We start from the raw sequence: 57,671 nt of genomic DNA, 5'->3' as shown, positions 1-57,671 counted from the left end.
CCGTGCTGCGATTGTCATGGCTCCGGAGTCAACCCGGTTCGGCCGTTTTTTGCGGCGCGCCCTGCGGACTCATTCCTGGTGACCGTCGGGCCTCGTGTCGGGAAGGCGTATTCGCTTGCATTAATCGGGCAGTGGCCGGTGTCGGTCCGTGGGTGGTGCCGGGAAGAGCCGTGCTCCATTCGTGCCCGCTGCCTCGCGTGTTGTCCCTCCTCACTATTCCGATTGGGATTCGGACGTATCCCAGGTTTTCCTGCCAGCTCGCCGGGCCAACTGTGGGCCGGAGGCGGGAGTGTCGCCCCGGGTTCGGCGCCGAAGAGGGTGACCTGCCAGGTTTTCGTCCACTTTGGTAACTATGCAGATTTTGCGGTCAAATTGGCGGTAGCGGTATTGGATGCTTTGCCAGGGCGTCGGGCGTGACTGATAGTTATCGTTTTGCCGGCGCTCGATGCAGATGAGGGGAAGCTGTCCGTTTGGATGATGTTTTCAAGAGACGCGGTGGACCGAGACTGTGCGAGTCACGGTGGCGTGGCTGGCAAATGATCCTTGTTTCAACCCATGGTATTCATGCAGCTGGCGAGTATTGCGCGGACGGTTAGGGCTATTTCCGGAAAGGGTGGGAGCGCTCGGTGTTCCCGCGCGGCGGGTCGGTCCATTGGCTGCGGCTTCCTCTCCGGGTGGGACCGCGCGGCGGCCCGGTCGTCGAGTGGCCGCTGGCCGACGACCAAACGCGGGCTCGGCTGCGATCGCGCAGGGCACGGAGGGACGTTCGGTGAAGTACGGCATCCTGGGACCGCTGGAGGTGGTTCATGGCACCGAAACCGTGCAGCTCGGTGGCCCGCGCGACCGGGTGATCCTGGCGATGCTGCTACTCGAGGCCAACCAGGTGATCCCGGTGGAGCGGCTGATCGACGCGGTCTGGGACGACCCGCCGTCGACGGCACGCGGTCAGGTGCAGATCTGCATCTCCAACCTACGTCGGCGGCTTCAGGCGGTCAGCGGGCGGGACCTGATCGACACCCGTAGCCCCGGCTATCTGCTCAACGTCGGTCCGGACGAACTCGACCTGCGGGTCTTCGACGCCCGGGTGGCCGAGGCTCGTGACACCGGTGGCCCGCTCGCCGCTGCCGCGTTGCTGCGCGGCGCGTTGGCCCTCTGGCGTGGTCCCGCGTTGTCCGGGATGGACAGCCGGGTGGTCACCTCCTACGTCAGCCGGCTCAACGAGCGCCGGTTGGCGGTGCACGGCGAGTGCATCGACCTGGAACTCCAGGCTGGTAAGCACTACGAGCTGGTCGGCGAGCTGATCGAACTGGTGGACCGGCACCCGCTCCAGGAGCACTTCCGTGCCCAGCTGATGATGGCGCTGTACCGCTCGGGCCGGCAGGCCGAGGCGCTGGAGGGCTACCGCCGCGCCAGCGAGGTGCTGATGGACGAGCTCGGCATCAACCCCGGCGAGGAGCTGCGTCGACTGCACCAGGCCATTCTCGAGGGCGAGTGTCCGATTCCGCTCCCGCCGCACGGTTCCGCTGTCGCGGCGACCATCGCCCCGGCAGCGCAGGTGCGGTCGTTGGTGCCGAGCCTGCTGCCGGCGGCGATTCCGGACTTCACCGGCCGGGCCCCGATCGTCGGCGCGATCCGCGCCCAGCTGGGGGAGCAGGGGCAGGTTGAGGCCGATGGGCCGGTGGTGCGGGTCGGGGTGATCGTCGGACCGGGCGGGGCGGGCAAGACCACGCTGGCCGTCCACGTCGCGCACCAGCTCGCCCCGGAGTTCCCCGACGGGCAGCTCTTCGCCCGGCTGCGGGTCGGTGACCGTCCGGCCAATCCTGCGGACATCCTGGAACGCTTCCTGCGGGCCCTCGGCGTGAGCGGTGCGGCGATGCCGGACGGGATCGAGGAACGGGCCGAGCGCTTCCGCGACCTGCTCGGCGGGCGTCGGATCCTGGTCGTGCTGGACGACGCGATGACCGAACAGCAGATCGCGGTGCTGTTGCCGGGCACCGCGAAGTGCTCTGTGATCGTGACCAGCCGTCGCCGGCTCACCGGATTGCCGTCGGTCAACCGGGTCGAACTCGGCGCGCTCAGCCGGGGCAACGCCGTGCAGCTGCTCACCCGGATCGTCGGTCCGACACGGATCGCCGCCGAGCCGTCGGCCGCCGACGAGTTGTGCCGGCTCAGCGGCGACCTGCCGCTGGCGCTGCGCATCGTCGGCGCCCGACTCGCGGCCCGGCCGCACTGGAGCGTGACCGACCTGCTCGAGCGGTTGGTGGACGAGTCCCGCCGCCTGGACGAGCTCAACCACGGCGAGATGGGGGTCCGGGCCAGCATCTCGGTGACCTACGAGGGGCTGTCCGCGGACGCCAAGGTCCTGCTGCGCCGACTCGCCCTGCTGGATTCGCCCAGCTTCGCGTCCTGGGTGGGCGCGCCGCTGCTGGAGACCGACCATCTGCGGGCGCAGGACGCGCTGGAGGAGCTGACTGAGGCGTACCTGATCGACACCGAGCCAGGGCCGGTGGCCGGTCAGCTGCGATATCGCTTCCACGACATCACCCGCCCGTTCGCCCGCGAGAGGTTCGTCGAGGAGGGCCCCGAACAGCGGCGGGCAGCTCTCGAACGCTGGTTCGGCGCGCTGCTGGCGCTGGCCGGTGAGGCGCACCGCCGGGAGTACTCCGACGACGTCCTCGCCCCGAACAGCGGGGCCAGCCGTTGGCCGCTGCCGGCGCCGTTGGTGGACCGGTTGCTGGCGGATCCGCTGGCCTGGTTCGAGCAGGAGCGCGCCACCATCGTCGCCGCCGTCGCCCAGGCCGCCGCCAGTGGGATGGTGGAGCACGCCTGGGACCTGGCGTTGACCGCGGTCACGCTGTTCGAGTCCCGCTCGTACCTCAACGACTGGCGGCAGACCCACGAGGTCGCGCTGAACGCCGCCTGCCGCGCCGGCGACGTGCGGGGTGAGGCGGCGATGCGCTACTCGCTCGGCTCGCTGCACATGTTCGCCCAGCAGAGCGCACCGGCAGCCCGGCAGTTCACGCGTTCCTACGCCCTCTTTGAGGAGTTGGGCGACCGGCTCGGCATGGCACAGGTGCTGCGGAACTCGGCCTACCTCGACCGGGTCAACGGCGACCTGGCCTCGGCCCGCGACCGCTGGGGCCGGGCACTGGAGGCCTTCCAGCTGCTCGGCGACCGGATCGCCGAGGCGCACGTGCTGCACAACCTGGCTCAGATCCACCTCGACTACGGCGAACAGGACGCGGCCTACGAATTGCTGGTCCGGGCCGGGCAGATCTGCGAAGAGGTCGGCAACCGTCGGGTCGGTGCGCAGGTCCGGCACCGGCTGGGTGAGCTGCTGCTGCGCCGGGGGGACCTTGAGGGAGCCGGGGTGGCCTACCGCGGGGTGCTCGACTCGGTGCGGGCCGCCGGCGACCAGATCGGTGAGTGTTACGCCATCCTCGGGCTGGCGGCGGTCGACCATCGACGTGGCGACCTGGCGTCCGCCGCCAGGCGGCTGGCCCGGGCCCAGGCGCTCGCGGTGGCCGCCGGTGACCGGATGGCCGAGAGTCGGGTGGCACACGCGCTCGCCGACGTGGCCTTGGATGCCGGGGAGCTGGGTTCGGCCGCCGAGCACGCCGATCGCGCGGTGCGGATCTTCGGTGAGATAGGCGCCGCGCTGCTCGGTGCCAGCGCGATGGCGTTGCGCGGGCGGATCCACGTGGCCGCCGGTGAGCGGGCCGCCGCCCGGGCCGGTTGGGAGTCCTCCAGGGCGGTGCTGTCCGGGCTCAGCCTGCGCGGTGCGGTCACGCTGCAGGCGCAGCTGCGACGGGATTTGTCCGCACTGGGCGTCGCGGATGCCGATCGGCCCGTCGCACCGGTTGGATCAGACGTTGTTCACGCCGGCCGGCCCGCCGGCGGCGAGGAGGCGACCGGGTCCGGGCCGGCCCCACGGGCCTGAGAGCCGCCGCCGCGCCGGGATGGTCGTACCTGACCGTCCCGGCCATCCGGTCTCAGCCCCAGATCGTGTTGCGCTGCGGATCCGCGGGCGGGGTGGGAGATGCCGTGGGCGCTGGCTCCAGGGGTGCCGTGGGAGGTGCCGACGGGGCGGGCACGTGACCGTGGCCGGGATCGGCCGAGGTGATCGGAGCGGCCCAGGACAAGCCGACGTATGCCACCGGTCCGGCCGCCACGGCGCCGAGGAGCACGACGCCGGCAAGGAACCTTCGGGAAACGTTGAACGCCATGGGTACCAACTCTCTGTGCGATAGCCGGCGTTGCCTACGACGGCTCGAACTGGATTGGCTCAGACGCTAGAAAAGCTGGCTATGGTCTCGCTAAAGGCTGGTTTTCGGTCCGGTATCGCCGACGGCGTTGGTGCCATAGCCCACCAGGTGACGCCACTGGCTGAGGTTTGGCGCCGTCCCGACGACCAACCCAACATTCCATGAGGGACAACGAACGGCCAGTTCTTGTCGTCCACCCGGGTATCGATAACAAATCGATGAGCGAACGATATCGGCGTAACCGACCATCGTCCCTGCGGACGCCACCGGCGGCCGACCGGCAGCCGGACCGGCTGCCGGCAACGAGAGGTGGTCTAGCTCATGGTGCTCTCCGTCGAGGTCGTCGACTGCTCGTTCGGCATGGCCGCCGCAGACGTGGGCGTCGTGCTCACCCGGCAGGTCGGGCTGCGGTGGCGGGAGCTGGCCAGCGGCCGCACCGGAACCGATGGTCGGCTTGCCATCTGGACCGAGCCGACCATCGACGCCGGCATCTACCAGCTGGCGGTCGACCTGGACGGCTACTACTCGATCCTCGGCGCCGTACCGCTGCACCCGAGAGCGGTGGTGGAGTTCCGCGTCGCGGACCCGGACGCCGACCTGCACCTGCCGCTGATGGTCACCTCGAACTCGTACCTGAGCTATCGGGGCTGCGGCTGACGGTGCCGGCGGCCGGACCGGCGCCGCGGGTCGCGGTACCGGTCCGGCCGTGCTCGACGTGGCGTCGCCGGAGTGGTCGCCGGTGCTCAGCGACCGGCCGGTGCCGGGCCCTGGCCGGGAAAGAGCGCCGGCTCCGGTACGACGGTGCCGGCGTCATCGAGGCTGCCGAGGCGGGCCTGTGGATCGGTGACCGAGCGCCGCACGGTCTCGGCGATCACCCGCAGGGCCCGCACGACCGCGTCCGCGCCGAGCACGTCGGGATCGACCCGCAGGGTGACGCCGATCCACTGCTGCCCGTCGCCGTGCACCCGGGCGTAGAACGGATGCCCGGCATTTCGCGGCGGAACGTCCCAGCTCAACTCGGCGGTACCGGCGGAGCGGGCGTCGTCCGGCACCTCGCGCGGCGGCTCGGAGATGTAGTTGAACCAGCAGTCGTGCGTGAACCGGGTGCCGTCCGGGCTGCCGATCTCCTTGGCCAGTTCCTCGGCCCGGTCCACGTCGTAGCTGCCGCTGCGGTAGGCCAGCATCGCGTTGAAGTGGGTCCGCTTCAGGTACTGCGCCAGCGTGCTGTCCGGATCGACCCGGCAGACCAGCGGGACCAGTTGGTTGAGGGTGCCGATCAGCGGCTGCCACTCGGGATCGAACCGGTTCGCCGACATCAGACTCATCATGATCCGGTCCCGGTCGACGAACTGGGCGAGCGCGACGGCGGTCGCCGCCATCACCACGCTCTGCTGCGAGACACTGTGCGCCTTCGCCGCCTGGGCCACCAGCACAGCGAGGTGGTGTGATCGGAGGGTGGCCTGGATCCGTCGCTCGGCCGCGCGGCCTGTCGGCGGTGCGGGCAGGTTGCGTACGGGGCCGTCGGTCAGCAGCCGCCGCCAGTAGGTCTCGGCACGTCGGCGACGGGACTGCCAGGAATCGCTGCGCTGCGCCAGGGCCAGCTCACGGCTGCGCGGCGCCGGTGCCGAGCCGGCACCGGGGTCGGCCACGACGGCCCGGAACTGCTGCTCCAGCTCCTGGATCGCCCACAGGTCGACGACCATGTGCGACAGCGACAGGGCCAGGAACTGCGGCTGCCCCGCCACGCTGACGAGCCGGCCGTGCCAGCCGGGATCGTCGAGCACCGGGAACGGCAGCTGGTGCAGCGCGCGCAGGGTGGCGGCCGGGTCCGCCGGGTCGCGTACGGCGTGGTCGACCTGCTCGATCCGCAGCGGCAGCTGGTCGTGGATCCGCTGCACCGGCTGGTCGTCGACGACGTGATAGGTGGTCCGTAGCGACTCGTGCCGCCGCGCCAACGCGCCCAGCGCGCCGAGCACGGTGTCGGCGGTGAGGCCCCGGACGTCCCAGGTCGCCGGGACGTTGACCTCCATCAACCGATCGGTGGCGAACGTCTCCATCGACCGCCAGGTCGACAGCTGTCCGTAGGTGAGTGGAGCGTCGATCACCACGGTGACTCCTTCGAGGTCGGGGGTGGCCGCGCCCGGTCGAGACCCGGGCCCCGCCGGGCGCGGCGACGAGGTGCGACGGTCACCCGGCGAGGCTGGGCGACCGTCAGGTGCAGACGACCAACGACCGGTGTCCGGCACTGCGCATGTTCATCACCTCCTCCGCGGTGATCCGTGTCCGGGAACCGGACCAGCCACTACGGCCGGCGGTATCCCATCGGCGGTGCGATACGCATGTTAAGACCTACTCATAAGACATTTGGTCAGGTCAACAGCGGCACTCTGGCAGCTTGTTACCGTCGCTTAATTGCCACTCGGAATAGGGCTGTACCAGCCTTGACGCCCACGCCGGCGGAGCAGACGATTCAAGCGCGTCTTCCAGGTCGGAGAACGGCCGGCGCGAAACATCTCCTCGGTATGACCGGATCGGTGCGGCGTTCCTTCTGGCCGTAAATCGGAAACGAACCGGGGCGGTGGCTGTTCACGAATGCACTGCGACGGGTGGGTGAGCGGATGTCTTCCTCGGTCAGCGGATCTGCGGCCACGGAGCCGGTGGCCGTCATCGGTATGTCCTGCCGGCTGCCTCGCGCCGCGGACGCCGACCAGTTCTGGCAGCTGCTGCGTGCCGGCGGGGACGCCGTCGCCGACGCTCCGGCGCACCGCTGGGCCGAGCAGTCCGAGTTCCGCCGCGGTGGCTTCCTCGACGAGGTCGACCGGTTCGACGCCAGCTTCTTCGGCATCTCGCCGCACGAGGCGACGGCGATGGACCCGCAGCAGCGCCTGATGCTCGAACTGTGCTGGGAGGCGCTGGAGCACGCCCGGATCGCGCCGAGCGTGCTGCGCGACGCCGCCGTCGGAGTCTTCGTCGGTGCCATCGCGGCGGACTACGCGAACCTGCACGACCGGCTCGGTGCCCGTACCCTCGGCCCGCACACCCTCACCGGCACCCAGCGTGGCCTGATCGCGAACCGGCTGTCCTACCTGTTCGGACTGCGCGGGCCGAGCCTGACCGTCGACGCCGGTCAGTCGTCGTCGCTGCTCGCCGTGCAGTTGGCCTGCGACGAGCTGCGCCGCGGCGGCGCGACGGTGGCGATCGCCGGCGGGGTGAACCTCAACCTGCTGCCGGAGACCAGCGCGGTGATCGGCCGGTTCGGCGCGCTCTCCCCGGACGGCCGTTGCTACACCTTCGACCACCGCGCGAACGGCTACGTCCGCGGCGAGGGTGGTGGGCTGGTCGTGCTCAAGGCGCTCTCCGCGGCGCTCGCCGACGGCGACCCGGTGCACTGCGTGATCCTCGGCGGCGCGGTCAACAACGACGGCGGCGGTGCCGGGCTGACCGTCCCGAACCCGGTCGCCCAGACCGAGGTGATCCGGTTGGCCTGCCACCGGGCTGGGGTGGCCCCGGCCGACGTGCAGTACGTGGAGCTGCACGGCACCGGCACCCCGGTTGGCGACCCGATCGAGGCAGCGGCCCTGTCCGCCGCGCTCGCCGCCGGCCGGCCGGCCGGCCGACCGCTGCTGGTCGGCTCGGTCAAGACCAACATCGGTCACCTGGAAGGCGCCGCCGGCATCGCCGGCCTGCTCAAGACCATCCTCGCCATCAGCCACCGACGACTGGTGCCCAGCCTCAACTTCGAGGCCCCGCACCCGCTGATCAAGCTCGACGAGCTCAACCTGCGGGTGGTCTGCGCCGAACGCGACTGGCCCGCCGCCGACCGGCCGCTGGTCGCCGGGGTCAGCTCCTTCGGAATGGGCGGCACCAACTGCCACCTGCTGCTGGCCGAGGCGCCGCCCCGCCGCGCGGTGCACCGGGACCGCGCCCCGAGCGCCGACGCGCCGTGGTTGCTGTCGGCCCGTACCGCACCGGCGCTGCGCGCCCAGGCCGCCGCGTTGTCCGGCCACGTCACCGCCGACCCGTCGGTCGAGCCGGCCGACGTCGCGTACTCGCTGGCCCGCACCCGGGAGCGGTTCGAGCACCGGGCGGTCGTGCTCGGCGCCGACCGGCACGAGCTGCTCGCCGGCCTCGACGCGCTCGCCACCGGCCGCCCTGCCGACGCCGTCGTCGCCGGCCGGGTGGCCACCGGCCGGCGGGTGTTCGTCTTCCCCGGCCAGGGCTCGCAGTGGCCGGCGATGGCCCGCGAACTGCTCGCCCACTCGCCGGTCTTCGCCGACCGGCTCACCGCCTGCGCGCAGGCGCTCGCGCCGTACGTCGACTACCCGCTGCTCGACGTGCTGCGCGAGGTGCCCGGCGCGCCGAGTCTGGACCGGGTCGACGTGGTGCAGCCCGCGCTCTGGGCGGTGCTGGTCTCGCTGGCCGAGCTCTGGCGCTCGCACGGGGTCGAGCCGGACCTGGTCGTCGGCCACTCGCAGGGCGAGATCGCGGCCGCGACCGTGGTCGGCGCGCTGTCGCTGGCCGACGGGGCGCGGGTGGTCGCGCTGCGCAGCCGGGCCATCGCCGCGGTCTCCGGCGGCGGCGGAATGGCCTGGATCGGCGCCCCGGTCGACCTGCTCGTCGAGCGGCTGCGGGCCACCACGGGGGTGAGCCTGGCGGCGGTGAACGGGCCGCGCTCGGCGGTCGTCTCCGGCGACCTGCGACAGATCGGGCGGCTGCGCGAGGCGATCGAGGCGGACGGGCACCGGACCAAAGACGTGCCGGTGGACTACGCCTCGCACTCGCCCGCGGTCGACGGTCTGCGCGACGAGATCGTCGAGGCGTTGGCCCCGATCCGGCCGCGTTCCACCACCGTCCCGTTCGTCTCCACCGTGACCGGCGAGCCGATCGACACCGCCGAGCTCGACGCCGACTACTGGTTCCGCAGCCTGCGCCAGCCGGTCCGGTTCGACCAGGCGACCAGGACCGCGCTGCGCCTCGGCGGCGCGCTGTTCATCGAATGCAGCCCGCACCCGGTGCTCACCGCCAGCATCGAGGAGACCGCCGAGGAACTGGAGTCCGACGCGCTGGCCGTGGGCACCCTGCGCCGCGACGACGGCGGCCAGGCCCGGCTGCGGCACGCGCTGGCCCAGGCGTACGTCGGTGGGGCCGATGTCGACTGGGACGCGTACTGCGTCCGGCCCGACGCCCGGCCGGTCGACCTGCCGACGTACCCGTTCCAGCGGGAGCGGTACTGGCTCGGCGACGCCGCGCGCCCGAATGGGCAGGACGTCGCCACGGCGGTGCCGCAGACCGCCGCGCCGGCCGGGACAGCACCACCCGCGGCGTCCCGGCGGGAACTGCGTGACCTGGTACTGGCGACGGCGGCGGCCGTCCTCGGACATCGTGACGCCGCCGAACTCGACCCGGTACGCACCTTCAAGGAGCTGGGCTTCGACTCGGTGAGCACGGTCGAGCTGCGGCACCGGCTGCGCGCCGCGACCGGGCTGCGCCTGCACACCACCGTCGTCTTCGACCACCCCACCCCGAACCGGCTCGCCGAACACCTGCACGCCGCGCTGGGCCAGCCCCCGGCGGGCACCGGCGGAGCTCGGGTCGACGCCGGCCACCGCGCCGGCCGGGACAGCGAACCGATCGCCGTCGTGGCCATGGGCTGCCGCTACCCCGGTGGGGTCAACTCCCCCGAAGAGCTGTGGCGGCTGATCTCGACCGGCACCGACGCGATCTCCGCGCTGCCCACCAACCGGGGCTGGGACCTGGACACCCTCTACGGCGCCGGCCCGGAGCGGCCCGGCACCTGCGCCACCCGGTACGGCGGCTTCCTGCACGACGCGGACCTCTTCGACGCGGCGTTCTTCGGTGTCAGCCCCCGCGAAGCGCTGGCCATGGACCCCCAGCAGCGGCTGCTGCTCGAGGTGGCCTGGGAGGCGTTCGAGCGGGCCGGCATCGACCCGGCCGACCTCGCCGGCTCGGCGACCGGGGTGTACGTCGGCGCGATGGCCACCGACTACGGTCCCCGGCTGCACCTGCAGACCGGGGCCGCCGAGGGGCACCTGCTCACCGGGACCGCGCTGAGCGTGGCTTCCGGCCGGATCGCCTACACCTACGGTTTCCAGGGCCCAGCGGTCACCGTCGACACCGCCTGCTCCTCGTCACTGGTCGCCATCCAGCTCGCGCTCGAGGCGTTGCGTCGCGGCGACTGCCCGCTCGCCCTGGCCGGCGGGGTGACCCTGATGGCCAACCCGGGCAACCTGGTGGAGTTCAGTCGGCAGAACGGGCTGGCCGTGGACGGCCGGGCCAAGGCGTTCGCCGCCTCGGCCGACGGGACCGCCTTCGCCGAGGGCGCCGGGGTGCTGCTGCTGGAACGGCTCGATGACGCGCGCCGCAACGGGCACCCGGTGCTCGCGGTGCTGCGCGGTGGCGCGGTCAACCAGGACGGCGCCAGCAACGGGCTGACCGCGCCGAACGGCCTGGCCCAGGAACAGGTCATCCGGCTGGCACTGGCCGACGCCGGACTCGGCGCCCAGGACGTGGACGTCGTCGAGGCGCACGGCACCGGCACCGTGCTGGGCGACCCGATCGAGGCGCACGCGATCCAGGCGACGTACGGCGAGAACCGGACCGGGCAGCCGCCGGTCTGGCTCGGCTCGGTGAAGTCGAACATCGGGCACACCCAGGCCGCCGCCGGGGTGGCCGGTGTGATCAAGATGGTGCAGGCGATGCGGTACGGCGTACTGCCCCGCTCGCTGCACTGCGAGGAGCCGACCACCAAGGTCGACTGGGACTCCGCCGGGGTCAGGCTGCTGACCGAGCAGCGACCCTGGCCGGCGACGGGGCGGCCGCGGCGTGCCTCGGTGTCGAGCTTCGGCATCAGCGGTACCAACGCGCATCTCATCCTGGAGTCGGCCGAGCCGGCCGAGCACCCGGACGAGGCCGGGCCGGCGACCGGCGACCCGCTGCCCTGGGTGCTCTCCGCGCGGACCGGTGACTCGCTGCGCGCGCTGGCCGAGCTGCTGCGCGGGTACGCCACGGACGCCCCGGACGCGGATCTCGGTGCCGCCGCCGCCGTACTGGCCGGCCGCGTCGCCTTCCCGCACCGGGCGGTCGTGTTCGGCGCCGACCGGCCCGGACTGTGCGCCGCACTGGCCGATCTCGCCGCCGGTACGCCGAACCCGGCGGTGCTGACCGGCGTCGCCACGAACCGTCCCGGGCCGGTCGCGGCGGACGGCCAGTCAGCCGAGGCCGAGCCGGGCGTCGACGGGGCCGGTTCCGACGCCCTCAGCGCCGCCGCCCGGGTCTGGGTCGATGGCGAGCCGGTCGGCTGGGCGCGGCTGCTCGGTCTTCCGACGCATCGTCCCGAGCTGCCGAGCTACCCCTTCGAGCGCCGGCGCTACTGGCTCTCCGACGCGGCCCAGCCGGCCACCGAGACGGTCCGGCACCCGCTGCTCCGCTCGGCGGTGCCGGTGGCCGAGAACGGCGGGCTGCTGCTCGGTGGGCGGCTGTCCGACACCGACACGCCCTGGCTGGTCGACCACATGATCGCCGGGCGGGTGCTGCTGCCCGGTACCGCCTTCGTGGAGTTCGGGCTCGCCGCCGCCGCCGCGGTCGGCGCCGACCGGCTCGCCGAGCTGACCCTGCACGCCCCGCTGGTGCTGGCCGAGGCGGCAGCCGCGGAGCTGCAGATCTGCCTCGGCGAGGCCGAGGCGGACGGTCGCCGTACGCTCAGCATCCACTCCCGGCCGGTCGGTGAGGCCGAGGCCGAGTGGACCCGGCACGCCAGCGGGTCGGTGGCCCCCGCGACCGCCGACCCGACGTCCGAACCGCTCACCGTCTGGCCGCCGGCCGGTGCCGAGCCGATCGATCTGGCCACCGCGTACGCCGACCTGGCCGCGGCCGGTTACCAGTACGGCCCGGCGTTCCGGGGACTGGTCGCCGCCTGGCGGTGCGGCGCTGACCGGTACGCCGAGGTGCGGTTGCCCGATGTCGGCGGCGCGCGTGACTACCGCATCCACCCGGCCCTGCTGGACGCCGCCCTGCACCCGCTGGTGCTCGACACCGGGGCCGGCGACGGCGGACTCCGGCTGCCGTTCGTCTTCTCCGACGTGCGGGTCACCGGGGCCGGCGCCGACCGGCTGCGGGTCCGGCTGAGCCCCGGCGCGGACGGCGCCGTCGCGCTGACCCTCCACGACGGCACCGGCCAGCGGATCGGTGCGGTGGCCGCGCTCAGCATGCGCAGTGTGCCGCCGGGCACCGAGCTGACCGCACCGGGCGCCTCCGGGCCGGGCCTGCACGACCTGCGCTGGGTCCCCGCCGGTACGCCGCAGGCGCAGCTCGCCGGCGGGAGCTGGGCGGTGCTCGGCGACACCGGAGCGGCCGACGCGATCCGCGCCGAGCTGGACGCCGCCGGGGTGACCGTCTCTCGGCACCACGACCTCGCCGCGCTGGCCGGGCCGGACGCCGGTACGGTGCCGCCGGTCGTGCTGGTGCCGCTGCCCGACGAGGACGACCTCGAACCGGCGGGCCGGGCCCGGACCCACCTGCACCACGTCCTCGGGCTGCTGCGCCAGTGGCTGGGCGAGGCCCGGTTCACCGGCGCCCGGCTGGTCCTCCTGGCCGGGCACCGGTCGGTGGGCACGGCCGCGGTGTGGGGGCTGGTACGGACCGCGCAGGTCGAGCACCCCGGCCGGTTCGTGCTGGCCGACCTGCCCGGCGGTGGCGACTCCGCCGGCCGGTGGCAGCGGCTGGCCGCCGCGTTGGACGCCGGTGAACCGCAGTTCGCCGTGGCCGACGGCGCGCTGCTGGTGCCCCGGCTCGCCCGCCGGGAGTCCCGGCCCGGCCCGCTGGTGGACCTCGGCTCGGGCACGGTCCTGGTCACCGGGGGCACCAGCGGCCTGGGCGCGCTCGCCGCGGCCCGACTGGTCGAGCGGCACGGCGTGCGCGACCTGCTGCTGACCTCCCGTCGGGGCGAGAGCGCCGACGGCGTCGCCGAGCTGGTACGGCGGCTGACCGGGCTCGGTGCGTCGGTCCGGGTGGCGGCCTGTGACGTGGCCGACCGGGCGGCGTTGACCGGGCTGCTGGCCACGATCCCGCCGCGGCGACCGCTGGTCGGCGTGGTGCACGCGGCCGGGGTGCTCGGTGACGCCACGGTGGACCGGCTCGATGCGTCTGCGCTGGACCGGGTGCTCCGCCCGAAACTCGACGCCGGCTGGCTGCTGCACGAGCTGACCGCCGAGCTGCCGGTACGGATGTTCGTGCTTTTCTCCTCGGTGGCCGGCCTGCTGGGCAACGCCGGACAGGCCAACTACGCCGCGGCCAACGCCTTCCTCGACGCCCTGGCCGGTCACCGGCGCGACCTCGGCCTGCCGGGTACCTCGATCGCCTGGGGCCTGTGGGGGGTCCGGACGCAGATGACGGAGGGTCTCTCGGCCGCCGACGAGGCCCGGCTCGCCCGCGCGGGTCTGGCCGGCCTGAGCCAGCGGCAGGGACTGGAACTGTTCGACGCCGCGCTGCGCGACGCCGGGCAGGGCGACCCGCTGGTGGTCGCCGCCCGCTGGGAGCCGGCCGGCCTGCGGGCCCGGCTGGACGCAGGTGGCGAGTCACCGGCGATCCTGCGGCAACTACTGGGTGCCGGCCGTCGGGCGGCGCCCGCCAGCCCGGCCGGCACCGTGCTGGCGGGTGCCGCCGGTGTCGTGCCCGGCGCCACCGGCCCGGCGGCCGCCGCCAGGCTGGCCGACCAGCTGGCCGGGCTGGACCACACCGAGGGCCGCCAACTGGTGCTGGACCTGGTCGGGCGGACCGTGGCGCTGGTGCTGGCCTACGGCCCGCAGGACACCGTCGAGGCCGACCGGCCGTTCACCGAACTCGGACTGGACTCGCTGTCCTCGATGGACCTGCGCGACCGGCTCGCGGCCGACACCGGTCTGCCGCTGCCCGCGACGCTGGTCTTCAACGAGCCGACCACCGAGGACGTGGCCGACTGGATCCTGCGCGAGCTGATGCCCGCCCCGCCGGCCGCCGACGAGCTGCTGCGCGAGGCGCTGGACCGGGTCACCGCCCGCCTGGCCGACGCCGACCCGGACGAACAGGACCGGGTGACGGCCGTGCTGCGGGCCGCGCTGCACCGGTTCGACGGCGGGCGCGACCAACAACCGGACACCCCGGCCCTGGCGCCGGTACTGACGTCGGCCCGCCTGGGCACGGCCTCTGACGAGGATCTCTTCAATTTCATCGACAGCCAGCTCTGAAACCACACCGGACACACGAAGAAGGGGAGGGACAGCCATGGCGATCGAAGACAAGCTCCGTGACTATCTCAGGCGGGTCACCGCTGATCTGGCCGATGCGAAGCAGCAGCTGGCCGTGGCCGACGAACGGCACCACGAGCCCATCGCGGTCATCGGCATGGCCTGTCGCTACCCCGGCGCCGTGACGACCCCGGAGCAGCTCTGGGACGTCGTCGCCGGCGAGGTGGACGCCACCGGCGAGTTCCCGACCGACCGTGGCTGGGACCTGGAGAAGCTCTACAACCCGGACCCGGACGCTTACGGCACCTCGTACACCCGCCGGGGTGGCTTCATCGACGACCCGGCCGGCTTCGACGCGCCGTTCTTCAACATGAGCCCCCGGCAGGCCCTGGCGACCGATCCGCACCACCGACTCTTCCTGGAGATCACCTGGGAGGCGTTCGAGCGGGCCGGCATCGACCCTGCCACGGTGCGCGGCGACCGGGTGGGCATCTGGTCGGGGATGATGTACGACCACTACTCGACCCAGTTCCTCGGTGACATGCCGACGAGCGTCGAGGGCACCCTGATGGTCTCCAGCGTGCCGAGCGTGCTCTCCGGCCGGGTGGCCTACACGTTCGGGTTGGAGGGCCCGGCGGTCACCCTGGACACCGCCTGCTCGTCCTCGCTGGTCGCGCTGGACCTGGCCGTGCAGGCACTGCGGTCCGGGGACTGCCCGATGGCGCTCGCCGGTGGGGTCACCGTGATGGCGGTACCCGATCCGTTCGTCGAGTTCTCCCGCCAGCGGGCCCTGGCCACCGACGGCCGGTGCAAGGCGTTCTCCGACGACGCCGACGGTGCGGTGTGGGCCGAGGGAGCGGGCGTGCTGCTGCTCGAACGGCTCTCCGACGCGCGGCGCAACGGTCGCCGGATCCTGAGCGTCATCCGCGGCATCGCGGTGAACCAGGACGGTACGAGCAACGGGATGACCGCCCCCAGCGGGCGCGCCCAGGAGCGGGTCATCCGGCGGGCGCTGGCCGACGCGCGGCTGGAGCCGGCCGCGATCGACCTGGTCGAGGCGCACGGCACCGGCACGCCGCTGGGCGACCCGATCGAGGCGACCGCCATCCTCGCCACCTACGGGCAGAACCGCCCGGCCGACCGGCCGCTGTGGCTGGGCTCGTTGAAGTCCAACATCGGGCACAGCCAGGCCGCGGCCGGCGTCGGTGGCCTGATCAAACTGATCATGGCGATGCGGCACGGCACGATGCCCCGGACGGTGAACGTCACCGAGCCGACGCACCACGTCGACTGGAGCTCCGGCGCGGTGGAACTGCTCACCGAGGCGCGGCCCTGGGCCCGCCTGGACGAGCAGCCGCGCCGGGCCGGGATGTCCTCGTTCGGCATCAGCGGGACCAACGCGCACGTGATCCTGGAGGAGCCCACCGAGGCGCAGGCGCCCGCACCGGCAGCCGGGCACCCAGGCCCGCACGCCTGGGTGATCTCTGCCCGCACCCCGACCGCGCTGCGCCGGCAGGCCCGGCGACTACACGACCGGGTGCTCGCCGACGCCGCCGTACGGCCTGCCGACATCGCCTTCTCGCTGGCCGACACCCGGGCCCGTTTCGACCACCGGGCGGTGGTCGTCGGCCGGGACCGCGCCGAGCTCGTCGACCGGCTGGCCGGATACGTCGACGGCCGGCCCGGCGCGGTGGTACCGGCCGGCGTCGCCCGGGGCCAGGTGTCGACCACCTTCCTCTTCACCGGGCAGGGTGGCCAGCGCCCCGGCATGGGCCGGGACCTGTACCGGGCGTTCCCGGTCTTCGCGGCGGCCTTCGACGAGGCCTGCGCGGCGCTCGACCCGTACCTGGAGCGGCCGCTGCGCGAGGTGATGTGGGCCGAGCCGAACACGGCCGGCGCGGCGGCGCTGAACCAGACCCTCTACACCCAGCCGGCGCTCTTCGTCTACGAGGTGGCCGCCTTCCGGCTGCTCACCTCGCTCGGGGTACGCCCGACCAGGCTGGCCGGGCACTCCGTCGGCGAGATCGCCGCCGCGCACGTGGCCGGCATCTGGACGCTGGCCGACGCCGCCCGCCTGGTCGCCACCCGCGCCCGGCTGATGCAGAACCTGCCCGCCGACGGCGCGATGGTCGCGGTGGCGGCACCGGCCGCCGAGGTACGCGCCTCGCTGGCGGGGATGGAGCACCTGGTCGGGATCGCCGCGATCAACAGCCCCGGTGACGTGGTGGTCTCCGGCGACGAGCAGTCCTGCCTCGCCGTGCAGGCGCACTGGCGCGCGCTCGGCAAGCGCACCGGACGGCTGCCGGTCAGCCACGCGTTCCACTCGCCGCTGATGGAGCCGATGCTCGACGAGTTCGCCCGCGAGCTGAAAGCGACCAGTTTCGGCGCGGCCCAGCTGCCCTACGAGACCAACCTCGGGCCGGAGCGGTCCTGGACCGACCCCGACTACTGGGTGGACCAGATCCGCCAGACCGTCGGCTTCGCACCGATGATCGAGCTGCTGGAGGCCGCCGGCACCGACGTCTACCTGGAGGTCGGTCCGTTGCCGGTGCTCTCCGGGATGGCCGGCAACTGCCTCACCGACCAGCGGGCGGTCGTAACCGCCACCTACCGCCGCAAGCAGGAGGAGCTGGAGGCGCTCCACGGCTGCCTCGCCGAAGCGTTCGTGGTCGGCGTGCCCGTCGACTGGGCGGCCCTGGCGGCCGACGGGCACGCCGTCGACCTGCCGACCTACGCCTTCGAGCGGGAGCGCTACTGGCTGATCCACCGGCGCTCCAGCGCGGACGTCGCCTCGGCCGGGCTGCGCCCGGTCAACCACCCGCTGCTGCGCGCCGCGGTCGACGTCGCCGACGGTACCCGGGTGGTGGTCACCGGCCGGGTGTCACTGACCGAGCTCCCCTGGCTCGCCGACCACGCGGTCGGTGGCGGGGTGGTCGTGCCCGGCGCCGCCCTGCTCGACGTGGTCGGCCAGGTCGGTGCCCAGGCCGGGCTGGCCGAGGTGGTGGAGCTGACCTTCGAGGCGCCGCTGGTGCTGCCCGCCGACGGCGGACTCTCGCTACAGGTGGTGGCCGACGGTGGCGACGGCACGGTGGGCGTCTACGCCCGCGCCGACGGCGACGACACCTGGGTACGACACGCCAGCGGCATCCTCGCCCCGGACGGCGGCGGCACCGACGGCCGGTGCGGCTGGGCGACCTCGTGGCCGCCGGCGGGTGCCGTCCCGATCGCCTTCGACGGCGCGTACGACCGGCTGGCCGAACTCGGCTACGAGTACGGTGACGCGTTCCGCGGCGTACAGGCCGCCTGGCGGGCCGACGACGCGCTCTACGTCGACGTCGCCCTGCCGCAGGCCGCCGAGACCGAGGGCTTCGGACTGCACCCGGTGCTGCTGGACACGGCGTTCCATCCGTACATCTTCGAGGGTGGTTCGGACGAGCTGCGGTTGCCGTTCGTCTTCCGGGGGGTCCGGCTGGCTGGCCACGGCGCCTCGGCGCTGCGGGTCCGGCTCAGCTCCGACGGCGCGGACAAGCTCGCGGTCGAGGCCGCCGACGCGGACGGCCGGCTGGTACTCGCCATCGAGGAGCTGCGGGTCCGGCCGGTCTCCATCGCCTCGATTGTCACCGCGATGGGCCGGGCCACCGGGCCGGCCGGGTTCTTCGGCCTGGACTGGGTGGACCTGCCGGTCGCCGGCGCCGACGAGGCGCCGACCTGGCGGTACCTCGGCGAGCCGGTGGCCGGGCTGCCCGGTCACCCGACGGTGGCCGCGCTGGCCGCCGCGGTGGCCGGCGGCGAGCGGTGCGACTTCGCGGTCTTTTCCGGCGCCGGCACCGAGCCGGACGTGCCGACCGCCGCCCGCGAGCTGACGGGGCGGGCGCTGGAGGCCATGCAGCAGTGGGTCGCCGACGCGCGGCTGGCCGGATCCCGGCTGGTCTTCCTGGCCGACCCGCGGTCGGTGCGCACCGGCGCGGTGTGGGGACTGGTCCGCGCCGCGCAGGTCGAGCACCCCGGCCGGTTCGTGCTGGCCGACCTGCGGGCCGACGCCGGTGACGCGCCGTGGGGCCGGCTGGCCGCCGCGGTCGGCAAGGGCGAGTCGCAGTGCCTGGTCGAGGCGGAGAAGATCCTGGTGCCGCGGGTCAGCCGTCGGTCGCCCGCCCCGGTGGACGAGCTGGACCTGGCGGACGGGACGGTGCTGGTCACCGGCGGTACCGGCGGTCTCGGCGCACTGGTCGCGACCCGGCTGGTGCAGCGCTTCGGCGTACAACATCTGCTGCTGACCTCCCGGCGCGGTCCGGCGGCCAGCGGCGCGGCCGAACTCGTCGCCCAGCTGGAAGGCCTCGGCGCCTCGGTCCGGGTCGCCGCCTGCGACGTCGCGGACGCCCCGGCGCTGGCCGAACTGCTGGCCTCGGTGCCGGCCGACCGGCCGCTGACCGCCGTGGTGCACGCCGCCGGGGTGCTCGACGACGCGCTGCTGGAGGGGCTCACGCCACAGCGGCTGGAGTCGGTCTTCCGGCCCAAGGCCCAGGCCGCCTGGCTGCTGCACGAGCTGACCGCCGACCTGCCCCTGCGGGCCTTCGTGCTGTTCTCCTCGATCGCCGGGGTGCTCGGCAACGCGGGGCAGGGCAACTACGCGGCGGCGAACAGCTTCCTCGACGCGCTCGCCGCCCACCGGCGGGCGTCCGGGCTGCCGGCGCTCTCCATCTCCTGGGGCATGTGGTCGATGTCGACCGGAATGGCCGCGGAGCTGACCGCGGCCGACGAGGCCCGGCTGTCCCGGGCCGGCGTGGCGGCCATCTCGGCCGAGCAGGGCCTGGACCTGTTCGACACGGCGCTGCGCGAAGCAACGACCGGCGACCCGCTGGTGGTGGCCTCTCGCTGGGACCTGGCGGCGCTGCGCTCGCGGGCCGAGAGCGGCGACGACATCCCGGTGGTGCTGCGCGGCCTGGTCCAGCCCGCCCTGCGACCGCAGGGCGGCAGCGCGGCGAGCGCCTTCGGCCCGGTCGCCCGGCTCGCCGTCCTGCCGACCGACGAGGCCCGGGCGGAGATCGTGGCGGCGCTGCGCTCGCACGTCGCCCGGGTGCTGGCGCACGGCTCGGCCGCCGCGGTGGAGATGGACCGGACCTTCAGCGAGATGGGCTTCGACTCGCTGACCGCGGTCGAACTGCGCAACCGGCTCAACTCGGAGCTGGGCGTGCAGTTGCCGGCGGCGCTGGTCTTCGACCACCCCACCGTCGACGCGCTGGCCGACTACCTGCTCGGCGAGCTGGCGCCGGCGGCGCCGGCGGTCAACGACGTGCTGACCGAGACCCTCGACCGGATCACCGCGCAACTCGCCGACGACGACACCGGGGAGCGGGACCGGGTGGTGGCGACGTTGCAGGCGGCCCTGCTCCGGCTCGGCCTGGGGACCAGCGCGGAGGCGTCGAAGGCGCAGCTGGATGCCGCCTCGGACGAGGAGATCTTCCAGTACATCGACACCCAGCTCTGACGATCCAGTTTCTCACCACCCACGCGCTAGGACAGGGGATTGACAGATGGCAGCCGAGAACAAGCTCCGCGAATATCTCAAGCGGGTCACCGTCGACCTGACTGAGGCGCGCCGGCAGCTCGCCGAGGCCGATGCCGGCCGGCACGAGCCGATCGCCATCGTGGGCCTGTCCTGCCGGTTGCCCGGCGCGCAGAACGTGGACGCCTACTGGGAACTGCTCCGCGACGGGCGTAGCGCGGTGCTCGACGACGCGCCGGACGGCCGGTACGACCTCGACCCGTACGTCGCCGACCACGGCGTCTACACCCGTCGCGGAGCCTTCCTCTCCGACATCACCCGCTGGGACTCCGAGTTCTTCGGCTCGCCACCCCGGGAGGCGCTGCGGATGGACCCGCAGCAGCGGCTGCTGATGGAGCTGACCTGGGAGGCGCTGGAGGACGCCGGCACCCCGCCGGCCCGGGTGGCGGGCAGCCGCACCTCGGTGATGATCGGCTTCTCGGACACCACCCAGTACGGCCGGTTGCAGTCCGACCTGCAGGGCGCCGCCGCCTTCACCGACCCGTACGCCGGGCAGGGCAGCTCGGCGAGCGTGGTCGCCGGCCGCCTCGCGTACCACTTCGACCTGCGCGGCCCGACCGTCACCCTGGACACCGCGTGCTCGTCGTCGCTGGTCGCGGTGCACCTCTCCAGTGCGGCGCTGCGCCGCGGCGAGTGCGACCTGGCGGTGGCCGCGGGCGGCTTCCTGCTCATCCAACCCGATCTGTACGTCAACGCCTGCGCCACCTCGATGCTCTCCCGGGACGGCCTGAACAAGACCTTCGACGCCGACGCCGACGGCTACGTGATGGGCGAGGGCGCCGGGGTGGTGGTGCTGGAGCGGCTCTCCGACGCGCTGCGCAACGGCCGCCGGATCCACGCGGTGATCCGCGGCTCGGCGGTCAACCAGGACGGTCACAGCAACGGGATGACCGCGCCGAACCGGGGCGCCCAGGTGGACGTCATCCGCCGGGCGCTGGCCGCCGCGCGGACCAGCCCGGACGAGATCTGCTACGTGGAGGCGCACGGCTCCGGCACCCGGCTCGGCGACTCGATCGAGCTCGGCGCGCTGGGCGACGTCTTCGGCGGCCGGTCCCCGGCGACGCCGCTGCACGTCGGGGCGGTGAAGACCAACATCGGGCACACCCAGGCGGCGGCCGGCATCGCCGGGCTGATCAAGACGGTGCTGGTGCTCAAGCAGGGTATGGTCCCACCGAACCTCAACCTGGTCAACCCCTCCGAGGCGGCCCTGGCCAGCGACACCGTGCGGCCGGCGACGACGACGCTGGCCCTGCCCGAGCAGGACCGGCCCCGGCTGGCCGGGGTCAGCTCGTTCGGCTGGTCGGGTACGAACGCGCACCTGGTGCTGGAGGCCGCCCCGCAGGCCGAGCCGGTCGCCGAGGCACCCGGCCCGTACCTGCTGCCGGTCTCCGCGCACCACCCGGCGGCGTTGCGTGAGCAGCTCGGCGCGCTGGGCGGCGCGCTGGACCGCTGCACCGTCGCCGACCTGGCGTACACCCTGCAGAGCGGGCGGGCCGAGCACCGCTTCCGCCGGGCGGTCCTCGCCACGGACACCGCCGACGCCACCGGGCAGCTCACCGCCGCGGCCGGCGCGGCCGGTGTGCGCAGCCTGCGTGACCGGCCGCGGGTGGCCTTCCTGCTGCCCGACTCCGGTGCCGGTCACCGCGGGCTCGGGGGCGGGCTCTACCGGCGTGAGCCGGCCTACGCGACCGCGGTGGACAGCTGCGTCGAGATCGCCGCCGAGCATTGCGGGCTGGACCTGCGGCCGTTCCTCCACGCCGGACCCGGTGCCGAGGCCGACCGGCCGGAACTGGCCGAGTCGTTTCACTTCGTCGTCCAGTACGCGCTCGCCCAGCTGCTGCTGCACCGCGGGGTCCGGCCGGACGTGCTGGTCGGCCAGGGGATCGGCGAGCAGGTCGGGAACTGCCTGGCCGGGGTGCTCACCCTCACCGACGCGCTTCGGCTGACCAGCCTGCGGGCCCGGCCGACCGACGACACGGCGAGCGGCACCGAGGCGGCCGAGGTGTCCGACCCGGTGACCCGGCAGGCGCCGGCGATCCCCGTGGTCACGGTCGCGGCCGACGGTACCGACCTGGCCCGGCAGTTGCCGCGGGACGTCGACGTCCTGGTGGAGCTGGGCGCGGGTACCGTCCTCGGCGACCTGCTGGCCAGCCAGCTCCCCGATCAGCCGGACACCGTCCTGCTCGGCACCCTGCCCGCGGTGGCGACCGGCGGGGACGCGGCCGACGTGGCGAGCCTGCTGGACACCTGTGGGCGGCTGTGGGAGATCGGGGTGACCCTCGACTGGTCCGCGCTGCGCGGTGGCCCGGCCCGGCTGGCGGACCTGCCGACCTATCCGTTCCAGCGGCAGCGGCACTGGTTCGAGCGACCGGCCAGCCCGGCTGTGGCCCGGCCGGGCACCGAGGCGGTCGAGGCCGAGCCTGCCCCGGGCGACGAGCACGTGCGGTTGCTGACCCAGCGATGGCGAGCGGCGCCCACCGGTGCCGCCACCGTCCCGACCGCCGGGCGGTACGTGCTGCTCGCGCCGGCCGGTGCCGGTGCCGCCACCGAGGTGGCCGACGAACTGGCCACCCGGCTGCGCCGCTCCGGCGGCGACGTGGTGCTGGCGACCTGCCCCGGCGACCTCGTCGCGCTGCTCGGCGCCGGCCCGAACACGGTGGTCGACCTGTCGATGACGCAGCCGGTGCCGGCCGACGCGGCCGCCGCCGCGGTGCACGGCGCCTCGGCGGTGCTCGCCGCCTGCGGCGGTAGCGGCCGCAGCGGTACCCGGGTGATGGTGGTCACCCAGGGCGGCCAGGCGGTGCCGGACAGTGCCGGGGTGACCGTCGGTGGCACCGCGCCGGCCCAGGCCGCGGTCGCGGTGCTGCCGGTGGTCGCCAATCAGGAGTACCTGGACCTGGAGAGCGTCAACGTCGACCTCGACCCGGAGTACGGCCCCGGCGCGATGGCCGACGCCCTCGCCGCCGAGCTGGGCCGCCGCTCCGACGGGGTGCTCGTCGCCCACCGGGGCGGCATCCGGTACCTGCCGACGTACGAGGCACCGGCGACGCCGCTGGAGACCCATCCGGTGGCCAGCGGCGGCACCTACCTGATCACCGGCGGTCTCGGCGACATCGGTCTCACGATCGCCGGGCACCTGGTGCGCAACGGCGCGGCCGGGCTGGTGCTGACCAGCCGGCGTGGGCTGCCCGACGACCCGGACGACCCCCGGCACGCCGCTGTGGCGGCCCTGCGGGCGCTCGGCGCGACGGTGCGCACCCCGCGTGTCGACGTCACCGACGAGGCGGCCATGCGGGTGCTCTTCACCGACGTCCGGATCGACGGCGTGGTGCACGCGGCGGCTGACGCCGGCACCGACACCTTCGTGGCACTGCGGGACCTCGACGGGGCCGCGGTGGCCCGGCAGTTCGGAGCCAAGGTGGACGGCGCCCGGGTGATCGCCCGGATCGTCGCCGGACTGGACGACCGGCTGGTACCGGACTGGTGCCTGCTCTTCTCCTCGACCTCGGCCCTGCTCGGCGGGGTGACCTTCGGTGGCTACGCCGCGGCGAACGCGGCGCTGACCGCGCTCGCCCACGCCGGCGCCGACGGACGCAGCCGGTGGATCTCCGCCGGCTGGGACACCTGGGCCTGCACCCTGCAGCGGCTGCGCGACGGGATCGGCGCGAGCATGGCCAGCCACTCGATGAGCGATGCCGAGGCCCTGGCCGCCTTCGACCGGCTGGTCGGCACCGCGCTGCCCGCCGTGGTGGTCGCCGCCGGCGGCTTGGACGACCGGCTGCCCCGCCTCGGCGGCGCGACCGTCGAGCCGGTCGGTGGGGATGCGATCCGCCACCCGCGCCCGGATCTGCCGCAGCCCTACACCCCGCCGCTGACCGGCACCGAGCGGGCGCTGGCCGAACTCTGGTCCGACGTGCTCGGCATCGAGCCGGTCGGCATCCACGACAACTACTTCGACCTCGGCGGCACCTCGCTGCTGGTGCCCCGGCTGCTGGGGCTGGTCAAGAACCGGTTCGCGGTGGCGGTACCGACCGTGTCGCTGTTCGAGGCGCCGACCGTCCGGTCCTTCAGCGCGCTGCTCGAGCAGCAGCGTGGCCCGGCCCCGGCGGCGCCGGCCCGGACCGGAGAGCCGGCCGTCGCGCCGGCCGCCGTCGCCGCGCCGGTGGCACCCGTGCCGGTCGCCGCACCGGCCGCGCCCGGCGGCGCCGAACTGGTCTTGGCGGCATCGACCGCGCCGGTGCTCGACGGGGAGCAGCTGGACCGGCGGATCGCCATCGTCGGGATGGCCGGGCGGTTCCCGGGCGCCGAGGACGTGGCCGCCTTCTGGCGCAGCCTCTGCGCCGGTGAGGAGCTGATCAGCTTCTTCACCCCGGAGGAGTTGGTCGAGGCGGGCGTGCAGGCCGAGCTGGCGCACGACCCGGCCTACGTACCGGCCCGTCCGATCCTCGACGACATCGCCGGCTTCGACGCCGGGTTCTTCGGCATCAGCCCGCGGATGGCCGCGCTGACCGACCCGCAGCAGCGACTCTTCCTCGAGGTCTGCTGGGAGGCGCTCGAACAGTCCGGCTACTGCCGGCCGGAGCACCGGGGGCGGGTGGGGGTCTTCGGTGGCACCAACATCAGCACCTACCTGCTCGGCGCGCTCGGCCAGCTGAGCATGCACGAGGACCTGAGCGAGTACGAGCTCATCATGGGCAACGACAAGGACGCCCTGACCACCACCGTGTCGTACCTGTTCGACCTGCACGGCCCGAGCGTCGCGGTGCAGACCTTCTGCTCCACCTCACTGGTCGCGGTGCACCTGGCGGTCCGCAGCCTGCGCAGCGGCGACTGCGAGATGGCGCTGGCCGGCGGCGTGTCGATTCGGGTGCCGGACAAGCAGGGCCACCTGTCCACCCCGGGCGGCATGGAGTCGCGCGACGGGCACGTGCACACCTTCGACGCGCAGGCCAGCGGGACGATGTTCGGCGACGGCGCCACCGTCGTGGTGCTCAAGCGGCTGGACGCCGCGCTGCGCGACGGCGACCACGTCTACGGAGTCATCCGCGGCTCGGCGATGAACAACGACGGCGCGCTGAAGGTCGGTTACACCGCGCCGAGCGTCGCCGGACAGGCCCGGGTGATCGCCGACGCGATGGCCGACGCCGGGGTGAGCCCCGAGGAGATCAGCTACGTCGAGGCGCACGGCACCGCGACCGAACTGGGTGACCCGATCGAGGTCGCCGCGCTGACCCGGGCATTCGGCAGCACCGAGCAGCGGCAGTACTGCCCGATCGGCGCGGTCAAGACCAACGTCGGGCACATGAACCACGCGGCCGGTACCGCCGGCCTGATCAAGACCGCGCTGTCCCTGCAGTCCCGGGTGATCCCGCCGACCCTGCACTACACCCAGGCCAACCCGGCGATCGACTTCGAGAACAGCCCGTTCTACGTCAACGTCGATCTCGCCGAGTGGCCGGCCACCGAGGGCCGGCCCCGCATCGCCGGGCTCAACTCCATCGGGATGGGCGGCACCAACGTGCACGTCGTCGTGCAGGAGCCGCCCGTACGCCCGGAGGTGCCGGAGACCGACGAGCTGACCGGCCCGGCGCACACCCGCCGGTACCAGGTGGTGCCGGTGTCGGCCCGGACCGCGAGCGCGGCGGACCGCGCGGTGCGGCGCCTCGGCGAGCACCTGGATTGCCAGCCGCACGCCAGGCTGGCCGACGTGGCGTTCTCGTTGCAGGTCGGACGCAAGACCTTCGAGCACCGGCGGGTGGCGGTGACCGCCACCCTGGACGAGACGGTCGGCACCCTGACCGGACGCGACGGTGCCCCGCCCCCGATGGGCCGGGTGGAGGCGGTACAGGGCCGACCGGTGGCGTTCCTGCTCGCCGGCGTCGGCGAGCAGTACCCGGGACTGGTCGGTGAGCTGTACCGGCGCGAACCGGTGTTCCGCGCCGCGCTGGACGAGTGCCTGGCCCCGATCGCCGCGGCACTGCCCGAACTGGACCTCACCGACCTGCTCACCGGGCCCCGCGGCGGCGGCTCCGACCTGGCGGCGCTGCTCGGCCGGGGCGGCGGCACCGACCCGCGTACCGCCGCCCTGCGCCGCACCGAGGTGGCCCAGCCGCTGCTCTTCGCCGTGGACTACGCGCTGGCCAGCACGTTGCTGGCCTGGGGGCTGCGGCCGACCGCGATGCTCGGCTACAGCCTCGGCGAGTACGTCGCGGCCTGCCTGGCCGGGGTGCTGTCGCTACCCGACGCGATCGCCCTGGTGGTGCACCGGGCCAAGCTGATCGGGGCGCTGGAGACCGGCTCGATGGCCGCGGTACCGCTGGCCGCCGACGAGCTGCGCCGCCGGTTCCGGCTGGAGCAGCGCGGGCTGGACATCGCCGCGATCAACGGGCCGGAGACGGTGGTGGTCGCCGGTCCGACCGCCGCGCTCGACCAGCTCGCCGCCGACCTGCGTCAGGCCGAGATCCCGTGCCGGCCACTGGAGACCAGCCACGCGTTCCACTCCCGGATGCTGGCCGGCATCAGCGACGAGCTGACCGCCTGGGTGGCCGCCAACATCCGGCTCAACCCGCCCCGGCTGCCCTACATCTCCAACGTCACCGGCGCGCTGGCCGACGCCGCGCTGGTGCGCGACCCGGCCTACTGGGCCCGGCACATGTGCCAGCCGGTGCAGTTCGAGGCGGGTGTGCAGGTGCTGCTCGCCGACCCGGAACTGGCCCTGGTCGAGATCGGCCCCGGCCAGTCGCTCGGCGCGCTGGTGCGCTCCGCCGGCTGCCCGCCGCAGCGCTGGCCGTTGATCACCGCGACGCTGCCGGCCGGCAGCGACCCGCGCCCCGCCGACCTGGTGCTCACCGACGCGCTGGCCCGGCTCTGGCTGACCGGCGTCGAAATCGACTGGGCGGCACACCACGGCCGCGGCGACGGGGCCACCCCGGTCTACCGGGCCGCCCCCGGCCGGATTCCGTTGCCCACCTACCCGTTCGAGCGGCAGCGGTACTGGATCGAGCAGACGCCGATGACCGCCGGGCGGGAGGGCGGCGCCGAGCTGCCGGCCGAACCGACCAGCCTGGCCGAGATCGGCCGGATCCCGCGGCTGCCCGAGGAGCAGTGGCTGCACCTGCCGGTGTGGCGGCAGACCGCAGCCCCGGCCGCCGACGAACGGCAGCCGGACTCGTGGCTGGTCTACGCCGGTACCGGCGCCACCGCCGACGGGGTGCTCGCCGAGCTGGAGCGGACCGCGGCGGCCACCGGCGCGCGGCTGACCGTGGTGCGGGCCGGCACGGAGTACCACGCGGCCGCCGACGGCTACACCGTCCGGCCGGGAGACCCGACGGACGCGCTCACCATGCTGCGCGCCCTGCGGGCGGCCGGGGTCGGACTGGACCGGGTGGTGCACCTGTGGACCCTCGGCGAGCTGCCGGACGACGACCGGACCGTGTCGCTGGGCCTGCACACCCTGGTCGCACTGGCCCGTGCGGCGGCCGAACTCGGCCTGGACCGGTGGGCTCTGGACATCGTCAGCACCGGCTCACAGCAGGTGCTCGACGGCGCCGAGGCCCGGCCGGCCAGCGCCACCGTGCTCGGCCCGGCCCTGGTCATCCCGCTGGAGTACCCGTCGGTCAGCACCCGGCTGGTCGACGTGGAGCCGGCCACCCCGGCCGGCGCGGTCGTCGCCGAGCTGCGTCGCCCGCGGACCGAGCCGACGGTGGCGATCCGCGCCGGTCGGCGCTGGGTGTGCGGCTACGAGTCGATCCCGCCGGCCGACCTGGACACCGCCCGCCAGGTGCTCCGCGACGGCGGGGTGTACCTGATCACCGGTGGGCTGGGCGGCATCGGGCTCGGCCTGGCCGCGCAGCTGACGCAGGACTGCCGGGCCCGGCTGGTGCTGTTCGGGCGCACCGGTCTGCCGGCGACCGAGCGGTGGGCCGGCATCCTGGCCGGCTCCGACAAGGTCGACGAGAGCACCCGCAGCCGGGTGGAACGGGTCCAGGCGCTCGTCGAGGCCGGGGCCGAGGTCGAGATCGTGGTCGGTGACGTCGCCGACCCGACCGACGTCCGGCGGGCGGTCGACACCGCCCGGGAGCGCTTCGGCGCGCTGCACGGCATCCTGCACACCGCGGGCGTACCCGGCACCGGGTTGATGCAGTTCAAGCTGCCCACCGACTCCGACCTGGTGCTCGCGCCCAAGGTCGCCGGCACCCGGGCGATCGTCGAGGCGCTGCGGGTCGGTGCCGACGACGAGATCCGGCTCGACTTCCTGGTGCTCTTCTCGTCGATCACCTCCGCCACGGGTGGTGGCCCCGGCCAGGTCGACTACTGCGCCGCGAACGCCTATCTGGACCGCTACGCCAACATGCTCACCGCCGCCGGACGCCCCACCCTCTCGGTGGACTGGGGCGAGTGGGCCTGGAACGCCTGGGACGGCGGGCTGAGCGGGTTCGACAGCGAGGTGCAGGCGTTCTTCTCGGCGAACCGGGCCCGCTTCGGCATCACCTTCGAGGAGGGCTGGCGCACCCTGCTGCGGGCGCTCGCCTCGGGGGAGTCGCAGTTGGTCGCGGCGACCCAGGACCTGGCCACCATGGTCCGGTTCAGCCGGTGGTTCAACGTCGAAGCGGTGACCGCGCCGAACGGCACGGCCAGCTCCGAGGCGCGCCACCCGCGGCCGGAACTGGTGACCCGCTACCAGGAGCCGACCGGGCCGACCGAGCTGGGCGTGGCCGAGGTCTGGTGCGACTCGCTCAAGCTGGAGCGGGTCGGCGTCGCCGACAACTACTTCGAACTCGGCGGCAACTCGCTGCTCGGCATCGCGCTGCTCAACACGCTGCGCCGCCGGTTCGCCGAGGCGGAACTGCCGCCACACATCCTCTACGAGGCACCGACGGTGGCCGCGCTCGCGCGAGTCATCGACGGCACCGCCGCCCGGGCCGCCGCCGCGGCCGAGGACGACGGTCAGCTGCGGGCGCAGCTGCGCCGGTCCGGTCTGAAGACCGCGGCGGCCCGCCGCCGCGCGTCGTGACGACGGTGTCCGTCTCCGCCAACCAGCGCACGCGACCCGTCGGCGGCGGGTGCTCGGCAAGTTCAGTCAACCAGGGTACGGAAAGGGAGAAGTCATGACCGTCATCGGCGTAGTCGGCGCCGGCGTCATGGGCGTCGGAGTGGCACAGAATCTGGCCCAGTACGGGTACGAGGTCGTCCTGGTCGACCGGACCGAGGAGATCCTCGCCGGGGCCCGGGCCGTGATCGCCCGCAACTGCCGGATGAGCCGGCTGATGGGCGGACCGGCGCTGGACCCGGACGCCATCCTGGCGAGGATCACCACCGCGGTGGGGGTCGAGGCGTTGGACAAGGCCTCGGCCGTGATCGAGAACGTCACCGAGAACTGGGACATCAAGCGCGAGGTCCACCAGCGCCTCGACGAGGTGTGCCCGCCGGAGACGGTGATCATCGTGAACACCTCGGCGATCCCGATCACCCGGGTAGCCGCAGTCGGCAAGCACCCGGAGCGGGTCATCGGGGTGCACTTCATGAACCCGGTACCGGCCAAGCCGGTGGTGGAGATGATCCCCGGCTTCCACACCTCGGCGTCGACCATCGAGCGCACCCGGGAGCTGCTCAGCGGGATGGGGAAGAAGGCGGTCGACGTCAAGGACGCCTCCGGCTTCGTCTCCAACCGGGTGCTGATGCTGACCGTGAACGAGGCGGCGTTCCTGGTCCACGAGGGCGTCGCCACCGCCGAGTCGGTCGACGAGGTGTTCCGGGGCTGCTTCGGGCACCCGATGGGTCCGCTGGAGACCGCCGACCTGATCGGCGTCGACACGATCCTCTACAGCGTCGAGGTCCTTTACGAGCACTACGCGGACAGCAAGTACCGCCCGTGCCCGCTGCTCAAGCAGATGACCGACGCCGGACTGCACGGCCGGAAGACCGGCCGTGGCTTCTACAACTACGAGAGCTGAGGACGACACCATGTCGGAGACGGTCAACACCCAGATCCTGTCCTTCATCCAGGGGCGCTTCCCGCAGGCGCAGATCGGCGAGACCGACGACATCTTCGCCTGCGGCTACATCAACTCGCTCTTCGCGATGGAGCTGGTGATGTTCCTCGAGAAGACCTTCGAGTTCACGATCCCGAACGACGAGCTGAGCATCGACAACTTCCGTACCGTCAGCGCGATGACCGCGCTGGTGGACCGGCAGCGTCGCGGCGTGACGGTCGGGTAGTGCGGCGATGACGAGTCTCATGCAGGCGCCGCTGCTGCTGACCGGACCAGTAACCCGGGCCAGCACCCGTGCCTTCGTCGACGAGCACATCTCTCCGTACGCCGACGCCTACGACCGGGCCGGCGCCATCCCCGAGGAACTGCTGGAGCGGATCGGCGACGCCGGGCTCTGGGCGCCGTTCCTGCCCCCGGCGGTCGGCGGCGCCGGGCTGGACCTGGTGACCCTCGGCGAGGTGCACGAGGAGGTGGGCCGGGGCTGCTCCTCGGTACGCAGCCTGCTCACCGTGCACACCATGGCCTCCTGGGCGGTGCAGCGCTGGGGCAACGCCGAGCAGTTGGCGCGCTGGGGGCCGGAGCTGGCCAGCGGGCGTACCCTCGGGGCGTTCTGCCTCTCCGAGCCGGGCGCCGGCAGCGACACCTCCAACCTGGCCACCACCGCGGTCGCCCGGGGCGGCGACTGGCTGCTCAACGGGGTGAAGACCTGGACCACCGGTGGCCAGCGGGCGGACCTGTTCCTGGTCTTCGCCCGGACCGCGTCGAGCATCGTGGCGCTGCTGGTGCCGCGGGACACCCCCGGGGTGTCGGTGCGGCCGATCCACGACATGCTCGGCACCCGGGCGTCGATGCTGGCCGAGATCACCTTCACCGACGTGCTGCTCGGCCGGGAAGCCCAGCTCGGCCCGAGCGCCTTCGCCTCCGGGATGGTGCTCACCGGCACGCTGGACCTCGGCCGGTACAGCGTCGCCACCGGCAGCGTCGGCATCCTCCAGGCCTGCCTGGACGCCTGCGTCGGCTACACCTCCCGCCGCCGGGTCGGCGGCTCGCCGCTGCGCGACCTGCCGCTGATCCAGGCGAAGATCTCCGACATGGTGACCGACGTCCGGGCGGCCCGGATGCTGGTCGCCGAGGCCGGCCGGCTCAAGGACGCCGGTGACGCCTCGACCATCATGGCGACCTGGGTGGCGAAGTACTTCGCCTCCACCGCCGCCGCGCGGCACGCCGCCGAGGCGGTCCAGGTGCACGGCGCCAACGGGTGCAGCCCGGACTACCCGGTCGCCCGCTACTACCGGGACGCGAAGGTCATGGAGATCATCGAAGGCAGCAACGAGATCCAACGGATGACCATCGCCGGCGAGGCCTACCGGGGGTGGGCGGCATGAGCGTACTGGCGCAGGCCCCGCCGACCAAGCCCAAGCAGGGCCGGATCAAGTGCGTGGTCTGGGACCTGGACCACACCGTCTGGGACGGGGTGCTGCTGGAGGACGGCGAGGTGACCGTCCGGCCGGCCGCGGTCGCGCAGATCCGCGCGCTGGACGCGATGGGTGTGCTCAACTCGGTGGCCAGCAAGAACGACCACGAAGCGGCCATGGCCAAGCTGCGCGAACTCGGCCTGGACGAGATGTTCGTGTTCCCCCGGATCGGCTGGGACGCCAAGTCCGAGTCGATCCGGCAGATCGCCGCGAAGCTCAACCTGGGCCTGGACGCGTTCGCCTTCGTCGACGACCAGGAGTTCGAGCTGGCCGAGGTGGCGTACGCGCTGCCCGAGGTGACCTGTGTGGACGCCGCCGACATCGAGCAGGTGCTGACCGGGGTGGAGTTCCGGCCGCGGTTCATCACCGACGAGTCGGCCCAGCGCCGGGGCATGTACCAGAGCCAGCTGACCCGCGACGAGGTGGCCGCCGACTTCGTGGGGACCAGCGAGGAGTTCCTCGCCACCCTGGACATGACCTTCACCATCGAGCCGGCCCGGCGGGAGGACCTGCAGCGCGCCGAGGAGTTGACCGTCCGCACCAACCAGCTCAACTCGACCGGCAAGACGTACTCCTACGACGAGCTCGACGCGCTGCGCGAGTCACCGGACCACCTGCTGCTGGTCGCGACGCTGACCGACCGGTTCGGCTCGTACGGCAAGATCGGCGTCGCGCTGGTGGAGAAGAGCAAGCCGGACTGGCGGCTGCACATGATCCTGATGTCCTGCCGGGTGATGTCCCGGGGCGTCGGCTCGGTGCTGCTCGGCCACATCATGAGCCAGGCGAAGGCGGCCGGGGCCGGCCTGCGGGCGGACTTCGTGGAGACCGGCCGTAACCGGATGATGCAGATCACCTACGCGTTCAGCGGTTTCCGGGAGGTCAGCCGGGACGGTTCGCACCTGGTGCTGGCGGCGAACCTGGACAACCTGCAGGAGCCGCCGGACTACGTCCGGATCGAGGTGCTGCGGTGACCAGGACGGTCGACGACACCCGGCTGCGCCGCTGGCTGCCGTTCGGCATGTCCGACGGCGACGTGCGGCTCTACTGCCTGCCGCACGCCGGCGGGTCGGCGTCGGCGTACCGGCCCTGGTTCGGCCGGTTGGGGCCGGTGGCGGTCTGCCCGGTGCAGCCGCCCGGCCGGGAGACCCGGCTGCGGGAGGAGCCGTTCACCGGGGTGGAGGCGCTGGTCGGCGAGCTGGCCGAGGTGGTGCTCACGGAGGACGACCGCCCCTGGGCGGTCTACGGGCACAGCCTGGGCGCGGTGGTCGGGTTCGAGCTGGTGCGCGAGATCCGCCGGCGCGGCGGCCCGGACCCGGTGCACCTCTTCGTCTCCGCCAGCCCGGCACCCGGCACGCCGGACACCGACCCGCAGGTGACCGGGCTGGACGACGAGCAGGTGGTGGCGATGCTGCGCCGGCTCGGCGGTACACCGGACTGGATGCTGGCCGACCCGAGCGTACGGCGGATGATCCTGCCGCCGTTCCGCGGCGACTTCGCGCTCAAGGAGAACTACCGGTACCGGCCCGAGCCGCCGCTGCGGGTGCCGATCACCGCGATCGCGGCCAGCCACGACCCACGCGCCAGCGCGGTGTCGATGCACGGCTGGCGCGAGGAGACCACCGGGCGGTTCCGGGCGCACAGCATCGGTGGTGGACACTTCGCCGTCCTCGAACAGCCCTCGGTGACCCACCGGTACATCGGCGCGGCGCTCGGTGTGCTCGCCGGCGCCGGGCCGGTGGGAGGGACCCCGTGAGCACCGCGCAGATCGCGAGGCGGTCGCCGCGGCCCGAGCGGTCGATCGACGATCCGCCCCGGCCGGCCCCGGTGCCGGCCGGGGCGCCGCCCCGGGTGCTCGCTGAGTGGTTCGACCGGGGGCTGCGGATCGACCCGACGGCCGAGGCGCTGCGGGTCGACGGGCACACCTACAGCTACCGCTGGCTGCACGAGCGGGCGTTGGCGCTGGCCGGCGACCTGGTCACCACGGCCGGCGCGGCGCCGCGCCGGGTCGGACTGCTGGCCAGCCGCACCCCGCAGGCGTACGCCGGTCTGCTCGCCGCGGTCTACTCCGGTGCGGCGGTGGTGCCGCTGCACCCCGACTTCCCGGCCGAGCGGACCCGGCAGATGATGGCGGCGGCCCGGGTGGACACGCTGATCGTGGACGAGCACGGCGAGCGGGTGCTGCCCGAGTTGGCCGCCGAACTCACCGACGTGGTGGTGGTCCGCGAGCCGGGTGGCACCCCGCTGGCCGCGCCCCGGCAGGTCGGTGCCGACGAGATCGCCTACATTCTGTTCACCTCGGGCTCCACCGGCCGGCCCAAGGGCGTACCGGTGCTGCACCGCAACGTCGACGCGTACCTGCGGTTCGTGCACGACCGGTACGGCTTCACCGCCGCGGACGTCTTCTCCCAGACCTTCGACCTGACCTTCGACCTGGCGATGTTCGACCTCTTCGCGGGGTGGGGCAGCGGCGGCACGGTGGTCACCGTCCCGCCCACCTGCTACGCCAACCTCGCGGAGTTCCTGACCGAGCACCGGATCACCGTCTGGTTCTCCTCGCCCAGCGTGATCGCGCTGGCCCGCCGGCTGCGCCGGCTGGCGCCCGACGCCTTTCCCAGCCTGCGCTGGAGCCTGTTCTGCGGGGAGCCGTTGCTCGCGCACGACGCCGCCGACTGGCAGGCCGCCGCACCGGGCAGCCTGGTGGAGAACCTGTACGGCCCGACCGAGCTGACCATCTCGTGCAGCGTGCACCGGTGGGACCCCGACTCGTCGCCGGCCCGCTGTGTCAACGACGTGGTGTCGATCGGCACCATGCATCCGGGCATGCGCCACCTGATCCGACCGGTCGCCCGGGAGGCGGCCGACGACGCCGGGATCGAGCTGCCCGGCGCCGCCGCCGGTACCGTCGGTGAGCTGTGCGTGACCGGGGACCAGATGTTCCCCGGTTACCTCGACCCGGCCGACGACGAGGGCCGGTTCCTGCGCCACGGCGGCGAGCGCTGGTACCGCACCGGTGACCTGGTCCGGCCGATCGGCGGCGGCGAGCTGGCCTACCTCGGCCGGGTGGACCACCAGGTCAAGATCCGTGGGGTACGGGTCGAACTGGCCGAGATCGAGTGCCGGCTGCGCGCGCTGGACGGCGTCCAGGACGCGGTAGCGGTGGTGGTCGACGACGTGCTGGTGGCGTTCTGCGTGGGGGTACGCCGTCCGGCCGCCGTGCTGGCCGGCGAACTGGCCGCCACCCTGCCGCGCGCACTGCTGCCCCGGCGGTTCGTCTTCCTGGCCGAGTTTCCGCTCAACGCCAACCGCAAGACCGACCGTCGGGCGCTGGCCGCGACCGCCGCCGAGCTGGTCGGCAGCTGACCCGGCGAGCGAGGGGGGCACCGGCGGACCGCCGGTGCCCCCCTCGCTTGTTCAGCTTGACTGTTACTGATCCTGCCCGACCAGGGCGGCCAGCTGGCGGACCGTCGGGTACTCCACCAGCGCGGTGACCGGCAGCTGCGCCGAGACGTTGCTGCGCAGCTTGGTGGCGAGCGAGATGGCGATGAGCGAGTGTCCACCCAGCTCGAAGAAGTTGTCGGTGGCGCCGACAGTCTCCAGGCCGAGGGTGGCCGCCCAGATGTCGGCGATCGTGCGCTCCACCCCGGCCTCCGGTTCGACGTACGGGGTGGCCAGCGTGGGCCGGGGATGGCGCTCGCGTTCGACTTCCTCGGCACCGCCGGCCGCCGGGTCGTTGGTGACCCACTGCGCGATCCGGGCCTCGATCGGGCCCGTGGAGATCACCAGGTGGCCGACGTGCCCGACGGCGGCGAGGGCCCGACCGAAGACGTCGACCCCCTCGGCCGGCGACATCTCGTACTCGCGGACCGTCTGTCCGGTCATCCCGTCCGGTCGGCTCGGATCGATCGCCCAGGTGTCCCAGTCGACGGTGATCCAGCGCCCCTCGCCGCGCAGCCGGGCCACCCGGGCGTACGCGTCGAGGCCGGCGTTCGCCGCCGAGTACGGTCCCAGCGCGATCCCGCCCAGCACGGCGGAGACCGAGGACAGCGTGATGCGCCGGTCCGGGGCGTGCTCACCGAGCACCGCCTGGAGCACGTGGAAGCCGTGGATCTTGGCGTTCAGGTGCGCGTCGCAGGACGCCCGGTCGGAGAGGTGGGCCAGCCCGAAGTACTCCGGGCTCTGGATGCCGGCCGCGTGCACCACCACGTCGATGCCGCCGAACTTGGCCACCGCGGCGTCGACCACCTCGCGCATCCGCGCCTCGTCCCCGACGTCGGCGGCTGTCGCCAGCACCGCGGCGCCCTGCCGCTCCAGGTCGAGGATGTTGCGGATGTGCCGGGCGACCCGGTCGTCGCCGTCCTTCCGCGCCGGCCACTGCTCGCGCGGCGGCAGCGCGGTCCGGGCGGTGAGCACCAGTCGGCAGCCGTAGCGCTCCGCCAGGTGTCGGGCCAGCACCAGCCCCACGTCGCCGAGCCCGCCGGTGATCAGCACGGTGTCACCGGCGCTGACGATCGGCCGGTCCGCCGTCGGGGCGGGCAGCGGGTGCGGTCGGTAGTGCCGGGACCAGGCGTCGCCGTCCCGGACGGCGACCGGGCCCTGGTGCGGGTGCACGCTGGCGGCGAGCGCCTGTTCGACGTCGACGGTGCCGGCCACGTCGACGTGCCGGCAGGCCAGGAACGGGTTCTCCTGGGCCAGGCTCGGCGCCAGCGCGGCCAGCGTGGCGTGCTCGGGGTGGCGCAGATCGGCGCCGAGCACCCCGAGCGCCCCGGAGGTCAGCAGCACCAGCTCGGTCGGCGGGGTGTCCGGGTCGTCGGCCAGCGCCCGTACCAGGGCGAGCGCGGAGCGGAATCCCCGGTCCTGCCCCCGCTCGAAGTGCTCGCCGCCGGTGCCCTCCGGGGAGCCCAGGCTGAACCCGTGCACGATGGTGCGCGGGGCGACGAACAGGGCACGGACCAGCTCGGCCAGGTCGTCCGGTGCGTCCGCGCGGACGGTGAAGTCGCCGGCCTCGTCCTGCTCGAACGCCTCGCCCGGCCGGGCCGCGCAGACCTCGGCGCCGGCCTCGGCCAGTCGGGCGAGCAGCGCCTCGCCGCGCTCGTCGGCGGTGAGCACCAGCCATGGGCCGGCGGCGCGCAGCCGCTCGTCCAGGTCCGCGGTGTCCAGCGGGCGTGGTGTCCAGGTCGGCAGGTAGGTCCACTCCGCCGGGTCGTCGACGCGGCCCTCGACCGGCCGGGCCGCGGTGGCCTGCGCCGGGCGGGGCTTGACCCAGTACCGGCTGCGCTGGAACGGGTAGGTCGGCAGCTCGACGCGCCGGCCGGCACCCAGGTGCAGCGCCGCCCAGTCCACCGTCGCCCCGGCTAGCCAGAGCTGGGCCAGGGTGGTCAGCACCCATTCGGCGGCGACCTCGTCACCGGGGGCGACGAGCACCTCGACCGGGCTGGCGGAGTCGGCCGGCTCGCCGGTCAGCACCACCCCGAGCCGGGCCAGCCCGGTGCCCAGGTCGGCCAGCACGCTGTTCCGGTCGGTGCCACGCGCTGCGCCGTCAGCCGGCAGCAGTGGGCCGACCGCTGCGGACAGCTCGGCCCACCAGGCGTCCGGTACGCCGTCACCGGCGCGTAGCAGCACCGCCGGGTCCCGCCGACGGGTCTCGCCGTCGATCCACCGGCCGGCGTCGGCCAGGGCCGCGATCGCGTCGTCGCGGTCCCGGCAGACCACCGCCCGGCGCAGCGCGAAGCGCCCACGGGACACCTGCAGGGTGTACGCGACGTCGGCGAGGTCGGCCTCCGGGTGCTGGACCAGGTGCTGGCGCAGCCGGTCGGTCAGCGCTTCCAGCGCCGTCGGGTCACCGGCGGAGAAGGTGAGCAGCTGCGGACCGGTCGCGGCCCGGGGAACACGCGCCGGCGCCTGCTCCAACACCACGTGCGCGTTGGTGCCGCCGAGCCCGAACGAGCTGACCCCGGCGCGGCGTGGGTCGGGTCCGGCAGGCCAGGGGCGGGGCTCGGTGAGCACGGTGAACCGGTCGGCCGCCGCGGCGAGCGTCGGGTTCGGTGTGGTGTAGCCGGCGACTGCCGGCAGGATCTCGTGCCGCAGGCTCAGCGCGGCGCGCATCAGGCCGGTCACCCCGGCCGCGCGGTCCAGGTGCCCCACCGAGGGTTTGACCGAGCTGAGCACGCACGGGGTCGGCGGGGTCGTCTGGAACACCCGGCTCATCGCCGCCAGCTCGATGGAGTCGCCCAGCGGCGTGCCGGTGGCATGGCACTCGACGTAGCCGATGGTCTCCGACTTCACGCCGGCGACGGCCAGCGCCGTCTCGATCACCTCGGCCTGGCCCTCGACGCCGGGCGCGGTGTACCCGACCCGCTCCGGCCCGTCGTTGTTGACCGCCGAGCCGAGGATGACCGCGTGGATGACGTCACCGTCGGCGAGCGCGTCGGTCATCCGCTTGAGCGCCACCACCCCGACCCCCGAGCCCATCACGCTGCCGTTGGCCGCCGCGTCGAAGCTGCGCACCCGGCCGTCGGGGGAGAGGATCCCGCCCTGCTCGTAGAGGTAGCCGGCGGGCTGGGGCAGCGGCAGGAAGGCGCCACCGGCGAGGGCCACGTCACAGTCGTAGGTCAGCAGGCTCTGGCAGGCCAGGTGCACCGCGACCAGCGAGGTGGAGCAGAACGTCTGCACGGTCACGCTTGGCCCGCGCAGCCCGAGCTTGTACGAGACCAGCGAGGTGAGCGAGTCCCGCTCGTTGCCGACCGCGAAGAGCAGGCCCTCACCGGGTTCGTCGACCATGTGCGCGACGTTGTCGATCATGTAGTCCGGGAACGCGCAGCCGGCGAAGACACCGACCCGGGCGCCCGGGTCGACCGGCTGGTAGCCGGCGGCCTCCAGCGCCTGCCAGGAGCACTCCAGGAAGAGCCGGTGCTGCGGCTCCATCGTCTCGGCCTCGCGCGGGCTGAAGCCGAACGCGCCCGCGTCGAACAGGTCGAGGTCGTCGACCGGGCCGCCGACCCGGATGTAGTCCGGGTCGGCGGCCCGGGCCGGGGCGACACCGGCGCGGGTCAGCTCCTCGTCGGTGATCGGCCGCAGCCCGGGCACCCCGTCGCGCAGTTTGCGCCAGAGTTCGCCGACGTCGGCCGCCCCCGGAAAGCGCCCGGCCATACCGATGAGCGCGACCGCGGAGTCGTAGTCAGTTTCAGTCACGATGACCTCCAGGTACACCGGATCGGGGGTTCGGACGGATTGCTCGTGCCGGTCACATCAGCCGGCTGCGGCCCCAGCCCCGAGCGAGCCGCCAGGAGGCCAGCCCTCCGGCGACGAGGGCGATGCCCAGGCAGACCAGTGCCGGGCGGAGCATGCCGGCGGGGTCGCTGTCGACCGCGGCACGCAGCATCGACATGGCCCAGTAGCCGGGGGAGAGCGGCGCGACGTGCTGCGCCCAACCGGGCATCAGCGACACCGGCACCAGCGCGCCGCCCAGCGCGCTGACCATGATCGCCCCCAGGTCGGAGGCGACGCTCAGTTCGCCGCGGCTGCGTACCACGGTGGCCAGGGCGGCGCCCACCGCGAGCAGGGTCAGTCCCCAGATGCCGACCGCGAGGGCCAGGTAGCCGACCGCGGACGGCCGGGGCAGCGGCAGCCCGACGACCAGGCAGCCGAACGCGAACAGCACGGCCTGCTGCAACAGCAGCAGGACGAGTACCGGACCGGTCTTGCCGAGCAGCAGCTCGACGCGGCCGGCCCGGCTGGCCCGCAGCCGGTCCCAGGTGCGCCACTCGCGCTCGACCAGGATCGAGTTGCCGACGATCGACAGCGCGAAGACCGAGAACATCACCAGCGGCCCGGTCACCGCCTGCAGCGTGCCGCTGTCCAACGCCTCCTCGTAGAGCGGCTTGAGCACCAGCATCAGCACCATCGGCAGGGCGATGTAGCTGATCAGCTGGGCGGGGTCGCGCAGCCGGAGCACGGCGTTGTGCCGGACCAGCAGGCCGGTACGGCGAAGGGCGTCAGTCGACATCGGTTACCGCCAGCGAGTGGTAGAGGTCGTCAAGGTCGGGACGGCGCAGCTCGACGGACTCGACCTGACGGTCGGTGCCCTTCAGCAGCTCCACCAGGGCGGTGGTGGGGTCGGTGGTGGAGACCTGCACCACCTCGTCGGCGAAGGTCACCCGGACCTCGCCGGGCAACCCCTCCAGCAGCTCCGCGCTGCTGCCGCGGGCGATGATCCGGCCGCGTCGGGCGACCGCGATACTTGCCTGCAGGTCGGTGAGTTCGTTGAGGTAGTGAGTGGTGTAGATGACCGCCGCCCCCTCGCCGGCCCGCTGCTTGACCACGTTGAGCAGCGCCTGCCGGGTCTCCGGGTCGGCGCCCGCGGTCGGCTCGTCGAGCAGCAGCAGCGACGGTCGGTGGATCAGGGCCACCGCGGCCTGGGTCCGGCGTTGCTGCCCGCCGGAGAGCACCCCGACCGGCCGGTCCAGGAACCCGGTCAGGTGCAGACCGGTGGCGAGGTCGTCGATCTCGGTACGCAGTGCCTGGCGCCGCAGCCCGGCGATGCCGCCGAAGAGCCGCAGGTGCTCCCGGACGGTGATCGGCGGGTACAGCGCGATGTGCTGCGGCGAGATGCCGATCTGCCCGCGCGCCTGGGTGGGTGTCCGACCGTCGACCAGCACCACCCCGCTGTCCGGCCGGATCAGGCCCGAGACCACCTCGACGAAGGTGGTCTTGCCGGCACCGTTGTGTCCGACCAGTCCCACGATCTCGCCTCGGGCGACGGTCAGGCTGAAGCCGGCCAGCGCGGCCACGTCGCCGTAGCGCTTGGTGACCTCGACCGCCTCCAGCGACGTCCACTCCTGATCCTGGTGCCGCGCCGGCGATCCGACCGGCTGCGCCTTGATCGTGCTCACATCAGCGTCCCTTCCCTGGGTCATTGGTCCTCCGCCATGCCGCTGGCCAGCCCGAACTGGTGCTGCCGGAACGGGATGCGGCCGACCGCTACCCGGTGCTCGGGATGCCGGTCGTCCCGACGCGCCGCGCCGGTGTCGGGCACCAGCTGCGCCGGCCGGCTGCTCATCCGGTGCACCGCACTCAACGAGCGCAGCGTGATCGCCCGCCAGTCCAGGGCGCCGAGCTGGTCGAACGCCTCCAGGGCCACCTCGTGCCGGGCCGCGGCATGGTCCAGCCGCTGCTCGCAGAGGTCGAGCCGGCCGAGCCCGTACAGCATCACCGCCTCACCGAGTCGGTCCCCGGCCCGCACCGCGGCCTCCAGGGCGCAGAGGCTGCTCTCCCGCCACTCGCCGAAGCGGGACTGCGTCTCGGCGAGCGCGGCGACGGCGGCGGCGAGGTTCCAGCAGTAGGCCACCTCGCCGGCGCGGGCGGCCTGCCGGACCGCGGCCAGCAGCGCGGTGCGTTCCCGCTCGTACCAGGCCAGCGGATCGGTCAGCGCGGCGTCGACGAGCGGCTCGGCCAGGGGCCAGACGGCCGCGGCCGAATGGCGGGCGATGCGGTGGCCGCCCTGCCGCAGCCGGGCCTCGTCGGCCAGGAAGAGCCACCCGCCGAGCATCCGTCGGGTCGCGGCGGCCCGGTCGGCCGCGCTGCTCTCGGCCAGCGACAGGTCACGGGCGTGCAGCCGGACCAGGTCACGCAGTCGGTAGCGGGTGGCCCCGCCGGTGCCGCTGAGCACGTCGACCAGCCGGGCGTCGATGAGGGTCTCCAGCACCTCGGCGGCGGAGTCCGCGTCGAGCTGCAGCAGCGGGGCGGCCACCCAGGCCGCGAAGGTGTCGGTCTCCAACTCGCCGAGGTGCCTGAACAGCAGTTGTGCCGCCGGCGGCAGGGCGTCGTAGGTCCCCCTCAGCCCGGCCCGTACGTCCAGGCCCTGGTGGACCAGCCCACCCAGCCGCTGCCCGGGCTCGACGAGCCGGGCGGCGAGCTGTCCCAGGCTCCAGTGCGGACGGGCGGCGAGCCGGTTCGCGGCGATCCGCAGCGCCAGCGGCAGACCACCGCAGAGTTCGACCAGCTCGATGGCCTTGCTCGGCTCGGCGGCGACCCGGTCCCGGCCGACCATGGCGGCCAGCAGCTCGATGCCGTCGTGGGCGTCGAGTCGGTCGATCTCGAAGACGTGCGCGCCGGGCAGCCACGCCCGGCGGGCCCGGGTGGTCACGATCAGCCGACAGGCCGGCGTACCGGGCAGGAGCGGGCGGGCCTGGGTCGGGTCGGTGACGTCCTCGATCACCACCAGCATCCGCCGGTCGGCGAGGGCGCTGCGGTAGAGCGCCTCCCGGCCGTCGAGGGTCTCCGGAATGGCCGACCTGGTGAAGCCGAGCGACCGGAGGAACCGCTCCAGCACCTCGGCGGCGCCGTCCGGGCCGGGCGGCATCCGGGCGTAGAGCTGGCCGTCGGGAAACTCGCCGGCCAGCGCGTGAGCGGTCTCGATGGCCACGGTCGACTTGCCGACCCCGACGAAGCCGGTGATCACCGCCACGTCGAGCGAGTGGCGGTCGCGCCCTGTAACGGTTGCGCCGCCGAGCCGGTGCCGCAACAGGTGCAGCATCTCCGCGCGGCCGGTGAAGTCCGGCGTCCGGGCCGGCAGCATCCGGGGTACCGGCATCCGCAACTGCGGCCCGGGCCCGGCCGCCACCGGCGTCGCCAGCTGGTCGGCGCCGGTCAGGATGGCCAACTCCAGTCGGTGCAGCGCCGGGCTCGGTTCGAGCCCCAGCTCGTCCACGAAGGTCTTGCGCACCGCCTGGAAGGTGGCCAACGCCTCGGCCTGCCGGCCGGACCGGTACAGCGCCCTCATCAACTGGCCGGCCGGTCGCTCGCGCAGCGGGTACTCGGCGACCAGGGCCCGGATCTCGCCGATCACCTCGTGGTGCAGGCCCAGTTCGAGTTCGGCCTCGATGCACTCCTCGAGCACCTCGACCCGCCGTTCGGCGATCCGGACCAGCTTCGCCCGGACCACGTCGCTGTCCACGTCGCAGAGCGGCTCACCGCGCCACAGGGCCAGCGCGGCGCGGAACGCCGTCCGCGCCGCCTGCGGATCCCGGGCCACGCCGGCGGCCCGGCCCCGGGCGACCAGGTCGGCGAAGACGTGCAGGTCGAGTTCGCCCGGCGCCAGGTCGATGAGATAGCCGGTGCCCTGCATCCGGATGCGCTCGCCGAGCCCGGCCCGGGCCAGCGACCGGCGCAGTACCGACACGGCGGTCTGCACCTGGGCCCGGGCGGTGGTGGGCGGCGTCTCGCCCCACACCGCGTCGATCATCGACTTCAGCGCCACCACCTGGTTGGGGCTGAGCAGCAGCAGCGACAGCACGACGCTCTGCCGGCGCGCCGTCACGGTGACCGGCTCCTCGCCCTGCACCTGCAACGGCCCGAGGACCCGGAAGCAGAGCGGTCCGTGTTCGTCGTCTTCCTGCCTGACCAATTGATCCACCTGCCTCATTCAGCGGTACTGCGACGACGACGGTTCGGAGTGTCGGGCTGCGGCGGCGTGCGGGCGCGCGTTCAGAGCAGGACCTCGGTCGGCGGTGGATGGCCGAGGAACGCGGTCGGGCTCGCGGTCAGGCCGTACGCGCCGGCCTGGAAGATCGCGATCAGGTCCCCGGGCTCCGCCCGGGGCAGGGACACGTCGTTGCCGAGCAGGTCCAGCGGGGTGCAGAGGCAGCCGACCACGGTGACCGTCTCCTCCGGCGCGGCGTCGAACCGGTTGGCCACCGCGAGCGGATAGTTGCGCCGGATCACCTGGCCGAAGTTGCCGGACGCGGCGAGCTGGTGGTGCAGCCCGCCGTCGACCACCAGGAAGGTCTTGCCGCGAGAGGTCTTCCGGTCGACGACCCTGGTGAGGTAGACACCGGCCTCACCGACCAGGTAGCGGCCCAGCTCCACGGCCACCCGGGCGTGCGGCAGGTTCGGGCGGATCCGGGTGTCGAGCAGGTCGGCCAGGTTCTCGCCGATCGGTGCCAGCTCCAGCGGCTGGTCCCTGGCCGAGTACGGGACACCGAAGCCGCCGCCGAGGTTCAGGTAGCGGATCGGCGCTGGGGTCAGCTCGGCCAACGTGAGGATCATGTCGACGGTGCGACGCTGCGCCTCGCAGATGTTCTCGGCGTGCAGGTTCTGCGAGCCGGCGAAGACGTGGAAGCCGTGGAAGTCGATCTCGTCGACGGCCAGCTCGGGCAGCAGGTCGGGGACGGACTCGACGTCGACGCCGAACTGCTGCGGACCGCCGCCGAGGCGCATGCCGGAGGCGCGTACCGCGAAGTCGGGGTTCACCCGCAGCGCCACGCGGGCCTGGATGCCGAGGGTCTTGCCGACCTCGCGCAGCCGGGCGAGTTCGCCCGCCGACTCCAGCTCGATCAGGACACCGGCGGCGACCGCCCGGGTGAGTTCATCGGTCGTCTTACCCGGCCCGGCGAAACTGACCTGCTCGGCCGGCATCGGGGTGTCCAGCGCGTGCCGCAGCTCGCCGGCGGAGGCCACGTCGAAGCCGTCGACCAGGCCACTCAGGTGGTGCAGCAGCGCGGGCATCGGGTTGGCCTTGACCGCGTAGCTCAACCGGATGCCCGGCGGCAGCGCGGCGCGGACCGCCGCGACCCGCTCGGAGACCAGGCGGCGGTCGTAGGCGAAGAACGGCGTGCCGCCGACCCGGGCGGCCAGCCGCTCCACCGGTACCGTGCCCACGGTGAGCTGGCCGCCGGTGGCGGTGAACCCGACCGGCGCGCTCACGAGCCGGCCTCCACCAGTCGGCGCAGCTCGACCCGGTCGAACTTCCCGTTGACCGAGCGGGGCAGCTGCGGCAGTACGACGGTCCGCTGCGGCAACATGTACGTCGGCAGGTCGTGCGCCAGCGACTTGCGCAGCACCTCGGTGTCGCAGTCGCCGCCGACGACCAGCACCACCTCGTGCCCGAGCCGCTCGTCGCCGACGCCCAGCGCCACCGCCTCGCTCACCAGCCCGGTCGCGTAGGCGGCCTCTTCGATCTCGGTGGGGCTGACCCGGTAGCCGGAGGTCTTGATCATGTCGTCGGTACGCCCGACGAAGTACAGGAAGCCCTCGGCGTCGTGGTAGACGGTGTCACCGGACCAGACCGCGATCTCCGGACGGATCGCCGGATCGGCGCCGGGGGCCGGCCGGAACCGCAGCGCGGTGCGTGCCGGGTCGTTCCAGTAACCCTGGGCCACCAGGGCGCCCCGGTGCACCAGCTCACCGTGTTCGCCCGGCGCGCAGTTCGTGCCGTCCGGCCGCACCACCAGGATCTCGGCGTTGCCGATCGCCTTGCCGATCGAGTCCGGTCGACGGTCCACCTCGTCGGGGTCGAGGTAGGTGGAGCGGAAGGCCTCGGTCAGCCCGTACATCAGGTAGGGCCGCGCGTTCGGCAGCAGCGCGCGCAGCCGGGTCAGGGTGGCCAGCGGCATCCGGCCACCGGTGTTGGCGAAGTAGCGCAGCCCGGCACCGGCCTCCGCCGGCCAGTCCAGCGCCGCCAGCTGCATCCACAGCGGAGGTACGCAGGTCAGCGCGGTCACCCGGTGCCGGGCGCAGAGCCGCACCACGTCCCGCGGTACCAGGTAGTTGGTCAGCACCACGTGCGCGCCGGCGATGAACGAGGTGGTCAGCTGGCTGAAGCCGGCGTCGAAGCTGAGCGGCAGTACCGCCAGTACCGTGTCGTCGGCGGTGTGCCCGAGGTAGCCGGCGACGCTCGCCGCGCCGGCCAGCACGTTACGGTGCGACAGCACCACTCCCTTCGGGCCGCCGGTGCTGCCCGAGGTGTAGAAGATGGCCGCGATGTCGGTGTCGATCACCACCGCGCCGTCCGGTACCCGGTCGGCGGCGGTCGCGGCCAGCCGCTGCCAGTCGGTGATCCGCCAGCGCCCGGCGGGCCCGGTGACGGCGTCGGCGCCGACGAGCACGATGTCGGTGACCGAGGTGCTCTCGCTCAGCGCGGCGCGTACGGTCTCGAACCGCTCGGCCGTCGTGATCACCACGCGGGCCGTGCAATCGGCCGTGACGTGTGCCAGGTGCCGCGCCTTGAACAGCGGGTTGACCGGGACGAACACCGCGCCGGCCGCCGAGATCGCCAGCATCGCGACGACGGTCTCGATCCGCTTCTCGGCGTACACGGCGATCCGGTCACCGCGGCGTACTCCCAGCTCGTGCAGTCCGCGGGCGAGCCGGGCGACCCGGTCGGTCAGCTCGCGGTAGTCGATCGTCTCCGACCTGAAGGTGACTGCGGGCCGGTCCGCCGCGCCGTACCGGGTCAGCTGGTCGACGCGGACCAGTGGAGTGCCGGGAGCGGCGGTGACCAGCTCACTCACCGGTGACCGTCTCGACGGTGACGAACTCGGCGACCGTCGCCCACAGCGACCCGACCGTCGCGAACGTCTCCTCGGTCAGCCGCTCGTCGGGCATCTCCAGGCCGTACCGGTCTTCCAGGTCGGCCAGCAGCTGCACCACGCCCATCGAGTCGAGGCCGAGGGCCGTGAGGTCGTCGGTCGGGGCCAGCTCGCCGCCCTCGGCGTACGGAAGGTGGGGGAGCAGCGTCTCCTGGAATGAGCGAGGCATGTCCGCGTTCGTCACCGTGGTCCCTCTCGATCGCTAAGCGTCGTCGCGACGCGTCGGCCGGCCACCTGCCTGGACCGGATGGCGGGCCTGGCCCGCCGACGGAGGAACCTCATCACGGCGCTCTCTCAACCTGCCATCGTCCGGCTCTTGGTCCGGCTGTCGTCGTGGGTCGTCCGGTCGCCCCGGTGGTGCCGGTGATAGCGGGATGAGAGCGACGGTGCCGCACGGCCGGGTGGCGCGGTGCGCGAGTGAGGTTGGCGTGATTGCCGCTGCTGTCACCGTGGAGCCCGCGGCGGTGAACCGCCAGCGGAACTCGGGAAACATGACCGGGAGGCAGCGGATGTCGACAGACGCTCTGTCGCGGATCAGTTGGACGCCCAGCTTCGGCGGACGCCTCGTCGAGGACGACGGCATCGACGCCCAGGATCGCGTGAACGCGCAATGCATCGAAGTATACCACTATATAGTGCGACACGGCGCGATCGCGCCGTCCGGGTTCGACCGGGTGGCGGTGGAACTCGGCCGGACCGGACACGAAGTGGTCTCGACGATCATGCAGCTCGTCGAGCTGCGCCTGTTACGTACCGACGGCGCGGTCGGCGGCCGGTTGGTCCCGGTCGACCCGCAGTATGCCGCCACCCTGCTGGTCTCACCGATCGAACGCGCGATCTACCAGCAGCGGGAGCTGGCCGACCAGCTGCGCGAGCGGATCGACTCGATCGCCGGCGCAAGGGACTCCGCCGTGGTGCCCGGCGGCTCGATCGACCGGCTCGAAGGCGTGGCGGAGCTGCGCGGACTGCTCAAGCAGGCCGCTGACGTGTGCCGCGACGAACTCGTCGTGCTGCGGCCGAGCCACGACGACGACGAGGTGCTCGACCGGCTCCTCGAGGCCTGTCACGGCGTGCTCGACCGGGGCGTCTCCGTCCGGATCATCTCGCCGCACCGCAGCCGGGCCGGTTTCGCCTCCCGGGCCAAGTCCCGGCGGTTGATCGACGGCGGCGCGGCGATCCGGACCATCAGCCAGGTCCCGCAGGCCTCGGTGGTCTTCGACCGCTCGCTCGCGGTGGTGTTCGGGACGTCCGCCGACGGACTACTGCCCACGGGGCACCGGGTCCGCGACGAGAACGTGGTGCGGTACCTCATCGAGATGTTCGACCAGCTCTGGGAGGGCGCGGCACCGCTGGCCGCGGACGAGACCGGCTACGCCGACGAGGTCGCCGACGACCTGCAACGCTCGATCGCGCTGCTGATGGCCCAGGGCCTCACCGACGAGGCGGTGGCCCGTCGGCTCGGGATGTCGGTGCGCACCTGCCGCCGACACATTGCCGCGCTGCTGCGCAGTCTCGGCTCGGTCAGCCGCTTCCAGGCCGGCGTGCAGGTGGCCACCCGCTTCGCCACCGGGTCCCCGCTCGGCACCTGATGCCCGCCGGGCCGGCGCGGGGACCGGCTCAGCCCACCCGGGTCAGCCGGGCTGCCAGCGCCCGCAACGGCCGGGCGCTGGCCAGCTGATCCGGCGAGATCCCGACCCAGCCCCGCTCGCGCAGCGCGGACAGGGTGCGGGGCACCCGCAGAGCCCGGCCGCCGGCGGCCGTGTAGCTGTCCGAGCCGTCCACGGCGGCCAGCTCGTTGACCAGGGCGACTACCTCGGTGAGCAGCTCCTCGGCGGGCCCGGGCGACCGGCCGCCGGCCGCCGTCGCCGGGCGATCGAGGTCGGCGTGCGCGTCGGTGTCGACGTCCCCGTCCCCGGCGTCGACGAGCTCCAACCGGTCCGGGCAACGCACCGCCGGCCGGTCGTACATCGTGCCGAGGACATGCGTGCGCAGCTCGGCCGGAGTGAGCGGAGCCCGGGTCCGTACCCGGGCGACCAGCTCGCCCGTGCGCACCTGCACCCGCGCGTCGACCACCGCGGGATGCGAGCGCAGCGCGGCCCGGGTCGCCTCGACGCACACCGCGTCCGACCCGACCCGGACCAGTTCGCGGCGGGCCGGCGGGGCGAATCCCAGCTCCCGGGCTGCCTCGCTGACCCGCAGGTCCACCGAGGGGTCGCGGTGCGCCTCGATCAGCCGGACATGACCGCGCAGGAACCGCTCCACCGCTTCGGCGGGCAGCACCGCCGACTGGGCGTGCAGGGCCACCGTCACCCCGTCGCGCCACTCGTAGATTCCGAGGTAGCTGTCCGAACCGGCCTGCGCCCAGGCCGCCGGCGGGGTGTTCCAGGCGAACCGGTCCCGGCGAGCCCCGCAGGAGCGCGGGGCGTAACTCAGGAAGTTCACCTCCGAGGCGATCCGCACCGGCTGGCCGCGACGGAAGCTCTCGGCCGCGATCAGCTCGGCGATCTCGTCATACGGCACGTAGGCGTGCCGCTGCGCCTGCTCCACCCGGTCCGCCGTGCGGCGCAGCAACTCGCTGAACGGCGGATCGTCGGCCAGCTGCACGGAAACCACCGTCGGGGAGAACATGCACGTCATCACGGACATGTGCTGGCTGGCCTCACGGTGGCTGGTGAGCCAGCTGAACGGGACCGACGCCTCGCCGGTGTAGCCGGCGGTGAGTATCGCGTAGCAGGCCAGGTGGACGGCCGACGGCCAGCAGCCGTGCCGTGCCGCGATCTCCCGGCTCGCCGTCAGCAGCCCCGGTGAGGTGATCGACGCGCTGAACGCGGTGCCCGGCCCGGCGGCGGTGGACCGCCGGGAGGCGAAGACGTCCGCCGGGAGCCGCTCGATCTCCCGGCGCCAGTGCGCCAGCTCGGCGGCGTTCGCTGCGGCGTCGCGGTTCGACTCCTGCCGGGCGAGGTCCACCGGCTGGTGCGCCACCGGCGGCAACACCGCCCGGCGGCGGGCGGTGATCGCGGCGAGCATCGCCTCGAACTCGCGACGGAAGGTGTTCAGGCTCCAGTCGTCGAAGGCGATGTGGTTGAGCACCACCACGAGGCGCCGGGGCCGGCCACCGGTGGTGACCACGCAGGCCCGGATCGGCCAGTCCCGGGTCAGGTCAAAGTCGGCGACGGTCAGCTCCGCGACCACCGCGGCCGGGGTCGGGGTGCCGTCCGACTCGGTCGACACCAGCCGTACCGGCAGTGGCGCGGGCGGTTGGACCCGCTGCTGCGGCCAACCGGCCGGATCGGCGAGGATGACGGTACGCAGCGCCTCGTGCCGGCGGACCAGGTGGTTGATCGCGGCGCGCAGATCGGCGACCGAGATGCCCTCCGGCAGGGGGCAGTTGGCGACGATGTGTGCGTCGTGCCGGGCCCCGGCGGGTACGTGCTGGTACCGGAGCCAGTGGTAGCGCTGGCCCCAGCAGAGATTCGCGCTCTTCTCCACAGAAACTGACTCCTCTTCCCGCGTTCGTCCGCCCATATGATCGGGCCGCCGGAAACGTTTCGGCTAGTCAGTGCCGGTGACAATAATTGACGGCAAAGAGCTGCCATCGGCCGGCACCGGGCAGTTCTCCCGACGCTATTGACACCGGGTGGCCTGGTCGGCAAATCTCTGCGTACCGATCCAACAGGCTCGGGAAACTGGTTCAGCAAAACCCGGAGAAGGAGTGATTACCATGGCGAAGATCGCTGCCAAGGCCGCTGCCAAGGCTGCCGCGAAGGCTGCCGCGAAGGCCGCTGCGAAGGCTGCCGCGAAGGCCGCTTCCAAGAGCTCCCTCTAAGTCTCAAGAGGGTTCGGTGGCATGGTCGGTGAGCTGCCTGGAGGTGGCTTCGCCGGCCATGCACCATCAATCCGCACAAGGGAAGGATCGGGTCAATGGAACGTTCGGAGATTATCGAGCACCTGCGGATCTCGCTGTCGGTGGTGCTCAACCGGGAACTGCCCGAGCTCTCCGCCGAGACGCAGATCCTTGAGGACCTGGAAATCGACTCGATTCGTTTCATTGAGCTGATAATGAGCCTTGAGGACACCCTCCAGCTCGACGTCGATCCCGAATCGCTGGAGCCGGAGGTGTTCCAGTCGGTCGGTTCCTTCGCCGACTACATCCAGACCCGCCTGCAACAGGTGGACGTCGCCCGTTAGCCGTTCGCGGCAGGCACAGGAGGACCGCATGCGGGACATGATCGACGAGTGCGAGCAGACGGCGTACTCCGCCGGGCTGGCCGCCGGGCTGGCCGTGGCGCTCGCCGAGGCGCCGGGCATCACGCCGCCGGGCCGGGTCGCCGCCGTTCCCACCGCCGCCCTGCCCGCCGGTTGGGCGACCACGCCCGCCTCGACGGTCGGGCATCGGATGGCCGGTCAGGAGGGCATCAGCTTCGCCACCACCGACGGCCACCCCGGCCCCGCCGACGGGCAGCTCACCCAGTTCTGCGCGCACCTGGGCGCGGTCCGGCTGGGCGTCACCCGACGGTTGCTGGAGTGGGCCGTGGAGTACCTCTCCGGCCGGACGGTCGGCGGGGAGCCCACCATCCGCAAACAGCTGGTGCTGGGCGTACTGGCGGACGTGCAGACCGCCGTCGAGGCGGCCCGCCGGTCCTTGCGGGTCTCCGGCACGGTCCCGGCCGCGGTGCTCGACGTGCACGACCGGGTGACCACCCTGGACTGGGAGGCCGCCAAGCTGCTGGGCGCCAGCGGATACGTCGCCGGCACCCCCACCCGCGGCGCGTACGTGGCCCAACTGACCGCGAACTGCTGGCTTCCCCGGGAAGGTGTCTCATGATCGAGCTGGATCCGCCACTGCGCGCCCTACGGGACCAGTGCCGGGACGCGGCGACGGACCTGCGCTCGCGGGCCCTGTCGGTCGACGTCGACCCGGAGGACATGACCGGGCACCTGGACTCGCCGGCGCTGGCGATGGTCCGGGCGGCCAGCACCCCCAAACGCTTCCAGGACCCGTCCGGCTGGCAGGGCGAGTACACCGACAGCTGCCTGTCCCGCGCGGTGGCCAGCCTCGAGCTGGCCTGCGGTGACGCCGGCCTGCTGACCGCCAACACCGGCCCGGCGCTCGCCGGCATCGCCGTGGACGCGCTCGGCAGCGAGGCCCAGCAGGAGTTCTTCTACGAGTCCATCGCCGACGGCCGGACCTGGACCTTCTTCGCGATGACCGAGGACGCCCGCGGCAGCGACGCGACCGCGATGGAGACCCGCCTCGACGCGGACCCCGACGGCGACTACCGCCTCTTCGGCGCCAAGCGGTACGTCGGCAACGGCTCCCGGGGTGCGACCGGGGTGGTGTTCGCCCGGACCGGCCGCTCCCCGCTGTCGATCAGGGCGGCCATCCTGAGCTGCCCGACCCCCGGCTTCGCCGGCCACGCGCTGGAGATGACCGGGCTGCGTGGCGCACGGATCAGCGAGCTTTCCTTCGACGGGGTGCACGTACCGCGCGAGATGCTGCTCGGCGCCCACCTGCCGGCGTCCCGCCGTGGGATCTGGGGCGCGAGCCGGACCTTCAACGTGATGCGGATCCAGATCGCCGCGATGGCGCTCGGGGTGGCCTTCGCCGCCCGCGACTACGTCTGCGAACAGCGGCCGGGCTGGTCCGGGCACGAGCTGACCACCGCCCGGCTGGCGGCGGCGCGGGCCCTGCTCTACGACGCCGCGAACGAGGTCGACCTTTCGCCGGACGACCGTCGGACGCCGTCGATCGCCAAGCTGCACGCCACCGACCTGGCTGTCCACGTCACCGGCTGGGCAGCGAACGCGCTCGGCCCGGGCTCCCTGCTGCTGCACCCGCTGCTCGAGAAGTGGTGCCGTGACGTGCGCGCCTTCGAGTTCATGGACGGCACCAGCAACATCCTGCGCCTGCACATCACGCACGGCATCGCCACCCGGAGGCCGACGTCATGACGTTGACCGCGACGCCGCTGGACGGGGTACGCACACCGCGCTGGTCCGCCCGGGCCTTCGCAGAGGCGGACCGCGACCAGGTGCTGGGGATGTTCACCGAGCCGGACTTCTACTTCCGCACGGCCCAACCGGACACCCGCGGTGAGTGGGAACTGCTCGATCTGCTCGGCACCGAGACCGAGGTGCTGCTCGCCGACGGTGAGCCGGTGGGCCTGTTCGCCACCGAAGCGGTTGGCGCCGAGCACGGCTGCCACTACCAACTGCACCTGCGGCTGCGTTCCGGCGCCCCGCTGAACTGGTGGTGCCAGGCGTACGACGAGGCGGTGCGGGCGCTGCGCTGGCGGCGCGAGGTGGTCCGGATCTCCGTCCTGGTGGGCGAGTACGACCAGGCCGGGCTCGAGGCGGCCCGGGCGGCCGGGCTGACCGAGGAGGGCACCCTCGCCGACGTGGTCGTGCAGGAGGGACGCCGGTACGGGTACGTCTTCTTCTCGCAGATCTGGGTGCCGACATCATGACATTGCGCGGGTACCGCAGTACCGACCTACCGCTGCTGACCGGGCCGTGGCTCGCCGGCGAACTGCTCGGCATGCCGCTGGAGCAGGCACCGGCAACGGTGGTGCCGGCGGCGGTCGAGGCGCCGAAGGACAACACCGTGGAGCTGTGCGTGCTGCCGGGAGCGGCCTTCGTCCGCTTCGCCGAGCTGGACTGGGTGCACCGCCGGGCCCGGTTGGAGATCGGCGTGCAGCCGGGCGCCGATGACCTGGTCCCGGCGCTGCTCAAGACCGCCGTCTCGCACGGCTTCCGGGTGCTCAACCTGCACCGGCTGTACGGCTGGGTGACCCCGGCGGCGGCCGCGCCGGTGGACCTGTTGCAGGAGGCCGGGTTCATCGGCGAAGCGACGGTCCCGGCCGGCCGGTGGTTCGCCGGCCGTCCCGTCGACCGGCAGATCTGGGGAGCGGTACGCCATGACTGAGATTCAGCGACTCGACACCGCAGCCGCCGCCTCGGCGCTGGCGGCGGTACCCGGGGCGGCCCGGGGTTTCCTCGGCGTCGACCCGGTCACCCAGAACCACGCCCTGCTGGTCCGCGAGCTGACCCGGCTGGGCGCGCAGGTCTTCCGGACCGGTGACACGCTGCTGGGCTACCTGCCCAACGAGGAACAGCCACGCCAGGCGTACGTGGCGAGCACCTCGCCCGATCCCGAGCCGCTACGCGGTTTCCTCGACTTCCTCGGCAACTACCAGCGGTGCACCTCGTTCGTCGCCCTGGTGCCGGCGGACAGCCCGCCGGTGCTGGCGTTGCACGACTGTGGGTTCACCCGGGTCGGCACCTTGCGCGAGCACCGCTACCAGTCCGGCGCCTACCAGGATGTGTCGGTGTACTTCGTCCGTGGGGAGGACACGTGCCGTTCGTGACGGTCAGGCATCTCACCGAGGCCGACATCCCCATCCGGACCGCGCTGATGCGCGAGTCGCGGTTCCAGGCGAACCTCACCGACTACGCGGTCGTCACCGGCGACGACGTGCTGGAGCACCGCCAGCGGGTGGGTATCACCGAGGAACACGACATCAAGCGGCACTTCACCCTCTGCGGCCCACGCGAGCAGGTGGTGGGGTTCGCCTGGATCACCACCATCGACTGGCGCAGCCAGTGCTGCGAGCTGTCGTTCGGGATCCTGCCCCGGTTCCGGGGGGCCTTCGGCGCCGCGGCGGTGGCCGCCGCGCACACCTTCCTGCGTACCGAGCTGAACATGCGGGTCGTGGTGAACCAGGTGCTCGAACACAACACCATGCTGCTGTCCTCAGAGAACCTGGCCGCGCAGCGCCGGGTGCGCTGCGCCTACGACTCGTACACGGTGGGGCAGTGGCGCACCGCCTGCTACTGGTCGGAGAACCAGCAGGACGCGCAGGCACAGCGGTCCCAGGTCGAGGACCGCCGCGCCGCGGTCGCCGAGCGGATCCGCGCGATGACCCAGCGCGCCCGGTGAACACCGATGGCGCGACCGGAGGCTACCTGCGGTTCCCCACCGTCGCCGGCGACACCGTGGTGTTCACCGCCGGGGACGACCTGTGGCGGGTGCCGTTCGCGGGTGGACCGGCGAGCCGGCTGACCGCCGGCGGCACCGAGTACGCCCACCCCCGGTTGTCCCCGGACGGCAAGCTGGTGGCGTTCGTCGGCTCGGACGACGGACCGAGCGAGGTCTACCTGCTGCCGCTGGCCGGCGGCCCGGCCCGCCGGCTCACCTTCCAGGCGGCCCGGTGCGTGGTGGTCGGCTGGCACCCGCACCACGACGAGATCATCTACGCCAGCACCGCCGAGCAGCCGACCGGCTTCGGCTACCGGCTCTTCGCCGTCGGGGTCGACGGCGGGCCGACCCGGCTGCTCGACCACGGCGCGGCCAGCACCCTCTCGTACGGCCCCGGCGGCGCGCTGGTGATCGGGCGCAACCTCGCCGACCCGGCCCGCCGCAAGCGGTACACCGGGGGCGCCGCCGGTGAACTCTGGGTCGACCACGACGGCAGCGGCTCCTTCACCCGGCTGGCGCTGCCCGGCAACGTGGCCAACCCGTGCTGGGTCGGTGACCGGATCTTCCTGATCAGCGACCACGAGGGCACCGGCAACGTCTACTCGTGCCGGCCGGACGGCAGCGCGCTGACCCGGCACACCGGACACCGCGACTTCTACGCCCGTGGTCTGAGCACCGACGGACAGCGGCTCGTCTACCACGCCGGTGCCCGGTTGTACGCGTTGGACGCCCCCGGTGAGGCGTCCCGGCGGCTCGACGTCTCACTTGCGAGCTCGCGCCGCCAGCAGGCCCGGCGGATCGTCTCGGCCGCCGAGTTCCTCGACAGCGCCCGCCTCAGCCCGGACGGCACCAACCTGGCCCTCGTCGCGCGGGGCAAGGCGTTCACCATGGCGCACTGGTCCGGCCCGGTGCGTCGACACGGCACCGCCGAAAGGACGCGGCACCGGTTGCTGAGCTGGTTGGCCGACGGCCGCCGGCTGGTCGCGGTCGCCGCCGACGACCGACCGGACGAGCGGCTGGTGCTCTTCCCGGCCGAGGGCGGGGCCGCCTCGGTGGAGATCCCGCTCACCGACATCGGCTGCGTCACCGAGCTGGTCGCCTCGTCGGCGTCCGGCCAGGTGGCCTTCGCCACCAACCGCCAGCAGCTGTGGCTGCTGGACACCGACAGCGTGCTGCCGACACCGCGGTTGCTGGACAGCAGTGCGTTCGAGCGGATCGAGGACCTGGCCTGGTCGCCGGATGGCCGGTGGCTCGCCTACACGTTCCCGGACACGCCGCGCACCTCGGCGATCAAGCTGGCGGAGGTGGCGCTACGGCGCTCGTTCCAGGTCACCCGACCGGTGCTGCGCGACAGCCGGCCGGCGTTCGACCCGGCCGGGCGCTACCTCTACTTCCTTGGCCAGCGCGACCTCACCCCGGAGCACGACCAGGTGCGCTTCGACGTCGGCTTCCCCTTCGGCAACCGGCCGTACCTGGTGACCTTGCGGGCCACCGAGGCGTCGCCGTTCGTGCCGCGGCCCGTCGACGGTGCGCGGCGGGGCACCGAGGCCGGAGCCGGACCGCCGTTCGTCGAGATAGACCTCACCGACATCGATCGCCGGATCGTCGGGTTCCCGGTACCGGAGGGGCGGTACGCCAGCATCGTCGGACTGCCCGACAGGGTGCTCCTGCACACCGTGCCGGTCACCGCGCCGGACCCGGTCAAGCCGGACGCTGCCCCCGTCGGCATGGCCACCGTGGTCGACCTGCAGACCGCGGAGGTCACCGAGGAGCAGTTGCTCGGGGTCGACGACATCAGCGCCAGCCCGGACGGCGGCACGCTGCTCTGCCAGGTGCGTGACCGGCTGCGGGTGCTCGCCGCCGAGGACGCGGAGGACGCCGACGACGACCCGTACGCCCGGTGCGCCCCGCCGACCCGGAAGAACGGCTGGGTAGACCTGACCCGGCTGCGGGTGTCGATCCAGCCGGCCGCGGAGTGGCGGCAGATGTACCGCGAGACCTGGCGGCTGCAGCGGGAGAGCTTCTGGCACGCCGAGATGTCCGGGCTGGACTGGGACGGGCTGTACCAGCGCTACCTGCCCCTGGTGGATCTGGTCGGGTGTCGCTCGGAGCTCTCCGACCTGCTCTGGGAACTGCAGGGCGAGCTGGCCACCTCGCACGCCTACGAACACGGTGGTGACTACCGCCGGCCTGTCGAGCAGGCGCAGGGGTTTCTCGGAGTGGACTGGAGCGCCACCACCAGCGGGGTCGGCGATCCGCCGGCACAGTGGCGCATCGAGCGCATCCTGCGCGGTGACCCGTGGAACCCCGATGCCACCTCGCCGTGCAACCGGCCCGGTGTCGACCTGCGCCCGGGTGACGCGGTGGTGGCCATCGACGGGCAACCCGTCGGCCCGGCCGGGCCGGGGGAACTGCTGGTCGGCCAGGCCGACCGAGAGGTCGAGCTGACGGTGCTGCGCGACGGCGCCGCCCCGCGCCGGGTGTGCGTGCGGGCGATCCGGGCCGAGGGCCGGGCCCGCTACCGTGACTGGGTGGAGGGCAACCGCGCCCTGGTCGCATCCACCTCGCGGGGCCGGCTCGGCTACCTGCACGTGCCGGACATGTTCCGGACCGGCTACGCCGACTTCATCCGGGGCTTCCTCTCCGAGCTCGACCGGGACGGGCTGGTGGTGGACGTGCGCTTCAACGGCGGCGGACAGGTCTCGCCGTTGCTGCTCGACCGGCTCGCCCGGCGCCGTGGTGGCGCCGAACACGGGCGCTGGAGCGGCGCCACCCCGTACCCGGTCGAGTCGCCGCGCGGCCCGATGGCGGTGCTCATCAACGAGCACACCGGATCGGACGGGGAGATCTTCAGCCACATGTTCCGGCAGCTCGGCCTGGGGCCGCTGATCGGGAACCGGACCTGGGGCGGCACCATCGCCACCTGGCCACGCCACGAGTTGGTCGACGGCACGGTCACCACGCAACCGGAGTTCTGTTACGTCTTCGACGGCATCGGTGCCGGCCTGGAGAACCACGGCGTCGTGCCGGACGTCGTCGTGCCGGACCCGCCGCAGGGCGTGCTGGCCGGGGCCGACCCCCAGCTCGCCGCCGCCGTCGCGCATCTGCTGGCCGGCCTCGGGCAGCCGGCGCCGGCCCGGCCGACCGCGCGACCGCTGGCGGCGCTGTCGACCCGCTCCAGGTTGGTCGGGTGACCCGGTGACGGCTGGAGACCTCGGAGCACCGCCGGCGACCGCCGTGCTGCCCGCCGCGCCGGACGGCCCGCCGCCCGCTACCGTCCCGGGCCCGCCGAAGGTGCCCGCGGCCGGACAGCCGCACACCTGGTGGGTGCCGGTCCGGCCGGGTGGCGGTCGCGTCGACCTGCTCGACCCGGCCGAGCGCCTCCGGGCCGAGGGCCTGCTCGGCTCGCCGGCGCGGGACGTCTTCGTGACCTCCCGCGCGGCCCAGCGCCGGTTGGGCTCCCGCTATCTCGGCGTACCGCCGGCCCAGGTACGCATCGACCGCGACTGCCAGTACTGCGCGGGGACGCACGGCCGGCCTAGGTTCGCTGATTCCCGGGTCGACTACTCCGTCTCGCACACCGAGGACTGGGTGCTGCTGGCGGTGGCCGGAGTCGGTCTGATCGGGGTGGACGTCGAGCGGTCGAGCTCGGACCGGGACACCGACGGTCTCGCCGCGGTCGCGCTGACCGCCAATGAACGGGCGCTGTTCGCCCGGGTGCCCCCCGCCGATCGGCCCGGCTGGTTCCTGACCGCCTGGACGCGCAAGGAAGCGGCGATGAAGCTGACGGGATT

30 protein-coding genes (1 of these 30 cut by a window edge) are annotated in these 57,671 nt (G+C 73.3%); 21 read left to right on the top strand and 9 right to left on the bottom strand.

Features of this window, described 5'->3' with window-relative positions; all coding sequences use genetic code 11:
• Positions 1–769 precede the first annotated feature (769 nt).
• Together ABZ573_RS15355 and ABZ573_RS15350 are read left to right on the top strand one after the other, a co-directional pair.
• A complete protein-coding gene (locus ABZ573_RS15355) occupies positions 770–3,940 on the top strand; it encodes a BTAD domain-containing putative transcriptional regulator (RefSeq protein ID WP_358118630.1) in 3,171 nt (1,056 codons plus the stop codon).
• A gap of 646 nt (positions 3,941–4,586) precedes the next feature.
• A complete protein-coding gene (locus ABZ573_RS15350; RefSeq protein ID WP_151452362.1) occupies positions 4,587–4,922 on the top strand; it encodes a hydroxyisourate hydrolase in 336 nt (111 codons plus the stop codon).
• A gap of 86 nt (positions 4,923–5,008) precedes the next feature.
• On the opposite strand, the gene ABZ573_RS15345 is transcribed toward ABZ573_RS15350, so the two are convergent.
• Entirely contained in the window at positions 5,009–6,373 is a 1,365-nt protein-coding gene (locus tag ABZ573_RS15345; protein ID WP_358118627.1) for a condensation domain-containing protein, read from the bottom strand.
• Between the two features lie 510 nt (positions 6,374–6,883).
• Here ABZ573_RS15345 and ABZ573_RS15340 point away from each other — a divergent pair.
• From ABZ573_RS15340 to ABZ573_RS15300, 9 genes are all read left to right on the top strand, one after another.
• Positions 6,884–14,506 (top strand): SDR family NAD(P)-dependent oxidoreductase, encoded by a 7,623-nt coding sequence (locus ABZ573_RS15340; RefSeq protein WP_358118625.1) that lies wholly within the window; start codon positions 6,884–6,886, stop codon positions 14,504–14,506.
• Between the two features lie 37 nt (positions 14,507–14,543).
• Positions 14,544–19,991, top strand: coding sequence for a type I polyketide synthase (locus ABZ573_RS15335; protein ID WP_358118623.1), 5,448 nt, complete (start codon positions 14,544–14,546; stop codon positions 19,989–19,991).
• A gap of 46 nt (positions 19,992–20,037) precedes the next feature.
• Entirely contained in the window at positions 20,038–29,082 is a 9,045-nt protein-coding gene (locus tag ABZ573_RS15330) for a beta-ketoacyl synthase N-terminal-like domain-containing protein (protein WP_358118621.1), read from the top strand.
• A 94-nt stretch (positions 29,083–29,176) separates the two neighbouring features.
• Positions 29,177–30,022 carry a 3-hydroxyacyl-CoA dehydrogenase NAD-binding domain-containing protein gene (locus ABZ573_RS15325; RefSeq protein ID WP_151452357.1) on the top strand — a complete coding sequence of 282 codons (846 nt, stop codon included), beginning with the start codon at positions 29,177–29,179 and terminating at the stop codon, positions 30,020–30,022.
• Positions 30,023–30,032: 10 nt separating this feature from the next.
• A complete protein-coding gene (locus ABZ573_RS15320) occupies positions 30,033–30,287 on the top strand; it encodes an acyl carrier protein (protein ID WP_151452356.1) in 255 nt (84 codons plus the stop codon).
• 7 nt (positions 30,288–30,294) lie between these two features.
• Positions 30,295–31,446: an acyl-CoA dehydrogenase family protein gene (locus ABZ573_RS15315; protein ID WP_225851870.1), complete on the top strand. Its 1,152-nt coding sequence runs from the start codon at positions 30,295–30,297 to the stop codon at positions 31,444–31,446.
• Positions 31,443–32,507 (top strand): HAD-IIIC family phosphatase, encoded by a 1,065-nt coding sequence (locus ABZ573_RS15310; RefSeq protein WP_358118618.1) that lies wholly within the window; start codon positions 31,443–31,445, stop codon positions 32,505–32,507. The genes ABZ573_RS15315 and ABZ573_RS15310 overlap by 4 nt, the downstream gene beginning before the upstream one ends.
• A complete protein-coding gene (locus ABZ573_RS15305) occupies positions 32,504–33,289 on the top strand; it encodes a thioesterase domain-containing protein (protein ID WP_358118616.1) in 786 nt (261 codons plus the stop codon). The genes ABZ573_RS15310 and ABZ573_RS15305 overlap by 4 nt, the downstream gene beginning before the upstream one ends.
• Positions 33,286–34,896 (top strand): AMP-binding protein, encoded by a 1,611-nt coding sequence (locus ABZ573_RS15300; RefSeq protein ID WP_358118614.1) that lies wholly within the window; start codon positions 33,286–33,288, stop codon positions 34,894–34,896. Before ABZ573_RS15305 ends, ABZ573_RS15300 begins: the two co-directional genes overlap by 4 nt.
• A gap of 63 nt (positions 34,897–34,959) precedes the next feature.
• On the opposite strand, the gene ABZ573_RS15295 is transcribed toward ABZ573_RS15300, so the two are convergent.
• From ABZ573_RS15295 to ABZ573_RS15265, 7 genes are all read right to left on the bottom strand, one after another.
• Positions 34,960–38,724: an SDR family NAD(P)-dependent oxidoreductase gene (locus ABZ573_RS15295; protein ID WP_151452354.1), complete on the bottom strand. Its 3,765-nt coding sequence runs from the start codon at positions 38,722–38,724 to the stop codon at positions 34,960–34,962.
• A gap of 52 nt (positions 38,725–38,776) precedes the next feature.
• The gene (locus ABZ573_RS15290) at positions 38,777–39,538 is read right to left on the bottom strand and encodes an ABC transporter permease (protein WP_151452353.1); all 762 of its coding nucleotides are present in this window, start codon (positions 39,536–39,538) and stop codon (positions 38,777–38,779) included.
• Positions 39,528–40,424, bottom strand: a complete 897-nt coding sequence (locus ABZ573_RS15285) for an ABC transporter ATP-binding protein (RefSeq protein ID WP_225851865.1) — start codon at positions 40,422–40,424, stop codon at positions 39,528–39,530. Before ABZ573_RS15285 ends, ABZ573_RS15290 begins: the two co-directional genes overlap by 11 nt.
• Before the next feature lie 20 nt (positions 40,425–40,444).
• Positions 40,445–42,937: a BTAD domain-containing putative transcriptional regulator gene (locus tag ABZ573_RS15280; RefSeq protein WP_327028955.1), complete on the bottom strand. Its 2,493-nt coding sequence runs from the start codon at positions 42,935–42,937 to the stop codon at positions 40,445–40,447.
• Positions 42,938–43,017: 80 nt separating this feature from the next.
• Complete coding sequence (locus ABZ573_RS15275; RefSeq protein WP_151452350.1) at positions 43,018–44,235, bottom strand: pyridoxal-dependent decarboxylase, exosortase A system-associated; 1,218 nt, start codon at positions 44,233–44,235, stop codon at positions 43,018–43,020.
• Positions 44,232–45,821: an acyl-CoA ligase (AMP-forming), exosortase A system-associated gene (locus tag ABZ573_RS15270; RefSeq protein WP_358118610.1), complete on the bottom strand. Its 1,590-nt coding sequence runs from the start codon at positions 45,819–45,821 to the stop codon at positions 44,232–44,234. Before ABZ573_RS15270 ends, ABZ573_RS15275 begins: the two co-directional genes overlap by 4 nt.
• Positions 45,814–46,068 carry a phosphopantetheine-binding protein gene (locus ABZ573_RS15265; protein ID WP_151452349.1) on the bottom strand — a complete coding sequence of 85 codons (255 nt, stop codon included), beginning with the start codon at positions 46,066–46,068 and terminating at the stop codon, positions 45,814–45,816. The genes ABZ573_RS15270 and ABZ573_RS15265 overlap by 8 nt, the downstream gene beginning before the upstream one ends.
• A 340-nt stretch (positions 46,069–46,408) precedes the next feature.
• Between ABZ573_RS15265 and ABZ573_RS15260 the strand changes: the two genes are divergently transcribed.
• On the top strand, positions 46,409–47,488 hold the full coding sequence (locus ABZ573_RS15260) for a LuxR family transcriptional regulator (protein ID WP_151452348.1): 1,080 nt from the start codon (positions 46,409–46,411) through the stop codon (positions 47,486–47,488).
• A 28-nt stretch (positions 47,489–47,516) separates the two neighbouring features.
• On the opposite strand, the gene ABZ573_RS15255 is transcribed toward ABZ573_RS15260, so the two are convergent.
• A complete protein-coding gene (locus tag ABZ573_RS15255) occupies positions 47,517–49,388 on the bottom strand; it encodes a condensation domain-containing protein (RefSeq protein WP_358118607.1) in 1,872 nt (623 codons plus the stop codon).
• 432 nt (positions 49,389–49,820) lie between these two features.
• Here ABZ573_RS15255 and ABZ573_RS15250 point away from each other — a divergent pair, with 432 nt between their 5' ends.
• The 9 genes in view from ABZ573_RS15250 to ABZ573_RS15210 are tightly spaced (at most 28 nt apart) and all read left to right on the top strand, a layout consistent with a single transcriptional unit that may run on beyond the window.
• The gene (locus ABZ573_RS15250) at positions 49,821–50,087 is read left to right on the top strand and encodes a phosphopantetheine-binding protein (RefSeq protein WP_132234309.1); all 267 of its coding nucleotides are present in this window, start codon (positions 49,821–49,823) and stop codon (positions 50,085–50,087) included.
• Positions 50,088–50,115: 28 nt separating this feature from the next.
• Positions 50,116–50,724 carry an acyl-CoA dehydrogenase family protein gene (locus ABZ573_RS15245; protein WP_151452346.1) on the top strand — a complete coding sequence of 203 codons (609 nt, stop codon included), beginning with the start codon at positions 50,116–50,118 and terminating at the stop codon, positions 50,722–50,724.
• Positions 50,721–51,851, top strand: a complete 1,131-nt coding sequence (locus tag ABZ573_RS15240; RefSeq protein WP_151452345.1) for an acyl-CoA dehydrogenase family protein — start codon at positions 50,721–50,723, stop codon at positions 51,849–51,851. Before ABZ573_RS15245 ends, ABZ573_RS15240 begins: the two co-directional genes overlap by 4 nt.
• Positions 51,848–52,366: a hypothetical protein gene (locus ABZ573_RS15235; protein ID WP_358118604.1), complete on the top strand. Its 519-nt coding sequence runs from the start codon at positions 51,848–51,850 to the stop codon at positions 52,364–52,366. Before ABZ573_RS15240 ends, ABZ573_RS15235 begins: the two co-directional genes overlap by 4 nt.
• Complete coding sequence (locus ABZ573_RS15230) at positions 52,363–52,824, top strand: hypothetical protein (RefSeq protein WP_358118602.1); 462 nt, start codon at positions 52,363–52,365, stop codon at positions 52,822–52,824. Before ABZ573_RS15235 ends, ABZ573_RS15230 begins: the two co-directional genes overlap by 4 nt.
• Positions 52,817–53,266, top strand: a complete 450-nt coding sequence (locus tag ABZ573_RS15225; protein ID WP_151452342.1) for a GNAT family protein — start codon at positions 52,817–52,819, stop codon at positions 53,264–53,266. Before ABZ573_RS15230 ends, ABZ573_RS15225 begins: the two co-directional genes overlap by 8 nt.
• Positions 53,254–53,838 carry a hypothetical protein gene (locus tag ABZ573_RS15220; RefSeq protein ID WP_192581211.1) on the top strand — a complete coding sequence of 195 codons (585 nt, stop codon included), beginning with the start codon at positions 53,254–53,256 and terminating at the stop codon, positions 53,836–53,838. Before ABZ573_RS15225 ends, ABZ573_RS15220 begins: the two co-directional genes overlap by 13 nt.
• A complete protein-coding gene (locus ABZ573_RS15215; RefSeq protein WP_358118599.1) occupies positions 53,835–57,071 on the top strand; it encodes a PDZ domain-containing protein in 3,237 nt (1,078 codons plus the stop codon). Before ABZ573_RS15220 ends, ABZ573_RS15215 begins: the two co-directional genes overlap by 4 nt.
• A 4-nt stretch (positions 57,072–57,075) precedes the next feature.
• Positions 57,076–57,671: the 5' portion of a 4'-phosphopantetheinyl transferase superfamily protein gene (locus ABZ573_RS15210; protein WP_358118597.1), read on the top strand. The gene runs 208 nt beyond the window's last position; the window shows 596 of its 804 coding nt (coding positions 1–596); it begins with the start codon at positions 57,076–57,078; its stop codon lies beyond the right edge, outside the window.

Source organism: Micromonospora sp. NPDC007220 (assembly GCF_040634035.1).
Taxonomy (GTDB): Bacteria; Actinomycetota; Actinomycetes; order Mycobacteriales; family Micromonosporaceae; genus Micromonospora; species Micromonospora reichwaldensis.
Note: the sequence above shows the minus strand (reverse complement) of the source record. Positions and strands in the feature narration are given on the sequence as shown.

What these genes read in the sequence shown, in the direction of transcription:
- ABZ573_RS15235 (WP_358118604.1), top strand. Translation starts at nt 51,848, where the DNA reads ATGACGTTGACCGCGACGCCGCTGGACGGGGTACGCACACCGCGCTGG.
- ABZ573_RS15325 (WP_151452357.1), top strand. Translation starts at nt 29,177, where the DNA reads ATGACCGTCATCGGCGTAGTCGGCGCCGGCGTCATGGGCGTCGGAGTG.
- ABZ573_RS15260 (WP_151452348.1), top strand. Translation starts at nt 46,409, where the DNA reads ATGTCGACAGACGCTCTGTCGCGGATCAGTTGGACGCCCAGCTTCGGC.
- ABZ573_RS15335 (WP_358118623.1), top strand. Translation starts at nt 14,544, where the DNA reads ATGGCGATCGAAGACAAGCTCCGTGACTATCTCAGGCGGGTCACCGCT.
- ABZ573_RS15340 (WP_358118625.1), top strand. Translation starts at nt 6,884, where the DNA reads ATGTCTTCCTCGGTCAGCGGATCTGCGGCCACGGAGCCGGTGGCCGTC.
- ABZ573_RS15225 (WP_151452342.1), top strand. Translation starts at nt 52,817, where the DNA reads ATGACTGAGATTCAGCGACTCGACACCGCAGCCGCCGCCTCGGCGCTG.
- ABZ573_RS15245 (WP_151452346.1), top strand. Translation starts at nt 50,116, where the DNA reads ATGCGGGACATGATCGACGAGTGCGAGCAGACGGCGTACTCCGCCGGG.
- ABZ573_RS15330 (WP_358118621.1), top strand. Translation starts at nt 20,038, where the DNA reads ATGGCAGCCGAGAACAAGCTCCGCGAATATCTCAAGCGGGTCACCGTC.
- ABZ573_RS15315 (WP_225851870.1), top strand. Translation starts at nt 30,295, where the DNA reads ATGACGAGTCTCATGCAGGCGCCGCTGCTGCTGACCGGACCAGTAACC.
- ABZ573_RS15310 (WP_358118618.1), top strand. Translation starts at nt 31,443, where the DNA reads ATGAGCGTACTGGCGCAGGCCCCGCCGACCAAGCCCAAGCAGGGCCGG.
- ABZ573_RS15250 (WP_132234309.1), top strand. Translation starts at nt 49,821, where the DNA reads ATGGAACGTTCGGAGATTATCGAGCACCTGCGGATCTCGCTGTCGGTG.
- ABZ573_RS15240 (WP_151452345.1), top strand. Translation starts at nt 50,721, where the DNA reads ATGATCGAGCTGGATCCGCCACTGCGCGCCCTACGGGACCAGTGCCGG.
- ABZ573_RS15290 (WP_151452353.1), bottom strand. Translation starts at nt 39,538, where the DNA reads ATGTCGACTGACGCCCTTCGCCGTACCGGCCTGCTGGTCCGGCACAAC.
- ABZ573_RS15350 (WP_151452362.1), top strand. Translation starts at nt 4,587, where the DNA reads ATGGTGCTCTCCGTCGAGGTCGTCGACTGCTCGTTCGGCATGGCCGCC.
- ABZ573_RS15230 (WP_358118602.1), top strand. Translation starts at nt 52,363, where the DNA reads ATGACATTGCGCGGGTACCGCAGTACCGACCTACCGCTGCTGACCGGG.
- ABZ573_RS15265 (WP_151452349.1), bottom strand. Translation starts at nt 46,068, where the DNA reads ATGCCTCGCTCATTCCAGGAGACGCTGCTCCCCCACCTTCCGTACGCC.
- ABZ573_RS15320 (WP_151452356.1), top strand. Translation starts at nt 30,033, where the DNA reads ATGTCGGAGACGGTCAACACCCAGATCCTGTCCTTCATCCAGGGGCGC.